We start from the raw sequence: 57,671 nt of genomic DNA, 5'->3' as shown, positions 1-57,671 counted from the left end.
CTGCATCCGGTACGACATGCCGCCGCTGTCGGTCGACTTGCTGCACGCCGTGGTGGAGGCCCATGTGGAGAGCAAGCTGCCGCCGGACGCGTCCGGGCTCGTCAAGCAGTTCGTCGACAGGGTCGCGCGGGGCGAGACCCTCGCGGTCGACCAGCTGCTGAACGCCGTCAAACTCCTCATCGACCACCAGGGGCCGACCGGGGAGCAGCGCGACCGGCTGATCAAATACCTGCTGAGGAACCTGACCGGTGCCTGATCCGCTCCGGAAGGTACTGGACGCTCTCGTCGTCGTCGGTGTCCTGCCACCGGACTGCAACGATCCGGTGCTCCTGGCGGACCTGCTGTGGCTGGCCACGTCCTGCGTCGACCTGCCGGAGGAGGCGGGGGTCCCCGGCCCCCAGGCGGCCGAGCCCGCGGGCGGGCCCGCGTCGGCCTCGACACCGGACGGGCCGGAGGCGGAGCCCGCCGACGCGCCGTCGGAGCGGGACCGGCCGCCGGACGGAGCGCACGAGCGGCACGAGGTCACGCACCACGGCCCGTACGGCCTGTACGAGAGCCTCTCCGACGAGCCCGAGGGCGCAGTCCACGACACCCCGGTCGTCGTCGCGGCCAGCCGCGCCCTGCCCCAGAGCGTCGAACTGGGGCGCGCCCTGCGCCCCTTCATGCGTCCCTTCCCTAACGGCCGCCGCACCGGGCTGGACCTGGCCGCCACCATCGATTCCTACACCCGCAACGACGAACTCCTGCCCGTGGTGCGCCCCTTGCCGGAGCGGTGGTTCGAGGTGCTCCTCGTCATCGACACGCACCTGTCCATGGAGGTGTGGCAGGACGCCGTGCAGGAGTTCGCCCTGCTCCTGGAGAACAGCGGCGCCTTCCGGCGGGTACAGAAGTGGCACCTGTCGACGGAGCCGCACCCCGACGTGACCGATGCCCGCGGCAGGGTGGTGAATTCCCGCAACGTCGCGGCTCCGGACGGGCGGCGGATGGTCCTGGTGGTCTCCGACTGCGCGGCGCCGGCCTGGTACGGCAAGGAGGTCTGGCAGCTGCTGCGCGACTGGGCCGGCCAGTGCCCGGTGTCGGTCGCCTCTCCGCTGCCGCCACGGCTGTGGCACCGCACCGGCCTCGACCTGCCCGCCGTGCGCGTGAGCGGCCGGGTCCCCGGGGCGCCCAACACCGCGCTGACCGTGACGATGCCCCCGCACCTGAGGTCCGTCCTGGGCGAGGGCGGGACGAACGTCCCCATCCCGACCCTCACCCTGACCCCCCATTCCCTCGACCGCTGGGCGAAGGGCGTCTTCCGTTGCTCTCCCGAGGGTTACGAGGCGGTCCTGGTCACGCCGTTCGGGCCGCCCGAGGATCCCTTCGCGACCGGCCCGGAGGTGGACGAGGACGCACTGGCCCCCTGGCAGCAGGGGTCGGCGCTCGCCGAGGCCTTCATCAGGACGGCCTCCCTGCCCGCCGTGCGGCTGGGCGGACTGTGCAGTGCCTTCCGCCGGCTGAGCCTGCCGCTGATCCAGCTCATCCGCCAGGAGGTGGTCCGTGACGCGACCAACTCCGACATCGCCGAGCTGCTGATGAGCGAGATGCTCGACATCGGCGCGTCCCGCGACGACCCGCGGACCATCACCTTTCGGGAGTCCGCCCGAACGCCGCTGGCCAGGACCGCGGGCCGGCACGACGCCTGGCGGGTCCTGGACGCCCTGAGCCACCACATCGCCGAGCGCGTACCGCTGCCCGGGCAGGGACTCAACGCGATCGCCGCCCTCGACACCGCCGCGGTGCCGGGGGCCCTGCGCCCCTTCGCCTACGCGTCGGCGGAGTTGGTGGCCGCGCTGCGGGCCGGTGCGCCGCCCGGGCGCGTCGACCCGGGCGGCGCCGGCGTTCAGGACGACGCGGCGGGCGAGGGCGTCCGGCTGTTCCTGCCGGACCCGCTGCGCAGCGCCGCCGTCCTCATCGGGGGCGGTCCGGCGGACGAGGAGGACCCTGCGGCACACGAGATCCCGTCGGTGCTGGCCGAGCTGTCCTCCCTGCTCACGTCGCCGGAGGGCTGGGACCTCCCCGCCGAACGGTGCGTGCGGCTGACCGGCACCGGAGCGGTGCACGTCCGGGAGGCCCTGCACGAGGTGGCCGCGATGGCCCCTGACGTCCTGCTGGTCTGGTACGTCGGCCACCAGGACGCCCGGGCCGGGGGTCCCGGCGGGTGGGTGCTGGGCCCGGACGGGGAGACGCTGCGCCGCCCCGACGAGGTGCTGGCCGCTCTGGGCGTGGCGCAGCTCGTGGTGGTGGAGGACGGCTGCTCGACCGGCCCGTCCTCCGGTCCGCGTCCGGGCACGACCTGGCTGGCCTGCGAGCCCGCCCGCGGCGACGGACCGCTCGCCCTGACCTCGCAGCTGTTGCGGACGATCGCCGAGGGGATCCCCGGGGCGCCGTCGCTCCTCACCGTCGCGCAGCTGGTACGAGCGGTGCAGTCGGCCCCCGGGGGGCGGTCACCGCGCCTGACGCTGGCGGCGCCGACCGAGGACGCGGTACTCGCGCTGGCGCGGAACCGGGCGGCGGCGCCCCCGGCCGCACCGGTGCCGTCCGGTGCGGCGGCACCGCCCCGCCGGGTCACGGAACCGTCGGTGACCCGGCTGCTGTCCCGGATGCGTGAGGAGCTGCGCCTGGCCGAGGCGGGTGTTCCGTCTACGGCGGCGGCCGAGCAGATGCTGGAGGCCCTGCTCGGTTTCCTGCACACCCGGATCAGGAACCCGCGGCCGGACCGTGCCTTCCCCCAGGGCGCCGAGGGCGGCAGCTTCCGGGCCGAACTCGTGGACTTCCTGGCCCCGTACGGGGTGACGGTGTCGGAGGGGCCCGGCTTCTCGGCCCTCCTGCGAGCCCCGCAGACCCATGACACCACCGTGATCCCCACCGAGGTCCTCAACCTCTCCGATCCCTCCCGCTGGTCCAGGCGCTACGTCACCCCCGACCCGTCCCAGTCCTTCGTGGCCACGCCGTTCGCACTGCTCCTCGTACTGGACAGCGATCCCGAGTCGCACGGCTCCCTCACCGAGCGGGTGGGCGTCAGGCGGGAAGCGGACACCTGCGTGGTGACCCTGCACTTCCCGGGAGCGTCCCCCTCCCCCGCCGGGCCGCCGGGCGCGCACGGCGAACCGGCCCCGGGGGTGGCGGAAGCCGTCGGCGCGTTCTGCGCCCAGGTCTGCGACGCGGGGGTGTGGTCCCGGCGGCAGGAAGAGTTCCTGTCCGCGGTGTCGCTGGGACGCATCGCCCCGAAGGAGCTTTCGGAGCACCACGTCCTGTCGGCACGGCCCGACCTCGCGAACCTGCGGCTGCCGCCGCACGGCACTCCGGGAAGCCGGGTGAGCGTACCCGCGACCCTGGAACTGGCGGGTCTGTGGCCGAGCGCGCGTCTGGAGGCGGCCACCGGCCTGACGGTGCGTTCCACGTCGGAGGAGGACGTCTACTCCTTCGTGTCCGTGGAGCTCCCCGTCGTCCTCGTCTTCGACGTGACCGCCTCTGAACCGCCGGGGGTGGTGCTCGACCGCATCGAGCCCGCCACGGCGGAAAAAACCTAGTTCGGGGCCACCCGGCAGGCAACGGTCGCCGTGCCGTTGGTGACGCCGCCCGCGGTCAGGCCGACCACGCACTGTTCGCTGTCGCCGGTGAGGCCGACGTAGCAGGCCATGCGGACGGAGTCCGGGGCCTCGCCGCCCTGGATCTCGCGTTCGACCTGGTCGATGCATGCCGTCACGTCGGCGTGGGCGGCGGGGGCGGTCAGGGCCGCGCCGCCGAGGGCGAGGGCCAGTCCGGTGAGGACACCGGCGATGCGGGTCGTCGTACGGGGTGTCGTGCGCAAGGGGATGCACCTGCTCTCGGAGTGCGGTCGCCCGACCGGACGGCGAAGAGCCCGACGTGGCGTCCTGGCCGTGCATGCCGTTTCCGGTCGCCTTGACCACCGTACGACCGCCGGCGCCCGCTCACGAGCCGGCGGCAGGTCGGTCGGGGCACGGGGACGGGGACGGGCATGTATTTTCGGCATGTACGAACGGGTGATGATCACCCCGGTGTCGTGTGTGCCAGCAGGGGGGCGTCATGAAGTACGACCTGTCCGACCGCCTGGTGATCGGGATCGCCTCCAGCGCCCTGTTCGACCTGGCCGACTGCGACGCGGTGTTCCGGGAACAGGGCGAGGACGCGTACCGCGCCCACCAGGAGGCCCATGCGGACGACGTCCTGGCCAAGGGCGTGGCCTTCCCCTTCGTCCGGCGGCTGCTGTCGCTGAACGACCTCGCGGACCCGTCCGATCCGCTGGTCGAGGTCATCATCCTCTCGCGCAACGACCCGGACAGCGGTCTGCGTGTCATGCGCTCGATCGCCGCGCACGGTCTGCCCATCAGCCGGGCCGTCTTCCGGCAGGGCCGGTCGGCCCACCGGTTCATGCGCGCCCTGAACATGTCGTTGTTCCTGTCGGCCGACGGGTCCGACGTCCGTCAGGCGGTGGCGGAGGGGCTGCCCGCCGGGCACGTGCTGCAGACGGCCCGGGTCGACGACGAGGGTGACCAGGAACTCCGCATCGCCTTCGACTTCGACGGCGTACTGGCGAGCGACTCCTCCGAGCGGATCTTCCAGGACGTCGGCATCGACGGCTTCCGCGCGCACGAGGTCCTCAACGCGACCACCCCGCACGACCCGGGCCCCTTGAGCGAGTTCCTCGCGGGCATCAACCGCATCCAGCGCCGCGAGGAGGAGAGGCGTCGCGAGGACCCCGGCTACCGGCTGCGGCTGCGGGTGTCCCTGGTGACCGCCCGGGACGCGCCCGCGCACGAACGTGCCGTGCGGAGCCTCAAGCGGTGGGGGCTGCGGGTGAACGACGCGTTCTTCCTCGGCGGCATCGACAAGGCAGCCGTGATGAGCGTCCTCGATCCGCACATCTTCTTCGACGACCAGGTGTCCCACCTGAACGGCACCGCCCCCGCCACCCCCAGCGTCCACGTACCGTTCGGAGTCGTCAACACGCCTGCTGAGCCCCGATGAGCCGCTGAGCCAGGGGTACGGCGGGGCCGGGCCCGGGACCGCCGACCGACCGTTGCGCGGCCGTCAGGAGATGAGCGAGCGGCCCGTGGGCGCCGGGCGCAGGGACTTGGGGGCCGCCGTCTGCGCCCGCTCGACGCCGGCGTGCCGGTCTGTGCGGAGTCCGGCCGTGGGGGGCGGCTACCGACTGCTCGACGGCTATCGCACCCGTCTGACCGGGATGAGCGAGGGCGAGGCACGGGCGCTGCTCTTCGCCGGGCTGCCGGGCGCGGCCGCCGACCTGGGGCTGGCGGCGGAGGTGACGGCGGCGCGGCTGAAGCTGCTGGCCGCGCTGCCGGCAGGGCTGCGGGACGAGGTGGCGCGGACCGCGGCGGTGTTCCACGTGGACGCCCCGGGCTGGTACCGGGACCCCGACCGGACGCCGCACCTTCCGGTGTTCGTCGACGCGACGCTCACGCAGCGGGTCGTGGAGGCGCGCTACCGCCGCTGGCGGGCGCCACAGGAGGTGTCGCGCCGGCTGCGCCCGTACGGTCTGGTCCTCAAGTCCGGTGTCTGGTACGTCGTGGCCGCCAGGGAGAGGGGGACGGCGGCGACCTACCGGGTCGCACAGGTTCTCGACGCGCCCGCTGCGTCCGCTCGCCCCGTTCCTCGGTGATCCGCGACTGGGCATGACGGGGATCTTCCTGCAGCTGTCGCGCGTGCTGCCCGACGAGTACCCGCTGCGCGGCACGGTCCGGTCGCACCTGGACCGGGAGATCGGGTTCGGCCGCCTCCTGGACTTCGGGGTCATCGTCCCCCGGCTGCAACAGCTCTACGAGTGGTCGGCTCGCGAGCTCTCGGAGCCCGGCCTGCTGGGCTGCGTCCGCGACGGCGCGCCGGTCTACGCCTGGTCGTACGACGACCGGAGCGTCTGGCGGCCGCCGTCCTCGTTCGCCCTGCGGATGGTCCACCGGACGCTCCCGCCCGGTCCGTAGCGGGCAGGAGACGGTCCTTCGTGCGCCGGGGTCCGTGATCCTTGAGGCATGCGCGCCGCCCGTCTGATCCGTATGGCCCTCCTCATCCAGTCGAGCCCCGGCCTGACCGCCGCCGCGCTCGCCCGCGAGCTCGACGTCTCCGAGCGGACGGTGATCCGCGACGCCCAGGCCCTGCAGGAGGCCGGCGTCCCGGTCCGGTCGGAGCGCGGCCGGACCGGCGGATACCACCTGGCCCCCGGCTACCGGACCCGGCTGACCACGCTGCGTCCGTCCGAAGCGGAAACCCTGTTCCTGTCCGGACTGCCGTCGGCCCTGCGGGACCTGGGGCTGTCGGACGCGGCGGACAACGCCCGGCTGAAGCTGACGGCCACTCTGCTGCCGTCCGTACGCGAGGCCGCCGAGGCCTCGGTGCGCCGCTTCCACCTCGACGCCCCGGCCTGGTTCCGCGAGCCCGCCGCACCCGAACTGCTGCCGGACCTGGCCCGCGCGGTGTGGTCGGACCGGGCCGTCGAGCTGTCCTACGCCCGGCCGGGCCGGGACGGCTCGCCGCCTTCCGCGGTGTCCCGGGTGGTGGAACCGTACGGGCTCGTCCTGAAGGCCGGAACCTGGTACGTCGTGGCCCGGCTCCGTGGCGGGGACGGGCCCGACGGCGGCTGGCGCACGTACCGCGTCGACCGTGTCACCGCCCTGGCGCCCGCCCCCGGCGGCCAGGAGACGTTCGTACGCGATGCGGACTTCGACCTGGCCGCGCACTGGCAGGAACGCTCGTACGCATTCGCCCGCTCGCTGCTGCGCACCACCGTCACGGTGCGGCTGACCGCATGGGGGCTGGGCCGGCTGGCGGCCGTCGTGGACGGAGCCGCCGTCGAGGACGCGCTGGCCTCGGCGAGCGCCCCGGACGCCGCCGGGCTGGTCACCCTCGACCTGCCCGCGGAGTCCGAGGACGTCGCGTACGACCAGCTGGCCCGGCTCGGCGCGGACGCCGAGGTGCTGGCCCCGGCCTCCCTGCGCGCCCGCTTCCGTGAGCGCGCGGCGGCCCTGACCGCGCTCTACGGGCCCGGGGCCGAAGGGTGCTGAGGGGCCGTCACGCGCTCACGGGTGAGCGGTGGTCAGCGGTAGTCCTCGGGCGAGGCCTCCTTCCCTCCGTGCAGGACGTCCTCGAAGTACGCCCAGGCGTCCGGGCGGCTGCCGTCCACGTCGCGCACGCCGTAGGCCTTCGCGAGTTCCCCGCTGGAGGTGGACTTCCCGTTCCAGCGGGCGCCCCGGCCGGGATCGGCGGCCAGCGCGGCGACCGCGCGGGCCAGGTACTGCGGCGACTCGGCGACGGCGAAGGCCGGCTCCCGGGCGATCGCGTCGCGCCAGTTCTCCTCACGCACCCCGAAGTGGGCGAGCATCTGCTCCGAGCGCAGGAAGCCCGGCGAGACCGCGACCGCCGTGCCACCGTATTCCGCGAGCTCCCGGCCGAGCCCGAACGCGAGCCGGATCGGGGCCGCCTTCGCCAGGTCGTAGTACATGTTCTCGCGGTAGCGGCGGTTGGAGCGCGCGGTGCCGTCGGTGACTTCGACGTGCAGCGGCGCGTCCGAGCGGATCAGCAGGGGCAGCAGCAGGGCCGCGGTGATCACGTGCGAGCGGACGCCGAGTTCCAGGATGCGCAGCCCGTCGGCGAGGGGGGTCTCCCAGCTCTTCTTGCCGAAGACGGAGCCGACGAGGAGGTGTTCGCCGCCCCACAGGTCGTTGACGAGTACGTCGAGTCGCCCCTGTTCCCGGTCGATCCGCCGGGCGAGGGCGCGTACCTGGTCCTCGTCGAGGTGGTCGGTGGGCACCGCGATGCCGGTGCCGCCGGCCGCGGTGACGAACTCGGCGGTCTCCTCGATGGTTTCGCTCGTCCGGCCGACCTCGCTGGCGCGGGTCCGGGTGGTGCGGCCGGTGACGTACACGGTCGCACCGGCCCGGCCGAGCTCGACGGCCTGCGCGCGGCCGGCCCCACGGGTGGCTCCGGCCACGAGCGCGATCCGGCCGGCGAGGGGCTGGTCGGGGCCTGCGTTCTGGATGGTCTTGTCCTCGTTGCTCATCCGTCCATCGTTCAGGCCAAGACCGACAGTTCCTGTCACCCTTTCTCCGACGTTCGCCGACGTAAGAACTTCGTCATCGGTCCGGGCATGGCACCAGGGGCGCCCGCCACGTTGAATGGCGGTGAACGGGCCGGTGAGCGGACCGGTGACGAAGTGGGGCAGGCAGTGGTGGACGTGAAGCGGCGCGGTCGGGTGTGGGCCGGAGCACTGGTCGCGGCGGTGGTGGTACTGGGCATCGGCACGTACTGGTTCCAGCCGTGGAAGCTGTGGCGGGACGAAACCGTCAGCGAGGCACTGCCGACCGCGGCGGCACCGCAGCGCCCCGCGGGCTCCTCGGGCGGCTCGGGCTCCCCGGACGCCTCCGGCCCGCGGACCCTCGCCCAGGGCACCCTGATCAGCCATGAGCACGCCACCACGGGCACGGCGAAACTGATCCGCCTGGCCGACGGGTCCCACACCCTCCGCCTGGAAGGCCTCGACACCAGCAACGGGCCGGACCTGCGCGTCTGGCTGACCGACGCCCCGGTGAAGGAGGGCGTGGCCGGCTGGCGGGTCTTCGACGACGGCAAATACGTGAGCCTGGGCAAGCTCAAGGGCAACAAGGGCGACCAGAACTACGAGGTCCCGGCCGACGTGAACCTGGCCGACTACAGCAGTGTCACCATCTGGTGCGACCGCTTCGACGTGTCCTTCGGCGCGGCAGCCCTGACCCCTGCGTGACCCCGGGCGGGCCCGCGCCCGTTCGGCCGTCACGAAACGGTCATCATCCGGTCCCATTCCGACACTAATGGTCGGGAAGCATTCCGCTGGAGAACGTCAGTCCAGCAAGGGACCCCCGATGCTCCGTTCCCGACGAGCCGTAGCCAGGGCGCCGCTCGCGTGACCCACCGCAAACCCAAGCCACGGCACATGTCCCGCCGCACCGTGATGCTCTGCACCAGCAGCGGACTCATCGCCACCGCTTTCGGCGTCGCCGTCGACCGCGGCGGGGACCCCGGGCCCGTCCGGACCGCGATGCCGGACGAGGTCGCGGCAGAGCCACCCGCCGCGGCGGCTCCCGAGCCCGGGAGGCAGGCATGGATGCCGGACGCCACCCGCAAGCCCCTGGCCGTGAACTTCACTCCCGGCGGGCTCAGGGAGATGCGGGGTCTGGTCCTGCACGTGCAGGAGGGCGAGAACTCGCTCCACGGCCACTTCAGCGACCCCGCGGTGCAGTCATCCGCCCACTTCTGGGTCTCGCAGTCCGGCGAGATCGAACAGTACGTCTCCGCGCACGACCGGGCCTGGGCGCAGGGCACGGGCAACCCGTCGTGGCTCTCGGTGGAGACCTCGGGGTTCGCGAGCCGGCCGCTCACCGCACAGCAGGTGGACTCCGTCGCCCGGATCTACGCCTGGGGCATGGCCCAGCACGGCTGGCCCCTCGAACCCGCCTCCACTCCCCTGGGCCGGGGGTTGGGCATCCACCGCATGGGCGGCCGCGACTGGGGCGGCCACTCCTGCCCGGGCCCCCTCCGCTCCGCCCAGGCGGGAGAGATCCTCAGCACGGTCCGCACCAAGTACCCCCGGTAGGAGGCCTCACCGGATCGGCCGGCGCGGCCCGGGGTCAGTCGGCGGCTCGGCGGCGGCCCCGGCGGCGGCGGGGGTAGGGGAAGAGGCGTGGCGGGCGTTTGGCGGCCACGTCCTCGATCCAGCCGAAGGTCAGTACCAGCAGCCCGAGCAGCGGGATCGCCACGAGCAGCGTGAACCACTGGCTGGCCAGCAGCCACTGGAAGTGCGCGTAGACGAAGGGGACGCTCCAGAGGGGGTCGATCAGCGGGACGGCGGCCACCAGGGCGACCTGGTGCCAGAGGTAGACGCTGACGGCGCGTGCGTTGAGCAGGCCGACCAGGCCGTTGAAGCGTTCCAGCGGCCTGGGCCACCGGTCCCAGGACGGGCTGACGTGGAGCAGGATGGCGACGAAGCCGAAGGACCACAGTGCCTGGGCGATCGGCCAGGCCTCGATGTCGGTCACCACGGTCGGATCGACCGGACGGGTCTGCAGGTACCAGAAGCCGGCCACCATGATCAGTGGCGCGACAGACGGCAGCACGTACTGCGGGATCTTCTTGAGCAGGCCTTCCTGGTGGGCCATGCCGAGGATCCAGCAGGCGCCGAAGGTGGCGAAGTCGTTGGCGGTCTCCCAGACCCGGCTGTAGACGAACTCCTGGTCCGCGAAGAACGCGTTCATGACGACGACCATCGCCAGTGGAGCCGACAGCGTCACCACCGGAAAGCGTCGCAGTGCCCGGAGCAGCAGCGGCGAGAGCAGGACGTACCAGAGGTAGGCCCGGAGGTACCAGAGCGGGACGGTGATCTGGGTGGCCCAGCTCGGCTCCACGTGCCCGAAGCCGGTCAGCTCCTCCCCGTACGGCGGGGTGCTCAGCGGCAGGATCCAGAAAGCCAGCTTGGACCACCACCAGGTGGGGTGGCCCTCGGACTGGGGGCCCCAGCCGTCGAGGATCTGGAGGGCGATCAGGATGGCGCCGAACAGCCACATCGGCGGCAGCAGCCGCCGCAGTCGGCCGCGGATCACGCCGGGGGCGGGACGGCTGAGCGAGCGGGCCATCAGCGAGCCGGCCAGGGCGAACATCACGCCCATCGACGGGAAGACGAGTGGCAGCCAGAACCAGCCGAAGTTGTGGTAGAGCACCACGCGGCCCAGCGCCAGCGCGCGCAGCAGGTCGAGATAGCGGTCCCGGCCCTTGCGCTCGGCCGGCGCCTGCGGCTCCGGCGCGGGAGCCGGCTCTGGGTCCGGCGCCGCCCCGGCTCGCAGGGCGGCCGGGACTCTCAACTGCATGGTGTCCCGGGTGCGACCGAGGTCGAAGGATGCGGTCACGGTCGGGCCTCCACCGGTACGCCGACCTCGCCGGTGCGCCGGAGCTTCTGCCAGCGCAGTCGGCCACCGGTCATCGCCGTGATCGCGGACTGCAGAAGGACGATGTACATCAGCTGCCGGTAGACCAGTTGCTGGATCGGCAGGCTGATCAGGTGCCAGGGCTTCTCCCGGTCGAGCCGGAAGGCGTACCAGGACAGTGCGGCCTGGAGCAGGATGAAGCCGCCCCAGCTGGTGAGGGTGATCGGGGCGTCGCCGAACAGCACGCCGTACAGCAGGAACAGGTCGACCAGCGGCGCCAGCAGCGGGGCGACCACGCCGAACAGCACGACGAGCGGCAGCCCGAGCCGGCCGAAGCGCCCGGCCGGGCCGCGGGAGGTCACGGCGCCGCGGTGCTTCCACATCGCCTGCATGCTGCCGTAGCTCCAGCGGTACCGCTGGGACCAGAGCTGCTGGAGGCTGGCGGGTGCCTCGGTCCAGGCGCGGGCGTGCTCGGCGTAGACGATCCGCCAGCCGTCGCAGAGCACCGCGATGGTGATGTCGGTGTCCTCGGCGAGGGTGTCGTCGCTCATCCCGCCGACCCGCCGCAGGGCCTCCTTGCGGAAGGCGCCGACGGCGCCGGGGATGGTGGGGATGACGCCCAGCATGTCGTACATCCGGCGGTCCAGGTTGTGGCCGAGGACGTACTCGATGTGCTGCCAGGCACCGATCAGGCTCTCGCGGTTGCCGACCTTGGCGTTGCCCGCGACCGCGCCGATCGCCGGATCGCCGAAGGGCTGGACCAGCTCGCGAACGGTGGACGGCTCGAAGACGGTGTCGCCGTCCATCATCACGACGATGTCGTACGAGGCGGCCGCGATGCCGGTGTTGAGCGCGCTGGACTTGCCGCCGTTGACCTGGCGGATCAGCCGGACGAACGGCAGGTCCATCTCCTCGACGATGTCCGCGGTGCCGTCCGTGGAGCCGTCGTCGATGACGATCACCTCGATCGGATGGTCACTGGCGGCCAGGGAGTGGAGGGTGTTGGCTATGCACTCGCGTTCGTTGTAGGCCGGGACGAGCACCGTGACCGGCCGGGTGACGGGCGGCCCCCAGGCGTCCCGGCGTTTGGAGCGGCGGGCGTGGATCGGCGCGAGGACGAGCATCAGCGCGAACCGTCCGAAGTTGAGGAAGCCGACGAGGGCCAGCAGCCCGACCAGCACCGGCAGGGTGAGCACGGCGAACTGGGTGGCCCAGATGAACCCCCTGCCCGCCCACAGCTGGAACCCGTTCACCGGCACGGTCGCGCTGGAGGCGCCGAGCGCGTCGGAGATGGTGGTGAAGCGGTAGCCCTGGGCCTGCAGCCGGTCGATGATCTGGACGAGCGCGGCGACGGTCTGGGTACGGTCGCCACCCGCGTCGTGCAGCAGGATGAGCGCGCCCGCACCGGGCTTGGCCGGCATCGCCGCCTTGACGATCTCGTTCACGCCGGGGCGCTTCCAGTCGTCGGTGTCGCGGTCGATGAACGCGGTGAGGTAGCCGCGTGCGCCCACGTACTTGATCACCGGATAGTTCCAGTCGTCCATCGCGGTGGCGTCGGAGGAGTACGGCGGCCGGAACAACGCGCTGTGGACGCCCGCTACGCCGGCCAGCGCCAGCTGCGTCTGCGCCAGCTCCCAGCTGGTGCGGGCGTGGGACTGGTACACCAGGTCGGGGTGGGTGAAGGTGTGCACGCCGAGTTCGTGACCGCCCGCGACGATCTGCCGGATCAGCTCCGGGTTGCGCGTGGTCATCGCGCCGGTCACGAAGAAGTCCGCCCGGATGTTGCGGGCCGCCAGCACCTCGAGGATCTTCGGAGTCCACTCCGGGGAGGGGCCGTCGTCGAAGCTCAGGACCGCGGTGCGGTCGGGGACGTGGTAGCTGACGGGGTGCTCGTTCCTGGCACCACGCGCGTCGATGATCGGACCGCCCTTGAGCAGGTTGGCCGGCACGGTCGTCTTGTCGACCGAGATCGCGATCCGGGAGTCGTGGAACGCCTCGTTGGTGGCGAGGCCGCGCAGGACGAGGAGGGCGAGCAGGCAGGCCAGCAGGGACAGCGGCATGAAGAAGCGCAGCGGTGGCGCGGCCAGCCGGCGCGGCCTCAGCGGGGACTGCCGGCGGCGCTGGTGGCGGGACAATGACGCTCCTGGAGAGGGTGGTGCGGGTGGTGCGGGTGATCAGGGTTGCTTGGCCGGCCGGCCCGAAGGCTTCGCCCCGCGCTGCGCGGTGGTCGCGGGTTTCGGCGCGGTGACGGCTGCCTTCGACGGGGCGGCTGCGGTCCTGGGCGGCGTGGCCGAGGCCTTGGCGCCCGGGGTTGCCCCCGCCCCCGGAGTGGCGGACCGTGCGACCCCCCGGGGTGAGGAGGACGAGGACACCGCTGTCGCCGGGGTGGACCGGGTCGGCGACGGCGACGGCGCGGGTGAGCGCGAGGGCTGCGCGGGTATGCCCATCGCCGGGGCGTCCGCCTGCACACCGATCAGGCTGCTGCCCATGGCGACCGCCAGGATCGCGCCGACCACGGAGACCGGCCAGCCGAAACCACGCAGCAGACGGCCCCGCAGACCCGACTGGTCGACGAACACCGGTGCCGGGGCGGATTCCCCGAAGCCCGACTCGGACGATCCGGGATCGGTCCGGCGTGGCGATCCGGGCTGGACGGAGGACATGGCTGGGCGCACCTTGCGAGGCCTTTCATTGCAGGGTACGTAGACCGTGGGATCGCAGGGCGAACGCTAGTGCACCGGCGCGCGGCGACTTGGGGTTGATGTCGGCATATGACCTGATCTACTCACGGGTCGTGATCAGATCGAAACGGAATCAGCGATACCGGTTAGTAGGCGGGCCCGTCCGCCGCCGGGCACGATCGGTGCACGTACAGACCGCTCCAGGTGGCCACCCGGGCGGTCGCGAGGGCGGTCGACGCGCGTCTTAGGATGACGCCCTCATCGGTTCGGCCGGTGACGTTCCCCCATGCAGAGGGCGTGTCCAGGCACCGCCTCTACGCCCCCCAAGGAGTCCGTGTGAGCCAGCCCCGCCGCACCCCTCGCCACCGCGTGCGGACCGCGCTCGCGCTGCCCGCCCTGTTGTGCGTACTGGCCGCGTGTTCCGGTGGCGCCGGCGACGACGCCGCCGCGCCCGCGCCCAGCGTCTCGCCGACCCCGTCCGGTCCGCCGGGAACCCTGTTCGACAACTTCCACTACAGCGGCCCCGAGGACCCCTCGCTCGCCGCTCACGGCTGGGAGGTGCGCACCGGCGGGGGCGGCCCGGGGATCAAGGACTCCTGGACCGCCGCCGGCGCCGGTTTCCCCGCCGACGCGAGCGCCCAGGGCGGCCGGGTCCTGCAACTGCGGTCCTCCACCGACGGCACCAAGCAGGGCACCCAGCAGGTCGAGGTACAGGGCACCGGCAAGAACCTCTTCACGGGGACCTTCGCCGCTCGGGTCCACTTCAGCGACAAGCCCACGAGCGGCCGCAACGGCGACCACGTCGTCCAGACCTTCTTCCCGATCTCCCCCTCGGACGAATCGGCGAACTACAGCGAGCTCGACTTCGAGTACCTGCCGAACGGCGGCTGGGGCACGGCGGGTCCGCGACTCGACACCGTCAGCTGGTACAAGGCCGATCCGCCGGACCGGGTCAGCCACACCCTCAAGCAGCGCACCGAGGGCTGGCACGTCCTGATGGTCACCGCCATGAACGGAACGGTCACCTACTCCCTCGACGGCAAGGAGCTGTTCACCAGCTCCGGCAAGTACGTTCCGCGCGAGAAGATGGACATCCACTTCAGCAACTGGTTCATCGACACCCCCGCCCCCGGCGGTCCGCGCACCTGGGACATGAAGGTCAACTGGGTCTACTACAAGGCCGACGAGGCCGTCTCCCCGGCGGATGTCCAGAAGACGGTGGACGGCTTCTACGGCGCGGGCACCGACTACGTCAACACCGTGCCGAAGGCCTGAACGGCGTCGCCCCGGCCCCACGCCCCCCTCAGGGGCCGCCGGTGAGCTGGAGGACCGCGATGCCCGCCAGCACGGTGATGCTGGCGGTGATGCGCCGGTGGCCGAGGCGTTCGCGGAACACGACCGCCCCGATCAGGGCTCCGAAGACGATGCTGGTCTCCCGCAGGGCGGCGATGGTGGACAGGTCGCCGCGGGACTGCGCCCACACGACGAGCCCGTACGCCAGCAGTGAGAGCAGTCCGCCGGCCAGGCCGCGGCCGCACAGGGGGCGCAGGGCGGTGAGCAGGGCCGGGCCCCGGCGGACCCAGGCGATGAGCGGGAGGACGAGGCCCTGGCAGAGGAAGAGCCAGGCGATGTAGCCGAAAACGCTGCCGGAGACGCGGACGCCGCTCCCGTCGACGAGGGTGTAGGAGGCGATCATCACGCCGGTGCCGAGCGCGGCGGCCAGCGCGGGCAGTTGGGCACGGCCGGGGATGCCGTCGGCGAGGGCGAGACCGGCCAGGCCGCAGGCGACGACCGCGATGCCGAGGGCCTGGCCGGCGGGCAGCGAGTGGCCGAGGAGGGTGGTGGAGACCAGGGCCACCACGACGGGTGAGGTGCCCCGCGCGGTGGGGTACATCTGGCCGAAGTCGCCGAGCTGGTAGGCGCGCAGGAGCAGCAGCTGGTACGCGACCTGCAGCGCGGCGGAGGCGGCGATGTACGGCCAGGCCGCCGGGGCGGGCAGCGGGGCGAGGCAGACGAGGACGGCCCCGCAGCCGGCGGAGGCCAGGCTGATGAGGGTGAAGCCGGCCAGTTTGTCGCGCAGGCCGTGGGTGAGTCCGTTCCAGACGGCGTGCAGCACCGCCGAGGCGAGGACGACGGCGGGCACGGCGGCCGCGCCCGTCATGGGCGGCAGGTCTACGGGCACGTTCGCTCCCCACGAAAGGCTGTGGAATGGATTTCCTTGTTAGGATAACCCCATGGAAACTCATTCCACAGCGAGCGGTGGGCTCGCCGCCCACGTCCGGGCCCACCTGTCCGAGCTGCGTGACACCGAGGCCCGGGTGGCACAGGTCGTCCTGGACAAGGGCGCCGAATTGGTGCACCTCAGCGTCAGCGACGTCGCGGCACTGGCCGGCACCGCGCCGTCCACCGTCGTACGGGCCTGCCAGCGCCTCGGGTTCCGCGGGTACCAGGAGCTGAAGATCGCCGCCGCCCGGCAGGCACCCGCCCAGGAGCCCTCCCAGGACCGGGACCCGGCCGCCCGCGCCCTGTCCGACACCGTCCGCGCCGCCCGGGAGGCGCTGGACGGGGTGGCGGCGACGGTGACCCCGGAGCGGCTGCGTACGGCGGCCGGACTGATCGACGCGGCCGGCCGGGTGCTGGTGGTCGGTGCCGGGCTGTCCGGCGCGGTCGCGCTGGACACCGCCTACCGGCTGCGCGCACTGGGCTGCGCGGTCGACGCACCTGCCGACCCGCTGACCGCGCAGCTGGCCGCCTCGCAACTGACATCCGCCGATGCCTGCCTGGCCATCAGCCACACGGGCGCCACCCGCAGCACCGTGGACGCAGCCCGGGGCGCGCGGCGGGCCGGGGCCCCGGTCGTCGCCCTCACGAGCTACGCCCGCTCACCGCTGAGCGAGTCCAGCGACTGCACACTGGTCGCGGGCGGCCAGGACCTGGTGTTCGGACTCGAAACCGTCGCCAGCCGGCTGGCCCACCTCACCGTGATCGACGCCCTCACCCTCACCCTGCTGGGGCTGCGCGGCGCCCCGGCCGAAGCGGCGCTGCGACTGTCGGCCGACGTCACGGTCGACCACTCGTACTGAGTCCCGGGCGGAAAAACTGCTCCTCCCTTGACAGTTGGGGAGCGCGGGGAGCGGGGCCGGGCGATGATGAGCCGCGCAGTTCGCCGTGGGCGGCCGCAGCCGCGGCGGCGGCATCCGTGGCCGTGCGTACGCACGCACGCACCGGACCCGGACCGCTCCACTACCGAGGGGGTTCCTCAGCCATGCACACCTCGCACGATCACCTCCCGCTCCGCCGCCTCGGCCTCGCCGCCGCCGGCTCGGTGGTGCTCCTGGGCATCGCGGCCGGACCGGCGGCCGCCCACGCCGAGGTCTCCGCCTCCGACCCGCGCGCCCTGGCCGAGAACGTCACCCTGTCCTTCACCTCCGAGGCGGAGTCGGATTCCGCGGGCATCACCGAGCTGCGCGTCGTCCTCCCCCAGGGCATCGCCCCGGACGCCGTAACCCTCAAGGAGGCCCCCGAGAACTGGAAGCTGACCGCCACCCCCGACGGGTACAGCGTCGGCGGTGCGGCGCTGGAGACCGGCACCGACGCCGAGTACAGCATCACGGTGCGCCAACTGCCCGACGCGAAGTCCCTGGCGTTCAAGACCCTGGGGACGTACGGCGACGGCAAGGTCTCCCGGTGGATCGAGGTGCCGGCGGACGGCCAGAAGGTCGACAACCCGGCCCCGCTCCTGAAGCTGCAACCCGCTGCGCCCGGCGCGAAGCCCATCGCCCCGGGCCCGTCTCCGACACCGACACCCGCGCCGGCTCCGAGCGCTCCGACCGCCCAACCGTCGTCCACGGCGCCCTCAGCGCCGGCCGCTTCCCCGGACGCGCGGCAGGCGAACGCCGCGGGTTCGGGGAGCGGCAACGGCGTCGTCGTCGCCGTGGTCGCAGCCGTCCTCGTGCTCGGCGGCGCGGGCGCCTTCCGGTGGACGCGCCGCCGTCGGCAGTCCTGAACCGGGCGGCCGGGGCGGGTCGGTGGGCTACACCGCCGGCCGCCTCGGCAGCGGTGCGATGTGGACGCTCCCGCGTACGGTCACCTGGTCGATCTCGCTCGTACGCACCGTGATGTTCAAGGTCCACTCGCCCGGCATGGGCAGCTGCAGGTCGTACACGGCCCAGAACCCCTTCTGATTCTTGAGCTTGGCGTCGATCGGGCCGATTCCCAGAGCCTCTTGAGTGAGGGTCAGGCGCAGTTCGGGAACGGTCGCGAGACCACCGTCAGCGCTGAACACCACGGCTTCGACCGTGTTCTCCCCGACGCGTCCCGGTGCCAGGGTGATCTGCACGGCGCCCTGGTGGCCGGCCGTCCCCATGTCGAAGGGCACGGTTGCCACCTTGGCCTGCGGCTCCTGCGCCGCCGCTGCCGCCGCCGCCGCGCTCTCGCCCGCGGCGCGGCTGGGCTGGGTACCGGTGAGCAGGGTGGACATCGCCAGGACCACGACACCGAGTGCCGCTTCGACGGCGACCGTGCGGCGCAGTCCGCGCTGGTGTGCGCGCCGGTGCACGTCGGCGTCGGGCGACGGCGGCCCGGCCGCGCCGCGGGCCTCTCCCCCACCGGGCGCATCGGGCGCGCCGCCCCCGTCCGTGGCCGCGGGGACGTCCGGCGCACCGACCGTCACCTTCACCCTCTCGGGCTCGGGCACCGTCCGCGTCTCGGCGGCCGGTGCGGCCCCGTGCAGGAGGCGGGCGGTCCAGCGGCGCGAGAACGACGCCACCCACAGGACGACGACCACGACGGCGACCTTCACGAGGAGGGTCCTTCCGTACGACGTGGTGGTCAGCGCTTCCCACGAGCCGACCTGCCGCCAGGACTGGTACACCCCGGTGCCGACCAGCACGGCAACGGCGGCGAAGGCCATCGTGGAGAAGCGGCTGACCGCGTCCGCCGGGAGGGTGCGTCCTGCCGTCCCGTGGCTCCGAAGGACGATCACCAGGGTGATCAGGCCACCCAGCCAGACCCCCATGGCCAACAGGTGCAGCACGGCGACGGGAACGGCGAGCGGCACCTGGATGCCGGCGGAGGCGTGCTCGGCCGCGGCCCAGGTGAACGCCAGCCCCAGGGCGAGCGCCGCCCCGGTCCAGTGCAGACGCCTGCCGAGGTCCGGTGACCCGGCTCCCACGTCATGGCCCTCGCCCTGGCCCTCGTCCCGGCCGCGAAGCCGTACGGCACACCGCTTGAGCAACACCGCGGCCGCGGCGAGCAGCACGAGCCGGACGACAAGCGCCGTGCCGGGCCGTCCGACGACGGTCCGGCCGAGCTGGGACAGGTCGAACACCGAGGTCAGGCGGCCGGCCGTCTCGTAGGGGCCGCGCAGCAACAGGAGCGCCACGGTGGAGACCGCCAGCACCGCCCATCCTGCCGCCAGCAGCCTGCGCACCGGACGGACCCCGCCGGCGGCGGGCAGGCACACGACGACGAACGCGGCGGCGCCGACGAGGAGCGCCAGCCCGCTGTAGGCGAGGTAGCGGATGAACGCGTACAGGCGGCCGACCGCCGAGTCGTCCGACGAACCGTCCGGCACGACGGCCGCGGTCTCGGACGGCTTGCCGACGGAAAAGACGAAGGCGCCGGAGATGGGGTGGCCATCGGCGGAGACCACCCGCCAGGCCACCGTGTACGTGCCCTGGGGCAGCTCGTCCGACAACTGCACCCGCGCGGTGTTGCTCTTGCCGTCCGCGTGCTGCGCCGGGGCGGGATTCACCCGCTGGTTCTCCGGCGACAGCACTCTCACCGAGTCCTCGGAGAACGTCACCGACTCGGTGAAGGTGAGCGTGACCTGCCGCGGCGCCTCCTTCAAAACGGTGCTGTCGGCGGGGTCCGAGCCGCTGAGGCTCGCGTGCGCGAAGGCCGATCCCGCCCCTCCGACGAGCAGGGCGCACACGGCGGCGAGCAGCGCCAGTACGGTCAGCGAGGTCCGGGCGGGACGCGGTACCGGTCGCATGAGCAGGCAGCCTCCGAGTTGCTTCAGCGGCGCCGCCGCCCGGCGCTCGGCGCTGCGGGAACAGCGGCGGGGTACACGCGTTCGGGCGGTGCGCGCACGGAGATGTGGACGATAGTGGCGCCGCTCCGCCCCGGGCGTTTGTTGAGCAACTTCGCTAAAGAGCCGTTCCGCCGGCCGGATCACCGGCGCCCCTGATCGGTCCGAGGCCGGTCACCCAGCGGCCCTGCGGGCCGGGCCGGAAAATGCGCCCGGCTTTCCTGCCCGCGGCCTATTCTGATCACCACCTCCGGACGCGGCGCCCGTGCTGCGCGTCCGGCGTGAGCACGCCCTCCCGCCAGCCCACCGGCGCCCTGCCGGCCTTCAGCACGCGTGGCCCGGTCGTCCACGCGCGACGGAGGCCCAGGTGGTGAGGGAGAGCCGCGAACGATCCATCACACCTAAGGCACCCCGTGGACAGTGAGCACATACAGATCTGCCTGGACCTGATCCGCCAGGCACGGCAGCTACCCGTGGACGACGCCCAGCGCCGCCTGGTGGAACGGGCCGCAGGCGAACTCGTGCGCGACGGGCGCCTCCGCCGCCGTGCCGACGCACGCGCGGCACGGGCCGCAGCCGACGCGAAGCTGCTCGCCGCCACCGCGATGGGCGCCGCCGACCGCGTCATGGACGCCGCCCTGCCCGCACCGGCCGCACCGGCCGCACCGGAACCGGGCCTGACGGTCGGCGAGTACGTCCGGCTTCGCCCCGGGCCGTCGGCGGAGCGCCGGACGCCGGACCCGACGCCGGACAATGACGGGACGTCACGACTGCTGCACCGCCCCCAGCGCTGCTACGTCTGCAAGAACCACTACCGGCACGTCCACGACTTCTACCACCTGCTGTGTCCCGAATGCGCCGGCGAGAACCTCGCCCACCGCACGACCCGCACCGACCTCACCGGCCGGCGCGCGCTGCTGACCGGCGGGCGCGTCAAGATCGGCTTCCAGCTCGCGCTGATGCTCCTTCGGGACGGAGCCGAGCTCACCGTGACCAGCCGCTTCCCCCAGGACACGGTGCGCCGGTTCGCGGCGGTCCCCGGCGCCGCGGACTGGTGGCACCGGCTGCGGATCGCCGCCCTGGACCTGCGCGATCCCCGGCAGGTCCTCGCCTTCACGGACCACATGCTCGCCCAGGGGCTCCCCCTGGACATTCTGATCAACAACGCGGCCCAGACCCTGCGCCGTTCACCCCAGGCCTACGCCGCGCTGTCCGCCGCCGAATCCCTGCCCGCCCCCGCGTCCCTGACGGCGCCACGGATCTGGACGGCTCCGGGATTCTCCGTACCCGGCCCGCGCACCGCGCCCCTGCCGTGGACTGCGCAGCTCGCCCCACGGTTCCGGTCCCCCTACGCCCTGACCGGTACGGCCCGCGCGGCGGACGCCCCGGTGGCCGCCCCGCTGCCGCAGGAGGCCGTCGACGAGGCGGGCCTGCTGCCCGAAACCGCTGCCACCAACTCCTGGACGCTGCGTCTGGGGCAGATCGACCCGACCGAGCTGCTGGAGGTCCAGCTGGTCAACGCCGTCGCGCCGTTCCTGCTCGCCGACCACTTGCTGCCCCTTCTCGACGCTTCCCCGCGTCCCCACCGCTACGTCGTCAACGTCTCGGCGGTCGAGGGGCAGTTCACCGTGCGCAACAAGACCGGCGACCATCCGCACACCAACATGGCCAAGGCCGCCCTGAACATGCTCACCCGCACCAGCGCCGCCGACCTGGCCGCCCGGGGCATCCACACCTGCAGCGTCGACACGGGCTGGGTCACCGATGAGAAGCCGCTGCCCGCCCGGGAGCGGCACGCCGCGACCGGCTGGCGCCCGCCGCTGGACGTCGTCGACGGCGCCGCCCGCGTCTACCACCCCATCGTGCAGGGGGAGGCCGGCGCACCCGTGCACGGCGTCCTCCTGAAGGACTACCGTCAGGTCCCGTGGTGAAGGGGGGACTCCGTCCAGACGGTCTTGCCGTCCCGGGTGTAGCGGGTGCCCCATCGTTCGGTGAGCTGGGCCACCAGGAACAGACCGCGCCCGCCCTCGTCGGTGGTGCGCGCCCGTCGTAGGTGCGGGGCGGTGCTGCTGCCGTCGGAGACCTCGCAGATCAGGCTGCGGTCGCGGATGAGCCGCAGGGTCACCGGCGTCCCGCCCCCGTACCGGTAGGCGTTGGTGACCAGTTCGCTGACGACCAGTTCGGTGGTGAAGGCCAGGTCCTCCAGGCCCCAGCCGGTCAGTGTGGCCTCCGTCAGGTGCCGTGCCCGGGCGGCGGCGGTCGGCTCCGCGGGCAGTTCCCAGGAGGCGATCCGCTCCGGCGCCAGTACGCGGGTGCGGGCGAGGAGCAGGGCGACGTCATCCGGTGGGTGATCCGGCAGCAGGGCGTCCTGCACCGCCGTGCAGGTCTCCGCCAGCGGGCTGCCGGGCCGGGACAGGGCTTCTCTCAGCCGCTCCAGCCCCTCGTCGAGGTCGAGGCCGCGGGCCTCGACCAGGCCGTCCGTGTACAGCGCCAGCAGACTTCCCTCGGCGAGTTCCAATTCGGCCGACTCGAAGGGGACCCCTCCCAGACCCAGTGGCGGCCCTTCGGGAAGGTCGGGCATGGTCACCGTGCCGTCGGCGGTCACCACGGCGGGGGGCAGGTGGCCCGCGCGGGCCAGGGTGCAGCGCCGGGACGTGGGGTCGTAGACCGCGTAGAGGCAGGTCGCGCCGACGATCTGCTGGCCCCGTGTGCGTCCGCCGGCAGGCTCCTGTTCGGCTGCGAGGCGGTTGACCAGGTCGTCCAGGTGGGAGAGGACCTCGTCCGGGGCGTAGTCGAGGCCGGCCAGGGTGTGCACGGCCGTGCGCAGGCGGCCCATGGTGGCCGCGGCGTGCAGCCCGTGGCCGACGACATCGCCGACGACGAGGGCGACGCGTGCTCCGGAGAGCGGGATGACGTCGAACCAGTCGCCGCCGACGCCGGTGGCGGGGTCGGCCGGCAGGTAGAGGTGCGCGACGTCGACCGCGCTGTATTCGGGCAGCTCCTGCGGCAGCAGGCTGCGCTGCAGGGTCAGGGCGGCCTGGTGCTGCTGGGTGTACTGGCGGGCGTTGTCGATGCACACGGCGGCCCGTGCGGCGAATTCCTCCGCGAGGGTGAGGTCGTCCTCCTCGAACGGCTCGGGCCGCCCCGCCCGCCACAGGCTGAGCAGGCCGAGGAGCAGACCGCGGGCCGTCAGCGGTACGACGATCAGTGAGTGGGCGTCCAGGTCGAGGGCGCGCTGGGTGCGCTCCGGGTCGTGGAAGTACCAGCCGGGGTTGCTCCGGAGCACCGGTTCGAGGATGGGCCGCTGCTCGGCGAGGCACCTGGCCTGCGGGGTACGGGGGTCGAACTGGAAGACGTCTCCGGCGGCGTACATCACCCGCAGCGCCTCTGCCACGACCGAGTGGACGGCCATTCTGCGGACGGGTCCGCTCGCCTCCTCGGCGGTCTCCTCGCCCCGGGCGACCGACTCCAGCAGATCCACCGAGACGGCGTCCGCGAGGTCGGGGACGGCGACGTCGGCCAGCTCCCGGGTGGTCTGGCCGAGATCCAGTGTGGTCCCGATGCGGGCGCTCGCCCGGTTGAGCAGGGCGAGCCGCCGCCGGGCCCGGTAGCGGTCGGTGACGTCCTCCACCAGCTGGGTCACTCCGAGGATCCCGCCGGAAGGGTGCTCCATCCGGAACGCCGACACCGACACCACGCGCTCGTGGCCGGGATCGCTCCGCAGCCGGCAGGGCTGTTCGGTGAAGATCAGCGGGGCGCCCGTCTCCAGCACCCTTCGCAGCCGGGATTCGATGGTCTTCACGTCCGGGCCGATGAGGAAGTCGCCGATGCGCCGGCTGCGGATCTCGGACGTGGAGAGCTGCGTGAACCGGGCCAGTGCCCGGTTGATCCGCAGGATGCTCAGATCGGGGGCGTGGACGGACAGACCGATCGGGGAGCGCCGGAACAGGCCGTCCAGGACCGACCGGTCCGTCTCCCACTGGAGCATCTCCGCCGCCGGGGCGGCGACGAGGAACCATTCGCGGGCCGAACCGGCGCGGATGACGGGGCGGGCGCGGAAGCCCATCTCCACCCGTCTCCCGCTGCGGTGCAGGACGGGCAGGACGCCGGACCAGCCCCGGTCGCGCTCGCACGCGGCCGCTGCGGCCCGGACCGTCCCATGGTCACGAGGGTCGATCAGGAACTCCAGGCCCGTGCGGCCCAGCACCTCGTCGGGCGGGTAGCCGAGGTGCTCCTGGGCGCGCTCGCTCCAGCCGACGACCCTGCCGTGGCCGTCCAGAACCGCCGAGGCGGAGTTGTGCAGCGCGAACGGGTCCTCGGGCGCCTCACCCGAACCCGGCGCCAGTGCGTCCATCGCTGTCACCCTTCGACCTGGCGAACGGACCGCGCAGCGGGCATTGCGGCGGCGACTACCCAGTGTGATCGGAGACCAGGGGTCGAGCAGTCGGCTTCACCTTCAGTATCGCCGCGCCGCCGGACGTCGGCAGAAGGTCGTCCTGACGTCGGCAGAAGGCAGTCCCGACGGGGGCAGAGGGCCGTCCCGACGAGGGCAGAGGGTCCTGCCCGGGCCGCAGTGGCATGCCGCCTTCGGAGTAATGGCCGTTTTGCCCGTACCTCCGTGCCACGCTGTGGTCCCGATTGACCAGGGTCGCGTCAGGAGACCGGAATGCACCGCTCGGGTGAGGGGTTGTGCGAGCGGATCCGTCCTGCCCTGCGTGCAGATCCCACCGGGCGCCCTTGATGGCAGGCAACGGGGAAGGCGAGCACGCGGAGCAGCCGCACCTTCCCGACCTGCACCTTCGTCTGCGTACCGAGTTGGCCAGGATCGACGAGCAACTGCGCTCCCTGCTGGCCGCCATGGACCGATTGCAGGGCCTGCTGGACGCGGTGGTGTCCATCAGCCGGGAGGTGGAACTGCCCGACGTGCTGCAACGGATCGTCACCACCGCCATGGACCTGGTCGGCGCGCGCTACGGGGCGCTGGGCGTACTCGGCGAGTCCGGCGAGCACTTGGAACAGTTCATCACCGCCGGCCTGTCCGAACAGGAACGCGCCGATCTGGCCGGGACCGGCCTGCCCCGCGGCCTGGGTGTCCTCGGGCACCTGATCCACCACCCCGAACCCCTGCGGGTCGACAGCATCTCGGCCCATCCGTCGTCCGCCGGCTTCCCGTCCGGCCACCCGCACATGGACACCCTGCTGGGCGTCGCCATCAGCGTCCGCGGCGACATCTACGGTGACCTCTACCTCTCCGAGCGGCGCGACGGACAGCCCTTCGACGTCCACGACGAGAACATCGTCATCGCCCTGGCCAGTGCCGCGGGAATCGCGATCGAGAAGGTCCGCCTGTTCGAACGGGTCCGCCTCGGAGCCGAGCAGTTCCAGCGGCTGCTGCTGCCCACTCTGCCGGACCTGCGGCCGTTCGCCGCCGCCGCCATCTACCGGCCCGCCGCGGAGCCCAGTCAGCTCGGCGGGGACTGGTACGACGCCATCCCGCTGGCCGGCGACACCGTGGCGGTCGTCATCGGTGACGTGGTCGGTCACGATCTGAAGGCCGCGGCCTCCATGGCCTCCACCCGCAACATGCTGCGGGCCCTGCTGTTCGACCAGGGCAATCCGCCCAGCGCCATCCTCACCCAGCTCGACCGCACCCTGCACGCCATCACGAGCAATCCCGTCACCACCACGACCCTGGCACGCATCGAACCCGAGGGACCGGGCTGGCGGCTCCACTGGAGCAGCGCGGGCCACGTCCCACCGCTGCTGATCGCCCCCGGTCGCCCGGCGGAGTACCTCGTCGCCGAGCCCGGGGTACCGCTCGGGGTCGACCCGGAGCAGCCGCGCCCCGACCATGCCCGCTTCCTGCTACCGGACTCCATCGTGGTCTTCTTCACGGACGGGCTGGTCGAGCATCCCCAGCACCCCATCGACGTGGGTCTCGGCCGGCTCGCCAATCTCGCCACCGAGTACGCCGCCCTGCCCCTGCAGGAGTTCGTTCAGGCTCTGGCCGATCACCACCCCAGCGACGGCCATGACGACCTGGCCATCCTCGCCCTGCGGACCCCCCACCGCTGATCCCCGCGTCCCACGCGCGACTCGACCGTGCCGTGGAGGATCCGGGAGATCCGACGGATGATGGATCTCGGGGCGATATCGATGGGGAGGTGTCGCCTGATGGCTGCGGCGCGGCCTGAACGGCTCCGGCAGGGCGGCCTGGCCGCCCTGGAGATCTGCGCCGTTGCCGCGCTGTACTACGTCTCAGCCACGCTGGGACTCGTCCAGCAACTGGTGGGGGGCCAGGTCACGCCGCTGTGGCCACCGACCGGTATCGCCGTGGCGAGCCTGCTCCTGCGCGGTCTGCGGGTCTGGCCCGGGATCGCGCTGGGCGCGTTCCTGGTCAACGTCCCGCTCGGCCCGTCGATCCCGGCCGTGCTCGCGATCGTGCTGGGAAACACCCTCGCGCCCGTCTGCTCGTACCTGCTGCTCCGTCGTACGGGGTTCCGTACGGAACTGGACCGACTGCAGGACGCGATGGGGCTGATCTTCCTCGGCGCGCTCACCGGGATGCTGATCAGCGCGACGGTGGGCAGCGGGACCCTGGCCCTGGCAGGTGCGCTGAGCGCCGAGGAGTTCTGGCCGACGTGGTCGGTCTGGTGGACGGGCGACGCGATGGGCGTACTGGTGGTGACGCCCGTCCTGCTCGTTCTCCGCTTCGCGCGCTGGCCGAAAGGTGCCCGGCCGTACCGTTGGGCGGAGGGGGTGCTGCTTCTGGCGGCCACGCTCTGCGTCGGTTTCCTGGAGACCAGCAACACGCCGCTCATGTTCCTCGGCTTCCCGCTGCTGATCTGGGCGGCCTTCCGCTTCCAGCTGGCGGGGGCCGCGCTCTGTGCCCTGTCCGTGTCGACCTTCGCCATCATCGCCGCCGCCCGTGGCTCGGGTCCGTTCGCCGGTCATGACCTGCTCACCAACATGATCACCCTGCAGGCGTTCAACGGTTCCTCCTCGCTGACCGCGCTGCTGGTCGCGGCCACCGTCAGCCAGCGCAACCAGACCCAGAAAGAGATCGCGCGAGCCTGCAGGCTGCTGGCCGAGATGGTGGCCAAAGCCACCGCCGGTGGCCACCACCCGAGGCTCCCCGATCGTGGGGGCGGGAGGGCGGCGGACGCCGGACGCACCGAGGGACCGCCGTGATCGCCCGATGTGCGTCGTGTGCGTCCGAGCCCCGAGCCGCGGCGGGGGACCAGAGCGGAGGCTGCCGGATCGCTCGGTTCATCAGCTGTGGATGATGCCCTGGGTGGTGCGGCCGTCGCCGTTCCAGTCGCCGGTGATCGGGGTGTCGCCGGTGTCGCCGTAGGTGACGGAGGTGACGGTGCCGTCGTCGTGGCGGAAGTAGAAGGTGCGGTTGGCCGGCATGTAGACGCCGATGTTCGTGCGCCGGGTGTGGTCCCAGTCGCCCGCCACCGGAATGCCGTCGGCGTTGCCGAAGGTGAAGGTCTGGTCGGCAGGACCCTCGGTGTTGCTGTTGCGCAGGTAGAACGTGCTGGTGGCCGGGTCGTAAAGACCGACCGCCACCGTCCCGTTGCCGTCCCAGTCACCGGCGATCGGCCGCCAGTCACCACCGTTGCCGAAGGCGAACGAACTGACCGTCCCGTTGTCGTGACGGAGATGGAACTTGCCGCTGTCGGGCATGTAGACACCGATCTGCGACGTCGTACCGTCCCAACGACCCAGCACAGGACGGTTACCGGCATTACCGAACGCCAGCGTGGCCTGCGCCGTACTCCCCGAGTTCGCCAGGTAGAACGTCGACGTCGTCGGATCGTACGCCGCCTGCGTGTCCTTGCCGTCCCCGTCGAAGTCACCCGCCAGCGGAACCATCGGCGTGTTCCCGAACCCGCATCGTCCGACAAGTACCAGCTCAGTGGCTTGACCTGCGGTTGCGGCGGGGTCACGGACCCCGGGTAGGGGTTCTCCCGGTCCGCGCCGAGGCCTGCCTCGGGGCCACAGCTCGGCCAGGCCCGCTGGCCCTGGGAGGCGAGGACCTTCTCGGCGATCAGGATCTGTTGCTGCCTGGTGACCTGGTTGGCGTAGGGCGCGTACTGACTGCCACCGAAAGCGACCCAGGTGGACGGGGAGAACTGCGGGCCACCGTAATAGCCGTTGGCCGCGGAGGCCTGTCCGGGGCCGAGGCGATCGGGGCGGCGAGGGCGAGTTGCCCTGCAGGAGCAGCTGTCAGGCGGTGGGCACGGGACCGATGGGGCCGGTGCGGCTGGTGCGTGCCGGGGCGGCCGGTGCGGCCGGTTCGGTGCGATCCAGGGCGGACGGCTGCTGTCTGGCCGTGTGCCTTTCCGTGCCCGTTGGGCGCCGCGGTGGCCTGGACGATGGGCGTGCGAACCATGGGGGTTCCCGTTCCTGGGTGGTGACGACGTGTCGGACTGCTTTCCTGAACCGGTCGCGTCCCGCGGTGACGCTGTCCGGCAAGAACCGCTTTCGCCGCAGGTCAGGGGCGGTGGAAGGGATTGTGGGTGGAGGAACCGGCAGCGGCCGTTTGCGTCCACCGGCAGCCAGGGGCAGCATCGCCACCACCTCGGTCGACGACCCCGCCGCCGGCATCGGCCGGACCACCGCGATCCAGCACTGCCGGCTCGAACGCCGGGCGCCGCGCCGCGTACGTCGGCCAGGCGCAGCCAGAGCGCCGGGAACCGACCGGTGACCCGCACCCGGTCCCGGTCCGCGGCGGGTGGGGGCGACGCCGACGAAGGTGAGCCCGGGGCGGCCGTACGATCCGTGTCGGCGCCCGGCACCGCGCGCCGCCCGGCTCAACGCCGCCCAGTCCCGTATCGAGAAACGGAGCAGCCGCCATGGCCCGACTGCACTCCTACGCCACCCGCGTCACCTGGACCGGAAACCTCGGCACCGGTACCAGCCACTACCGCGCCTTCTCACGGGCACACGAGGTGGCCGCCGGAGAGCTGCCGGCCATCCTCGGCAGCTCCGACCCGACCTTCCACGGCGATGCCTCCCGCTGGAACCCCGAGCAACTGCTGCTCGCCGCGCTGTCCCAGTGCCACATGCTCTCCTACCTGCACTTCTGTACGGTCAACGGCGTGGTGGTCACTTCGTACGTCGACGAGGCGACCGCAACGATGGCCACCGCCGGGGACAGCGGGCAGTTCACGGAGGCCGTGGTGCGCCCTCGGATCACCGTGAGCGACGAGTCGATGGTGGCCGCGGCGGTCGCACTGCACGAGGAGGCCCACCGGGCCTGCTTCATCGCCAACTCGGTGAACTTCCCCGTCCGGCACGAGCCGACGGTGACGGTGGGCTGAGCGCCTTCGGGCAGACCCGGCCACGCCGTTGTCCCGTGACGGATGTGCTACTCCCGTGCGACGCGGTGGGCGCTGCCGATCCCCGTCTGATCGCGGGTCCGCGTGCGGCCGGCACTCGGGAGCCGCACGTCGCGCTGCCCGCGCCGCCGACTACGACCTCAACGCGGCACCGCGACCTCGCTGTTCGACAATCGACACCATGGCGGACCGCGCCTGCCTCCTCACCTCCCGTTGAGGACACGGGGCATTCGGGCCAGGGTGATGCCTCCGGCCGACTGCCCCAGGTCTTGGATCGGCCGCGAGTCGCTGACGAACCAGCCCTCCCACACGTGACGGCCGGCCCTGCCACTGCCGCTGCCGCGATGGGCCACGTAGACGGGCACGCTTGCCGGGTCTTCGAGTGGCGGGCGGCCGCACCCTGGCACGCCGCGTGCGGGCGGAGCGAACGGTTCCAGAACCCCCGTCACTCCTGTCGGACGACCGGGGAGGCCGCGTATATGAAACGTAGATGGGCGGCTGCGAGTCTCCTCGGCAGAACCGCCCGCAAGCCAGCCAGGGGCCGCACACGGCACCTGGACCAACAGACAGGATCCACCGTGCCGCACATCCGCACGTCCGTCACGCGCCGTCTGGCCCTCCTCGTTCCCGCCGCGCTCGTCGCGCTGCTCGCCGTCGGTGCCACCGCCGGCGCCGCCGTGCTCACCGCGGACCGCAGCACGAGCGTCTCGGCCGACGAGGCCACCGGGCACCGCCCGCGCCATGACCACAACGAGTTCAACAGCCGGGCCTGACCGCCACGCCGGTTTCCAGCAGGGCGCGGGCCTCCTCGGCTTCCGGGAGGCCCGCCCGCTCGAACACCTCCAGCGCCTCGCCCGCGTGCCTCAGCCCCTCCTCGCGCCGGCCCGCCGCCAGGCAGACCCCGGCGTGGATCAGCAGGGCGTAGCCGCGGTCCCGGCCCCGGCCCGGCACCGTGCGCAGATGGGCCACGGCCCGGGCGGAGGCCTCCAGCGCCTCCCGGGTCCGGCGGAGGTCGCTCAGCGTCCGGGCACAGCGGTAGTCGGCCTGGGCGCGCTGGCCCGGGATCCGGACCGCGTCGCACAGGGCGAGGCACTCCTCGTACGCGGCCAGTGCCTCCTCCAGCCGGCCCAGCTCGTGCAGGGCCTGCCCGCGCACGCAGAGCGCGTGGGCGACCCCGTGGTGGTCGGCCATCTCCCGCAGCGCCTCCAGGGCCTCCTCGCACGCGGGCAGCGCCTCGGCCGCCCGGCCTCCGCGAACGCGGGCCAGGGCGGCGTTGAGGGTGATCGTCAGGGCGCCCGAGCGGTGGCCCTGCTCCCGCGCCAGGACGAGCGCCTCGTCGAAGCACTCGGCCGCCTCGCCGAAGCGGTGCTCGAACTGGGCGATCACCCCGAGGTCGTTGTACGCCTGCTGCAGGATCGCCCGGTCGCCCGCCCGGCGGCAGGCCCGCACGGCCAGCTCGGAGGCGGCGCGGGCCCGGCCCAGATCGGTGGCCTGGAGCGCCGCGTTGCCGGTGAGGAAGTGGGCGCGCCCGGCCGCGCGGTCGTTGCCGCGCAGCGTCGCGGCCCGGGCGAGTTCGGCGGCGGTCACGGTGATCCGCGCGTACGGGATGTCCTGCCCGAACGAGCTGAGCGCGACCAGCAGGTCGGCGGCCATCGTCAGCTGCTCCGTGTCCGCGGCGTCCGGCCGCCGCACCACGAGCTGGACGGCGTGCAGCGCGCAGTCGAACTCCGCGACGACCCAGTCGCGGGCCTCGGCCAGGTCCGCTAGCCGTCCCTTCCCCGGTTCGGCGGCCGCCGCGACGATCGAGCGGTGCACCGGGTCCCCGGGGATCATCCACTGGAAGGCCTCGGCCGCCATGCCCAGCAGGTGGTGCAGGAGGCGGTGCTGCACCGGCGGGCCGGACTCACCGGCCGGGGCGGGCAGGTTGAGCGCGAAGTCCCGGCCCAGCTCGTGGTGGCGGTAGCGGCCCGGCTCCGGTGATTCGAGCAGGGCGGCGTCCACCAGGGCTTCGAGCAGCTCCTCGGCCTCCGGCTCGGCCAGGTCCAGGGCGGCAGCCGCCGCGGCGAGCCCGATGCCGGGCCGGGAAACGGGGGCGAGCCGGCGGAACACGCTCGCCTGGGGCCCGGTCAGCTGGCGGTGGCCCAGCTCGAAGACGGAGGCGACGGCCAGGTCGTCGGCCCGCAGTTCGGTCAGCCGGCGCCGCTCGTCGGCGAGGCGGGCCACCAGGTGCGCGACGGTCCATCCGGGCCGGGCGGCGAGGCGGGCGGCGACGATGCGGACCGCCAGCGGCAGTCGGGCGCAGGCCTCGACCAGCGCGGCCGCGGCCTCCTCCTCCCGGTCGACCCTGTCGGCGCCGACGATCTGGCGCAGCAGCCCGAGCGCCTCCGCGGGGGTGAACTCCTCAAGCTGGACGTGGCGTCCCGACAGCAGCCCGCCCAGGCGGGCCCGGCTGGTGACGACCACGGCGCAGCCCGCGGCGCCCGGGAGCAGCGGCTTGACCTGGGCGATGTCCCGGGCGTCGTCGAGCAGCAGGAGCAGCCGGCGGCCGTCCAGGACAGTACGGAAGAGGCGGGCGCGGTCCTCCGTCGAGGGCGGCACCTCACGGCGGGGCACGCCGAGGGCGCCGAGCAGACTGGCCAGGACGGTGCCGGGGTCGGCGGGGTCGCTGCCGGTGCCACGGAGGTCGGCGTAGAGCTGGCCGTCGGGGTAGGCGTCCTTGACGTGGTGCGCGACCCGCAGGGCCAGGGCGCTCTTGCCGATGCCGCCCATCCCGCTCACGGCGGCGACGGCCAGGGCGGTGCGGGCCGGGTCGCTCAGGACGCCGGCGAGGGCGGCGAGTTCGGCCGCACGGCCGCTGAAGTCGGCGATGTCGGCCGGGAGCTGGGCGGGCCGGACGTACCCGACCCCGGCCGGCCCCTGCCCCTGCCCCTGCCCCTGCCCCTGCGGGAGGTCGGGCGCCGGGGCAGCGCCGGACACCGCGGCCCGGGCCCCGTCCTGCATCCCGGCACGGTCGGCTCCCGGCTCCCCGACCCGCGCAGCCCCGAAGGCCTCGGGTACGCCGGGGACTGCGGTCGCTGCCGCGGCCCCGGTCCCGTGCGCCCCCGCCACAGTGGTCCCCGGTACCCCGGCCGGACCGATGACGTACGCCCCCGCCGGCCCTGCGACGGGCGCCCCCGCGAACCGGGCCGTTGACCCGGCGGCCCCGGCGGACGCCGCTGGGAACCCCTCGGGTCCCGCGGGCGCGCCGCCGGGAGCCGGTGCACCCCCCGGGGCGACACCGTGCGCCGTCGCGGGTGCCGTCGGCGCGGCGCCGGAGGGCGCGGCCGGGAGCCGCGCGGGCGGTCTGACCCCGCGGCCGGGGTCCGGGAACGCGGCGGCGGGGAGGAGGCGCGGGTCGCCCGACAGGATGCGGGCGTGCAGGGTGCGCAGGTCCGGGCCCGGGTCCAGGCCGAGTTCGTCGGCGAGCACCTCGCGGGCCCGGCCGAAGACGGCGAGGGCGTCGCCCTGCCGCCCCGCGGCGTACAGCGCGCGCATCAGGAGCCCGTACGGGCGCTCCCGCAGCGGCTCCTCGCGGATGAGGGCGGTGAGTTCGGGGACGGCCCGCTCGTGCCGCCCGAGCAGCAGGTCCACCCCGAGGCGCTCCTCCAGCAGGTGCAGCCGCAGCTCCGCCAGGCGCGAGCGCTGGCTCTCGGCGAACGGCCCCGGCACCCCGGCCAGTGGCTCGCCCCGCCACAGGGACCCGGCCTCGGCCAGGGCTTCGGCGCAGACCTCCAGCTCCCCGGCCGCGTGGGCGCGGGTCGCCTTCGCGGCCAGCTCCTCGGCCCGTACGGCGTCGACCGAGCCCGGCGGCACCGCGAGCCGGTAGCCGTCGTTCGCGGACTCCAGGATCTGGGCCCCGGTCTTCCCGGACCCCCCGCCCTCCAGCAGCTTCCGCAGCCGCCAGACGTAGGTCCGCAGGATCATCACCGCGGAGCCCGGGGCAGAATCCCCCCAGACCGCGGCGGTCAGTTCGTGCAGCGGCACGACATGGCCCGCGCGGAGCACCAGGACGGCGAGGGTGGCCTGCTGCTGCGGCGGTCCACCGGTCAGCACCGGTCCCCCGTGGGACACGCCCATGGATCCGAGCACGAAGAATTTCACGAGTTCCCCCTGTGCGCGCGCACAGCTCCACACGGCGGTTGGTCCCCAGTTGTCCTGGCCCGCCGATGTACGGAGCGTCATCCTAAGCGGTTCACATGGCCATGCCATCGAAATGGGTCGCGGTGGGGGCCCGGCCGGGTCCGCGCGGCAGAGCGGAGGGACTGCGTCCGGATCACACCCGGCGGAGGGATCGCGTCCGGGTCACACCCAGCCGAGGCGGGCCGCGCGCAGCCCCGCCTCGAACCGGCTGCGGGCGCCCAGCCGTTCGATCAGCGAGGCCATGATCCGCCGGGCGGTGCGGGCCGAGATGTGCAGCTGTCCGGCGGCGGACTCGTCGGTGTGGCCCTCGGCCAGCAGGCCCAGCAGGGAGCGCTCCTGCTCGGTGGGTACGTAGACGGGCTGCGACGGATCCGCGCCCAGCGGTACGGCCGCGCCCCACTCCCGCTCGAAGAGCGCGACCAGCGGGGCGATCATGCCGGGCGCGGAGAGGGACAGCGCGCCCTGCCGGCTGTCCGCCGGGTCGATGGGAACGAGGGCGTGGGTCCGGTCGACCAGCACCATCCGGGTCGGAAGCGCGACGACCGTACGGAAGGCCCCGCCGCCCGCGAGCAACGTCCGGCTGTAACGCAGGGTGCCGGGATCCTCCCGTACGAGGTCCAGCCCGATGGTGCGGATGGCGACGCCGCGGCCGAGCACGAGGGCGTCGTTGCGTTCGGCGGCCTCCAGCGCGGCCGCGGACTGGGGACCGCCCGGCATGAAGGTCAGCACCTCGGTCCTGGCCTCCAGCGCCAGGCGCTCCAACCGCCGCTGCACGGCGTCGAGTCCGGCCAGCCGCTCGACGCCCTCGGCCGGGCGGCCCGCGGAGCCGGCGCCCGCGAGGATCCGGACCAGGGCCTGCTGGTGGCCCACCGCCTGGCGGTGCCGGCGCACCAGTTCCTCGTGCTGCTGGTCCAGGAGCCGCTGCATCCCGAGAACCGGGTCGACGACCGTGAAGCGGCCGGGCGCCTCGAAGGACGCCTGGACCAGGCGCAGCGCGAAGAGCCGGTCGAGGCAGTCGCGGACCCGGTCGGGCTCCACCCCGAGCCGGGCGGCGAGTTCGACCAGGCCCAGTTCGGGCCGGGCCAGCACCTCCTCGTACACCGTCTGGTCGAGCTCCTCCAGGTCGAGCGTCACGGACATCGGTTCCCCTCTTGGCATGCGGTCGTCCCCGTCGATCTGCGAGCAGCCTGCCTGCCGGAGATCTACAGGACATAGACGCGCCCTCTACGCGCGCCAACGCGGCTCCGGCCGGGGGCGGCTGTCCCAAAGCGTCCTGGCCGCTTCCGCCACCCCTGAACCCGTTCCCCCAGGTCAACACCATGGCCAGGATGGAGGCGTGCCGCTCGGCACCCCTTCCCCACTCCCGATGAGGGCACCTCCATGACTTCTCGCGTCCGCACCACCGTCCGTCCGGTCCGCACCGTCGCCGTGGCCGTCGCCGCGGCTTTCGCCTGCGCCGCGGTCGCGCTCACCGCCGGCGGGCCGTCAGGTGCGGACACGGCCGGGGCCACCACCGTCCGGGCGGCCGCGGCGCCCCTCCCGGCCTCCCCGGGCGCGGTCGCACACGGCCTCATCTGGGACTGACCCGGGCTCGTGGAGCTGACCCTCGTCTCTCTCGTCCCGCCCGGGCCCGGCCCCGGCCCCGCGGACGACGGCCGCCTGCTCCGCCTGCTCTGGGGCGCGGCCCGTCCGGGGGAGCGACTGGAGCACATCAGCGTGCGGAGCGGTCCGCACGGCGTGGACCTCGGACTCTTCACCGTGGCCACGCCCGGGACGACCGCCGCGGAGGCCGCCCTGGCCATCTGCCGCCGCGTGCTCGCGCCCCCCTCCCCCTTCCACGGCTGGCACCTCGCCACCGGATCCACCAGCCTCGCGCGACCCGGCGCGATCCCCACCACCACGACGTGACAGGAGCACCCGTGACCAACCCCTTCGAGGACGACGAAGCCACCTACTTCGTCCTCGTCAACCAGGAGAACCAGCACTCCCTGTGGCCCGCCTCGATCGAGGCGCCCACCGGCTGGACGGCCACCCACGGCCCGGCCTCTCGCCAGGACTGCCTGGAGCACATCGAGAAGACCTGGACCGATCTGCGTCCGGCCAGTCTGGTCGCCGCCCTCGGGGAGGGCTGAGCCGATGAGCGTCCAGCGCACCGCCCGTCCCCGGCACTACCTGATGTGCCGCCCGTCCCACTTCACCGTCGACTACCGCATCAACCCCTGGATGGACCCGGCCAAGCCGACCGACACCGACCTGGCCGTCCTGCAGTGGGAGCGGCTGTACGCCCTCTACCAGGAGCTCGGGCACACGGTCGACCTGATCGACCCGGTTCCGGGGCTGCCCGACATGGTCTACTCGGCCAACGGTGCCACCGTGCTCGGTGACCGCGTCCTGATGGCCCGTTTCCGCCACCCCGAGCGCGCCGCCGAAGCCCCCGCCTACCAGGCCTGGTTCCAGGCCAACGGCTACGCCGGGGTGGTCGCCCCGGAGCACGTCAACGAGGGCGAGGGCGACTACCTGGTCGCCGGGTCCCGGATCCTGGCGGGCACCGGCTTCCGCACCGACCCGGCCTCGCACGCCGAGGCCGAACGGGTGCTCGGCGCCCCGGTGGTGGGCCTGACCCTGGTCGACCCGCGCTTCTACCACCTGGACACCGCCCTCGCCGTGCTCGACGACGACGAGATCATGTACTTCCCCGGTGCCTTCTCGGCCGAGTCGCAGGCGGTGCTGCGCGAGCTGTACCCGGACGCGCTGCTGGCCACGGAGGAGGACGCCGAGGTCTTCGGGCTGAACGCGCTCTCCGACGGGCGGAACGTCCTGCTCGCCGAGGCCGCCCGCGGGCTCGCGGACCGGCTGGCCGAGCGCGGTTTCACGCCGATCGGCGTCGACCTGTCCGAACTGTTCAAGGGTGGCGGCAGCGTCAAGTGCTGCACCCTGGAGCTGCGTCACGCCGTGCAGGCTCCGACCGCGGGCGGTGCCGCATGAGCACCCGCCCGACCGACCCCGCAGCGGCCACCTCCGCAACGGCCCCCGCCGCTACGGCCACCGCCGCCGGGGCCGTCCCCTTCGCGGGCTTCCTCGACTGGCTCGTCGAGCCCGGCGCGCCGGCCACCGTCCGCGCCCCCGAGCTGGCCGACGCGGCCGCCGCGCGGGACTGGGTCGCCGAGCACGGCGCCGAACTGCGCGCCGCACTCGACCGGTTCGGCGCCGTGTACGTGAGCGGGCTGCCGGTCCGCAGCGTCGACGACTTCGCCGTCGTCCGCGACGAGCTGGTCCGCCGGGCCACCCCGTACCGCGAGAAGGCCACCCCCCGCAGCGACTTCGGGTCCGGCGTCTTCTCCTCCACCGACCTGCCCGCCGCGCAGGCGATCCGCCCGCACAACGAGAACAGCTACACGCTGACCTTCCCCGGCCTGCTGCTCTTCGGCTGCCTGACCGCCCCCGAGGAGGGCGGCGCGACACCCGTCACCGACTGCCGCGAGGTGCTGCGGTCTCTCCCCGCCGCTCTGGTCGAGCGGATGCGCGCCTCCGGCTGGGTCCTGACCCGCACCTACTCGGAGACCCTCTCGGTCGCCTGGCAGTCCGCCTTCGGGGCCACCACCCGCGAGGAGGTCGAGGCGTACTGCGCCGAGAACGCCATCGCCTGCGCCTGGGACGAAGAGGGCACGCTGCGCACCAGCCAGGTGCGGCCGGGCATCGTCCGCCACCCGCAGACCGGCGACGAAGTCTGGTTCAACCACATGGCGTTCTGGAACCGCTTCTCGCTGGACGAGGAGCTGCGCGAGGTCCTGCTGGACGAACTCGGCCCCGAGGGGCTGCCCTTCGACACGGGTCTCGGTGACGGCGTCCCGCTGACGGAGGCGGACCTGGAGGCCGTCAACGCCGCCTACGAGCGGGCCACCGTGCGCCGCGCCTGGCAGCCGGGGGACCTGCTGATCGTCGACAACGTCCTGACCGCGCACGGCCGCGACCCCTTCCGCGGCGACCGGCGGATCGTCGTCGCCATGGGCGACCCGGTCGCGGTGGCGGACTGCGCCCCGACGGTCGCCCCGCGCGCCGGATCAGTGGCGGCGGTGTCCCGTGGCTGAGCCGACGAACGTGGTGGAGCGGTTCCTGGAGACCGCCCGGACCTTCCCCGGCCGGCCCGCGGTGCACGCCTCGGACGGTGCCCTGACCTTCGAGGAGCTGGCCGGCCGCACGGCCCGGCTGGCGGCGGCGCTGCGCGCGCTCGGCGTCCGCCGGGGCGACCGGGTCGGCGTGAGCCTGCCCCGCGGCACGGGCTGGGCCGTGGCCCCGCTGGCGGTGTGGCGGGCCGGTGCGGCCTACGTCCCGCTGGACCCGGCCTACCCCGGGGAGCGGCTCGCGCACATCGCGGCCGACGCCGGGCTGCGTGCGGTGGTCGCGCGGGCGGGGGCCGCGGCCGAGTGGGCCGAGGGCCTGCCGGTCCTGGACCCGGACACGGCGCACCCGGACACCGCCGCCCCGGACACGGCGCACCCGGGCACGGCGGCGCCCGCCACGCAGGCCGACGCGGAGCCGTCCGGCCCGGCCGGGCACCCGGCCACCGCGGCCTACGTCATCCACACCTCGGGCTCCAGCGGACCGCCCAAGGGCGTGGAGGTCACTCACGCCGGTGTCGCCGCCCTCGTCTCGGGCCTGGAGGAGCGGGGCGTCTACCCGGCCGGCCACCGCGTGGTCGCCTGGAACGCCAGCCTGTCCTTCGACGCGTCCGTGCAGCAGTGGGTCCGCGTGTGCCGCGGCGACACCCTGGTCGTCCTGGACGACGAGGACCGCACCGACCCGGCCCAACTGGACGCGCTGTTCGACGCGTACGGCGTGACCGACCTCGACTGCACCCCCTCGCACTGGCAGCTGACCGGGCCGCGGCTGCGGCCCGGGCGTCCACTGCGGCTGCTGCTGGGCGGCGAGCCGGTGCCGGCAGCGATGTGGCGGGCGCTGGCCGAGGACCCGGCCGTGGAGGCCTGGAACCTGTACGGCCCGACCGAGTGCACCGTCGACGCCACCGCGACCCGGATCACCGGGGCCGCCCCGCGCCTGGGCGAGCCGCTGGCCGGGGTCCGCGCCCAGGTCCTCGACGAGCGGCTGCGGCCGGCCACCACGGGCGAGCTGTACCTGGCCGGTCCGGGCGTGGCCGTCGGCTACGTCGGCCGGCCGGGGCTGACCGCCTCGCGGTTCGTCGCGGACCCCTTCGCCACCGACGGCAGCCGGATGTACCGCACGGGCGACCTGGTGCGCTGGCGGGCCGACTCCGGTCTGGAGTTCCTGCGCCGCACCGACCGGCAGCTGAAGGTCCGCGGCTTCCGGGTGGAACCGGGCGAGCTGGAGGACCGGCTGCGCGGTCACGCGGCGGTGGAGGCGGCCGTCGCCGTGGCCCGGACCGGGCCGGACGGCGACACCCTCCTCGCGGCGTACTGCGTCCTGGCTCCCGGGGCCCGGGTGACCGAGGCGGAGCTGAGCCGGCACTGCGGGGCCGCGCTGCCCGCGTACTTCGTGCCGTCCGTCTTCGTCACGGTCGACGCGCTCCCGCTGACACCGAACGGCAAGGTGGACACCGAGGCGCTGCCGCCGCTGCCGACGGCCCCCGCCGCCCGGCCGGAGTCCTCCGGGCGCGCCCCCGAGGGCCCGCTGGAGGAGCTGATCGCGACCGTGTGGGCCGAAGTCCTCGGCCGGGACGGCGTCGACGCGGAGGCGAACTTCTTCGCGCTCGGCGGCCATTCGCTGCTGGCGCTGCGCGTGGTGTCCCGGCTGAAGAAGAACGCCGGGATCGCGCTGCGGACCAAGGACGTCTACCGCTTCCCCGTCCTCGCGGACCTGGCCCGGCACGCGCAGTCGGTCCACGCCCTGGCCGCCGGGGAGGTCCGTTGAGCGTCCTCGACACCACCGCGGTGCGCCTGAAGGAGACCCGCGAGGGTGCGCCCACTCTGGTCTGCCTCGCCTTCTGCGGCGGGGGCACCGCCACCTTCCACGACTGGATCCCGGCCCTGCCGGACGGCGCCGGCCTGGTGGCCGTGTGCTATCCGGGGCGCGAGGGGCGGTTCGCCGAGGAGTTCGCCCGGACCTGGGAGGAGCTCGCGGCGGACGCCGCCGCCGGGGTCGCGGCGGTGGCCGGGCAGGGCCCGTACGTCCTGTTCGGGCACAGCATGGGCGGCTGGATGGCCTTCGACGTCACCGTACGGCTCGCCGCGGCGGGCGCGCCCCCGCCGCGCGCCCTGGTCGTCTCCGCCTGCAACGCCCCCGACCGCGGGGTCACCGACCGGGACCGGTTCCTGGACCGGGGACAGCGCGACGACGAGCTGCTCGGCTGGATGAGCACCCACGGCCTGCTGCCCGAGCACGTCCTCGAAGAGCCCGAGCTGACCGAGATGGCCGTGGAGCTGATGCGGGCCGACCTGGCCGCCCGGGACACCTTCACCCACACCCCCGGTGCCCGGACCGGCGTCCCGCTCCAGGTCTTCTCCGGGGACGCGGACCCGGTCATCGGCGAGGACGTCGGCCCGCGCTGGGCGGCGCTGACCGACGGCCCGTTCCGCCACGACGTCCTGCCCGGCGGCCACTTCTACACCCCGCAGGTGTGGCGGGGGCTGCCCTCCCGGATCACCTCCCTGACGACCGGGGGCGCCACGGCCCCCGCCCCCGTCCTCTCCGTGTCCGCCGCCCTTCGAGGGACGGCGGCCCCATGACGAACGGCAGCTCCATGACCTTCTCCCCCGCCTTCGGCATCAGCCACGTCGAGTCCTACGTCGCCGACCTCGCTTCGGCGACGGCCGAGATGACCGGCCGCTTCGGTTTCCGTGCGGTCGCCCGCGCCGCGTCCGCCGACGCGGAGTCCCTGCTCCTGCGCCAGGGCCGGATCTCCCTCGTCCTCACCCAGGCCCGCTCGCCGCACCACCCGGGCGCCGCCTACGTGCTGGCCCACGGCGACGGCGTGGCCGACATCGCGCTGAGCGTGCCCGACGTGGCCGCCGTCTTCGACGAGGCAGTCTCCCGCGGCGCGGTCCCCCTGGCCGTGCCGCGCCGGCAGCCCGACGGCCGCACCCGGGCCGTGGTCGCCGGGTTCGGCGACGTCGTGCACACCCTCGTCGAGCCGGACCCGGCCGGGCTTCCCCCGGGCTTCACCGCGCTTCCGGACGCCGCCGCACCGGACGCGGACGGCGAACTCCTGGAGGAGCTGGACCACTTCGCGGTCTGCCTGCCCGCCGGACAACTCGCCCGGACCGTTGAGTTCTACACCCGCGTCCTCGGCTTCCGCATGATCTTCCAGGAGCTCATCCGGGTCGGCGAGCAGGCCATGGACTCCAAGGTGGTGCAGAGCTCCTCCGGCGAGGTCACCCTGACCCTGATCGAGCCCGACACCTCCCGCGAGCCGGGGCAGATCGACCGGTTCCTCACCGAGCACGGCGGCGCGGGCGTCCAGCACATCGCCTTCGCCTCCCGGAACGTCGTCCGGGCGGTCGGGGCGCTGCGCGAGCGGGGCGTTGCGTTCCTGAGCGTCCCCGACACCTACTACACGATGCTCGCTGACCGGCTCGACCTGGCCCGGCACTCCACGCAGGAGCTGCAGCGCATCAGCGTCCTGGTCGACGAGGACCACGACGGGCAGCTCTTCCAGATATTCACCCGCTCCACCCACCCGCGCCGCACCCTCTTCCACGAGGTGATCGAGCGGTTCGGCGCCCGCACCTTCGGAAACGGCAACATCAAGGCCCTGTACGAGGCCGTCGAGGCCGAGCGGCTGGGCGCCGGAGAGGTCCTGCGGTGAGCGCCGGTCACGACACCGCGCAGGTCCCCGTCCGTCTGGAGGACTTCGCCGGTCCCGCCCGCCGGGCCCTGCCCCCGGAGGTCTGGGACTTCGTCGCGGGCGGCAGCGGCGAGGAACTGACCCTGGCCGCCAACCGGGCCGCCCTGGACCGGATCCGCCTCGTCCCCCGCGTCCTGTCGGGCCCCGGGGCCCTCGACACCTCGGCCGAACTCCCGGGCGGCCGAGCGGCCCTGCCCGTGGCGGTCGCGCCGATGGCCTACCAGCGGCTGCTCCACCCCGAGGGCGAACTGGCCACGGCCCGCGCGGCGGCGGCCGCCGGGGTGCCGTTCACCCTGAGCACGCTGAGCAGCGTGCCGGTGGAGGAGGTCACGGCGCTGGGCGGGGTCACCTGGTTCCAGCTGTACTGCCAGCGGGACCCGGGGCTCACCGCCGAGCTGGTACGGCGCGCCGAGGACGCGGGCTGCGCCGCGGTGATGGTCACGGTCGACGTCCCCTCGATGGGCCGGCGCCTGCGCGACCTGCGCAACGGCTTCGCCCTGCCGGCGGGCGTGGCGGCCGCGCACCTCGACCCGACCACGACGCTCCGGGCCGCCGAGCGCCGGGCCGGGACGTGCGCGGTGGCGGAGCACACCGCCGAGTCCTTCGCCCGCACCCTGGGCTGGGACGACCTCGCCCGGCTGCGGGAGCGGACGGGACTGCCCCTGATCGTCAAGGGGATCCTCGACCCGGGTGACGCCGCGACCGCGGCCGCGGTCGGTGCGGACGCCGTCGTCGTCTCCAACCACGGCGGCCGCCAGCTCGACGGCGCGGTCGCCAGCGCGGACATGCTGCCCGCGGTCCGGGAGGCGGTCCCGCCGTCCTGCCGGCTGCTGCTGGACAGCGGGATCCGCGGCGGGACCGACGTCCTGAAGGCCCTGGCGCTGGGCGCGGACGGGGTGCTGCTGGGCCGCCCCGTCCTGTGGGGCCTGGCCGCGGACGGCGCGGAGGGCGTGTCGCGGGTGCTGGGGCTGCTGGCGGCCGAACTGCGCTCCGCCCTGGAGCTGTCGGGCTGCGGCACCCCCGCCGACGCCCCCTGGCTGACGACGCTGGGGGCGGGCCGGTGACCCGCACGGCCGTGGCCCTGGACCGGGCCGATCTGCACGCGTCCCTCGCGGACCCCGCGCTGCTGTCCATGACCTTCCTCAACGAGATCGCGGGACGCTTCCCCGAGGCGGTCTCCTTCGCCCCCGGGCGGCCGACGGAGGACTTCTTCGACCCGTCCGACCTGCACCGCCACCTCGACACGTACATCCACCACCTCACCGCGGACAAGGGCTACGACGCGGCCGGGGTGCGGCGGGAGCTGTTCCAGTACGGCCGCACCAAGGGCGTCGTGCACGAGCTGATCGCCCGTCACCTCGAACGCGACGAGGGCATCGTCTGCGACCCGGAGGCCGTCCTGGTCACGGTGGGCGCGCAGGAGGCGCTGTGGCTCGTGCTGCGCGCCCTGAAGGCCGGCCCGCGGGACGTGGTGCTGGCCCTGGACCCGACGTACGTCGGGCTGACGGGCGCCGCCCGGCTGCTGGACCTCCCGGTGCGGTCGGTGCCCGAGGGTCCCCGCGGGGTGCGTCCGGAGCAGGTGCGCGAGCGGATACGCGAGGTCCGCGCGGCCGGGGAGCGGCCCCGGGCGCTGTACCTGGTGCCGGACTTCTCCAACCCGAGCGGCCACTCCCTGGACACGGGGACGCGCCGGGAGCTGCTGGAGGTCGCGGAGCAGGAGGACGTGCTGCTGCTGGAGGACAACCCGTACGGGTACTTCCGGGTGGCGGACGACGACTCCCGGCCGCCGACGCTGAAGGCCCTGGACACCGGGCAGCGGGTCGTCTACCTGGGCTCGCTGTCCAAGACCTGCTTCCCCGGCGCCCGGGTGGGCTTCGCCGTCGCGGACCAGCGGGTCACGGGGGCGGGCGGCCCGGCGCTGCTGGCCGACGAGCTGGCCCGGGCCAAGAGCATGCTGACCGTCAACACCCCGCCGGTGGCCCAGGCGCTGGTCGGCGGCATGCTGCTGGAGCACGGCGGCAGCCTGCTGGAGGCCAACCGCCGCCAGATCGGCGTCTACCGGCGCAACCTGCGCTGTCTGCTCCAGGGGCTGCACCGGCGGTTCGACGGGATGCCCGGGATCCGGTGGATCACCCCCGCGGGCGGCTTCTTCGTCGTGCTCGACGTGCCGTTCCCGGTGACCGACGCCCTGGTCGAGGAGGCCGCCGTCCGGCACGGGGTGCTCTTCACGCCGATGCGCCACTTCAGTGACCAGGTCCGGGCCGGGCGCCAACTGCGGCTTTCGTGCAGCTCGTTGGACCCCGACCGGATCGAGGACGGGCTCGACCGGCTGGCGGCCCTGATCGACGAGCACGGCGCGGCACCGCATGACTGAGCCCCTCGCCCCGCCCGCACCCCTCCCCGCTCTCCTCGCACCACCCCCAGAAGGGACGTCCATGCACACCGACGACGACCGCGCACCGCGGCATTCGCTCGTCCGGCCCCTGATCCGAGCCGTCCGGCGCGACCCCGCGGCGGTGGCCGTCGTCGACGGCGGCGTCGCCCGCACGTACGGCGAACTCGACCTGCTGTCCGCCGAGATCGCGGGCGGGCTCGCCGCCCGCGGCCTGGGACCGGACGACGTGGTCGCCGTCCACGGCGAACGGTCCTGGGAGCGCTGCGCCGCGGTGCTCGGCGCCTGGCGGGCCGGCCTGGGCGTGGTCTGCGTCGACCCGGGCATGCCCGCGCCGCGGGCCGCGCGGATCGCCCGGCTCTGCGCCCTGCTGGTCCGTCCCGACCACACCGCGCCGACCGGGCTCGGCCCCGCCGAGGTCGCCTTCGGCGAGCTGCGCGGCGCCCCGCTGGAGGAGCTGCGCGAGGGGACCGTCGGGTACGTCATCCCCACGTCCGGATCGACCGGTGAGCCCAAGTCGGTGGCCGTTGCACCGTCGGTGCTGGCCGCGCTCGGCGACTGGCACGTGCGGCACTGGGCCCACGACCGCCCGCCGCACACCCTCCAGGCGGCCTCGATCGGCTTCGACGTGGGCTACGAGGAGATCGTCACCACCTGGCTGGCCGGGGCCGCGCTGGTCGTGGTCTCCGACGAGGAACGCCAGGACCCCTTCGCGCTGATGGACCTGATCCGCGAGCAGCGCGTCGCCCGGCTCTTCCTGCCGGTGGTGGGGCTGCACGCGCTGGCCACGGCAGCGGTGTTCGACCCGGACGCGATGCCCGACCTGCGGGAGATCGCGGTCGCGGGCGAGCGCCTCGTCGTCAACTCCGAGGTGCGGGAGTTCTGCGCGGCCGCCGGGGTCGCCCTGGTCAACGAGTACGGGCCCAGCGAGACCCACGTGGTCACGCAGTACCGGCTGGACCCGCGGGAGGCCGCGTCCTGGCCCGAACACCCGCCGATCGGCGGTGCCGTCGCCGGGGCGGAGCTGCTGCGCGAGGCGGACGGGGTGCTGCGGCCGTTCGCGGCGGGCGAGGAGGCGGAGCTGGTGGTCGGCGGGGGCAGTGTCGGCCTCGGCTACCTGGGCGACCCGGAGCTGACCGCGGCCCGCTTCCGGACCCTGCCCCACGGCGACGGGACCCCGCGCCGTACGTACGCCACGGGGGACGTCGTCCGGTTCGACGGGGCGGACTTCCACTTCGTGGCCCGGGCCGACGACCAGCTCAAGGTGAGCGGGTACCGGGTCGAGCCCGGCGAGGTCGAGGCGGTCCTGGGCGCGGTCCCGGGGGTCCGCAGGGCCGTGGTGGTGACGGTGGAGGTCGCGGGCTCGCGCCGGCTCGCGGCCGTGTGGACCCGGACGGGGGCGGACGGCCCCGGGCCCGTGGAGCTGGCCGCCGCGTGCGCGGCGCACCTGCCCGCCTACATGGTGCCCCGGCACTTCCGGCCCGTGGAGGACCTGCCGGTGACCGCCAACGGAAAGGTCGACAGGGCCGCCCTGCGGGCGCTGTTCGCCCCGGCACGCACCGCCGTCTGACCAGCACGCGCAGGCCCGTGGGGGCCCGCGGCGAACGAGAACGAGGAAGACCATGAGTGGAATCGACGTGACCGAGGCGGAGCGGATCCTGTGCGGTGTCCTGGCGGACCTGCTCGGGATCCCGGAGGTCGGCCCGCAGGACGGCTTCGTCCGGCTCGGCGGTGACAGCATCATCGCCGTGCAGGTGGTCGGCGCGGCCCGCCGCGCCGGGCTGCGCATCACCGTCCGGGACGTGCTGACCCTGCCGGACGTGGCGGCCCTGGCCGCCGCCGCCCGGCCGATGGCCGGGTCCGCCCGGTCGGGCGCCGACGACGGGGTCGGGCCGGTCCGGCCGACGCCGGTGATGCAGTGGCTCGACGAGCGCGGCGGGCCCGCCGACCGCTACTACCAGTACCTGGTGGTGCGGACCCCGGCCGGGCTGACCGGGCAGAGCGCGTCCGAGGTGCTCCAGGCGGTCCTGGACCGGCACGACATGCTGCGCGTGGTCCGGGACGGCTCCGGTCGGCGGACCCGCCCGGCCGGGTCGGTGCGCGCCGCGGAGTGCCTGCGCCGGGTGGCGACCGAGGGCCGCGAGGCCACCGCCGAGGAGGTCGCACGGGAGGTGCACGCGGCCCGCGACCGGCTCTCGGTGGGCGGCGGGGTGATCGTGCAGGCCGTCTGGTTCGACGCCGGGGCCGGCCTGCACGGGGCACTGGCCCTGGTCGTCAACCACGTGGTCGTGGACGGGATCTCCTGGCGGGTGCTGACCGGCGACCTCGCCCGGGCCTGGGAGGCGGTCGCCGCCGGACGGGCCCCCGCCGGCGCCCTCGACCCGGTGGCCACCTCGTTCCGCCGCTGGTCCGAACTGCTCACCGCGGAGGCGGCCGGGGAGCGGACCGCAGCCGAAGCGCCGTACTGGAGCGGTGTGGTCCGGCCGGGGGCGGGCATCGCGGGCCGCCGCCCGCTGGACCCGGCCCGTGACCACGAGGACCGCGCCGGGCACCTCGCCCTGAGCCTGCCCGCGGCGACGGCCGGGCCGCTGCTGACGTCGGTGGCCGACCGGCTGGGCGCCGACGCCAACGAGGTGCTGCTGACCGGGCTCTGCCTGGCCCTGGCCCGGTGGCGGCCCTGCGGCCCGGAGGTCCTGGTGGAGCTGGAGGGCCACGGCCGGGAGGACATCGGCACCGAGGTAGACCTCTCCCGCACCGTCGGCTGGTTCACCACCCTCTTCCCCACCCGCTTCGCCCTGGACGGCCTGGGCGCGGCGGACGCCGAGGACGGCGGCCCCACCGCCGCCGAGGCACTGCGGCGGGTCCGGGAGCAGCTGCGGGCGATCCCGCGCAAGGGCATCGGGTACGGCCTGCTGCGCCACCTCGACCCGGTCGTCGGCAAGGAGCTCGCCGCGGCGGAGCCCGCGGGCCTCGGTTTCAACTACCTGGGCCGGCTGGGCGGTCCGGGCGGCGGCGACTGGCAGCTGCTGCCGGCCCACGGGGCCCGGCTCGACGCCCCCGGCCCGGGCATGCCGATGGCGCACCCCGTCGAGGTGAGCGCCTTCGTCCTGGAGTCGGTGGACGGACCCGTCCTGCACGCCGACTGGGCCTGGGCCGACGGCGTCCACGACGAGGCGGAGGTCCGGGCCCTGGCCGAGGGCTGGTTCCGGATGCTCGGCGCCCTCGTCGTCCACGCCGACCGCACCGGCCCCGCGGCCTCCTCCACCGTCCCGCCCGCCCCCGGCCTGACGCTCGACGCGATCGGCCAGGACGAACTGGACGACCTCGCGGCCTCCCTCGGCCTCCTCTGACCCCGACCGGACCGCACCCCCGCCCCGCCGCCGCTCTCCGACGGCCCCCAGAAAGCGACATCTCCAATGAACACCAGCCGGCCGGCCATCGAGGACGTCCTGCCCCTCTCCCCGCTGCAGGAGGGCATGCTCTTCCACTCCGGGTACGACGAGGACTCCAAGCACCTCTACATCGCCCAGTTCACCGTCGACCTGGACGGGACGCTCGACGCGGATCGGCTGCGCCGGGCCGCCGGGGAGCTGCTGCGCCGCCACGCCAACCTGCGGGTGGTCCTCACCCACCGCAAGAACGGTGATCCCGTCCAGGTGGTCCGCCGGGACATGGAGCCGGCCTGGCAGGAGCACGACCTCGGCGCTCTGCCCGCCGGGGCGGCCGCGGAACGGGCCGCGGAGCTGACGGAGGAGGACTGGGCGCAGGGCGTCGACAGCCGCCGCCCGCCGCTGCTGCGGTTCACGCTGCTGCGGCTGGCGGACGACCGGCACCGACTTCTGGTGACGGCCCATCACATCCTGTTGGACGGCTGGTCGTTCGGGCTGCTCTTCCGCGAGCTGTTCACCCTGTACGCGGGTGGCGAGCCGGAGCCGGTGCGGCCCTACCGGGAGTACCTGGCGCACCTCGCGCGGTGCGACCGGCCCGCCGCCGAGGAGGCCTGGCGCACCGCCCTGGCCGGTCTCGACGCGCCCGGCCGGATCGCGGACGGCGCCGGCCGGGTCTCCCCCGGCGCCACCCCCGAGGACGTGGTGGTGCGGCTGGACGAGGAGCGGACGGCGGCGCTGACCGCGCGGGCCCGGGAGTGCGGGCTGCTGCTGACCAGCGTGGTCCAGGGCGCCTGGGCGGTGCTCATGGCCCGCGCCACCGGGCAGGACGACGTGGTCTTCGGTCTCACGGTCAGCGGCCGCCCCGCCGAACTGCCGGGTTCGGAGCGGATGATCGGCATGCTGATCAACACCGTGCCCGTGCGGGCCCGGATCGACGCGGCCGCCCCGCTGCGCCGGGTCTGCGCGGAACTCCAGGGCGAGCGGGCGGAGCTGGTGGACCACGACCACCTGGGGCTGACGGAGATCCAGAAGCTGGCCGGTTCCCCGGCCGCCCTCTTCGACACGAACCTGGTCTTCGAGAACTTCCCGATGAGCGACTACGCGCTCGACCTGCCCGGCTTCGGCCTGGAGGCGCGGATCCGGTTCCGGGACACCACGCACTTCCCGCTGACCCTGGTGGTCGAGCCGGGCGCGGCGCTCGGGCTGCGGCTGAGCCACCACCCCGGGCTCGTCGCCGCCGAGCGGGTGCGGGAGCTGGGCGAGCGGCTGGTGCGGCTGCTGGAGCGGTGGACGGCCGACCCGGACGCGCCGGTGGAGGCCCTGGACGCGCTGACCGCGGCCGAGCGCCACCGGGTCCTGGCCGAGTGGAACGACACCGCCGCCGCCCTCCCGGAGTCGACGCTGAGCGCGCTGCTCGCGGAGCAGGCGGCCCGGACGCCGGACGCCACCGCCGTCGTCTTCGAGGGCGAGTCCCTGACCTACCGGGCGCTGGAGGAGCGGGCGGGCCGCCTCGCGGACGTGCTCGCGGACCGCGGCATCGGACCGGAGAGCCTGGTCGCGGTCGCCGTACCGCGCTCGCTCGACCTGATGGTCGCCCTGTGCGGGGTGCTGAAGGCGGGGGCGGCCTACCTGCCCGTGGACCCCGGCCAGCCCCAGGAGCGCAGCCTCGGGATCATGGCCGACGCCGCCCCGGCGCTGGTGCTGAGCACCGGCTGGGAGGCGCCGGGGACGCCGACGCTGCGGCTGGACGCCCCGCTCCCCGCGGCGGATCCCGCACCGCGGCCGGTGGTCCTTCCCGACCACCCGGCGTACGCGATCTTCACCTCCGGTTCCACCGGCCGCCCCAAGGGCGCGCTGGTCCCGCACCGGGCCATCGTCAACCGGCTGGAGTGGATGCAGCGGGAGTACGGTCTGGGGGCCGGGGACCGGGTGCTGCAGAAGACGCCGAGCGGTTTCGACGTCTCGGTGTGGGAGTTCTTCTGGCCGCTGCTGACCGGGGCGACCCTCGTGGTCGCGAAGCCCGGCGGCCACCAGGACCCCGCCTACCTGGCCGGCCTGATCGCCCGGGAGTCCGTCACCACCGCGCACTTCGTGCCGTCCATGCTCGACGTGTTCCTGCGCGAGCCCGCAGCGGCGGACGCCCGCTCACTGCGCCGGGTGATCGCCAGTGGCGAAGCGCTGCCCCCGCACACCCAGGACGCCTTCTTCCGGGTCCTGCCCGGCGCGGAGCTGCACAACCTGTACGGCCCGACCGAGGCCGCGGTCGACGTCACGCTCTGGCCCTGCCGGCCCGGGGACGCCACGGTCCCGATCGGCCGGCCCGCCGCCAACACCCGTACGTACGTGCTGGACGGCCGGCTCGCCCCGGTGGCGCCCGGTACCGCGGGCGAGCTGTACCTGGCCGGCGTGCAGCTGGCCCGCGGCTACCTCGGCCGGCCCGCTCTGACCGCCGACCGGTTCGTGGCCTGCCCCTTCGAGCCGGGGGCCCGCATGTACCGCACGGGCGACCTGGTCCGCTGGCGGGCCGACGGCGTCCTGGAGTACCTGGGCCGCACCGACGACCAGGTCAAGATCCGCGGCTTCCGCATCGAGCCGGGCGAGGTCCAGAGCGCCGCCGCGGGCTGCGCGGGCGTCTCCCACGCGGCGGTCGTCGTCCGCGAGGACCACCCCGGCGATCCACGGCTCGTGGCGTACGTGGTGCCCCGCCAGGGCGCCGCGCCGACCCCCGCCGGGGTGCGCGGCGAGCTGGCCGCCAAGCTGCCCGAGCACATGGTCCCGGCCGTGGTCGTGCTGGACGAGCTGCCGGTGACGCCGAACGGCAAGCTGGACCGGCGGGCCCTGCCCGCCCCCTCCGTGCGCGCCGGCGGCCGTGGCGGCCGCACCGAGCGGGAGCGGATCCTGACGGGCCTGTTCGCGTCGGTGCTGGGCCTGCCCGGGGTGGGCGCCGACGACGACTTCTTCGAGCTGGGCGGCCATTCCCTGCTGGCGATGCGGCTGGTGGCGCAGGTCCGCGGGGCGTTCGGCGCGGAGCTGGGCATCCGTGAGGTGTTCGCCGCCCGCACTCCGGCCGCGCTCGCGGCGCTGGTCGACGGCGCGGACCGGGCCCGTCCCGCGCTGCGGCCGCAGCCGCGCCCGGCGCAGCTGCCGCTCTCCGCGGCGCAACGCCGGCTGTGGTTCCTGGACCGGCTTGAGGGGTCCGACCCGGCCTACCACAGCGTGGTCGCGGTCCGGCTGGACGGTCCGCTCGACGTGGAGGCGCTGCGCGGGGCGCTGGCCGACCTGGCCGAGCGGCACGAGATCCTGCGTACGATCCACCCGGCGGCCGACGGCGAGCCCCTGCAGGTCGTACTGCCCCCGGCCGCGCCCGTCCTGGAACTCCTCGACGCGGCCGGCGCGGACATCGACGAGATCGCCGCACGCCCCTTCGACCTGGCCACCGACACGCCCCTGCGGGCCGCGCTGCTGACCGCCGGGCCCGAGAGGCACACGCTGGTGCTGGCCCTGCACCACATCGCCACCGACGGCGAGTCCTGGGGGCCGCTGCTGGGCGACCTCTCCTACGCCTACGCGGCCCGCACGGGCGGCGGCGCCGAGCCGCGCCCTCCGCTGGCCGTGCAGTACGCCGACTACACGCTCTGGCAGCGCGCCCTGCTGGACGGCGCGGCCGAGGAGCAGCTGTCGTACTGGCGCACCGCGCTGGCCGGGCTGCCGGAGGAGCCGGTGCTGCCCACCGACCGGCCCCGGCCGGAGGTGGCCGATCCGGCGGGCGCGGCCGTCGCCTTCGGCCTGGACGCGGCCCTGACCGCGCAGGTGGAGGCGCTGGCCCGGGCGCACGGCTGCACCGTCTTCATGGTGCTCCAGGCCGCGCTGGCGGTGGTGCTGTCCCGGCTCGGCGCGGGGACCGACGTGCCGATCGGCACGGTCGTCGCGGGCCGCTCCGACGAAGCCCTTGACGATCTGGTGGGCTTCTTCGTCAACACCCTGGTCCTGCGCACCGACCTGTCCGGGGACCCGGCCTTCGCGGAACTGCTGGAGCGGGTGCGGGAGAGCGACCTGGCGGCCTTCGCCCATCAGGACGTGCCCTTCGAGCAGGTCGTCGAGGCGGTCAACCCGCGGCGCTCGCTCTCCCACCACCCGCTGTTCCAGGTGGCGCTGACGATGCGCCGGGCGGCCGCCGCCGGCCTTGAGCTGCCCGGGCTGACGGCGGTGGCCGAGGAGGTGGACGTACCGCGGGCCGAGTTCGAGCTGGCGCTGCAGTTCACGGAGGCGGCCGGGGCGGGCGAGGGGCTGAGCGCGGTGGCCAAGTACCGTACGGAGCTCTTCGACGAGGCCACCGTGCGCGCCCTCGTGGAGCGGCTGCGCGGGATCCTGGCGGCTGCGGTACGGGCGCCGCGCGGCCGGATCTCGGCCCTGGAGGTGCTGCTGCCGCGGGAGCGGCAGCAGCTGCTGGCCGACTGGCAGCCGCCGGCCCCGCCCCGGGCGGGTACGGCGGTGCACCTGGAATTCGCCCGGCGGGCCGCGCTGCACCCGGCCACCGTGGCCCTGGTGTCCGGCCCCGACGCCATCACCTACGGGGAGCTGGACCGGCGCGCCGACCGGTTGGCGCGGCGGCTGGCCGGCCTCGGCTTCACCGCCGAATCCCCGGTGGGCGTACTGATGGGGCGCTCCCCCGAGGTGGTCGTGGCGATGCTGGCCGTCCTCAAGGCGGGCGGCGCGTACCTGCCGCTGCACGCCGGCCAGCCCGCCGCGCGCACCCGGCGGATCCTGGACGCCGCGGGCTGCTCCGTGCTGCTGGTCGACGAGGCGCACGCCGGGCTCGCCCCGGAGGGAGTGCGGACGGTCCTGGCCGGCGCGGCGCAGGCCCCCGGCGCTCTCGCGGACGGCGGGGAGTTCGCGGCCGCGCCGTGCCCGCCCGGGCAACTGGCCTACCTGATGCACACCTCGGGCTCGACCGGCGAGCCCAAGGGCGTCGCCGTCACCCACCGGGACGTCCTGGACCTCGTGGCCGACCGGGGCTGGCACACCCGGGGCACCGAGCGCGTCCTGTTCCACGCGCCGCACGCCTTCGACATCGCCGACTACGAGCTGTGGGTGGCCCTGCTGTCCGGCTGGCAGGTCGTCGTCGCCCCCGAGGGCGAGCCGACGGTCGCCGGGCTGCGCGCCCTGATCCGCGGGGCGGGCATCACCGCCGTGCACCTGACGGCCGGCCTGTTCCGCGTGGTCGCCGAGGAGGACCCCGGCCTGCTGGCCGGCGTCCGCGAGGTGCTGACCGGCGGCGACGTCGTCAGCCCCGCCGCGGTCCGCGCCGTGCTGGCGGCGTGCCCGGACACCGTGGTCCGCCACCTGTACGGGCCCACCGAGGCGACCCTGTGCGCGACCGCCCACCTGATCACCGGCGCCGCGGACGCCGACGGCCCGGTGCCGATCGGCCGCCCCCTGGACGGCACCCGCGCGTACGTGCTGGACGAGCGGATGCGGCTGGTGCCGCCGGGCACCCCGGGCGAGCTGTACCTCGCCGGTGCCGGAGTGGCGCGCGGCTACCACCGGCGTCCCGCGGCCACCGCGGAGCGGTTCGTCGCCGACCCGTTCGGCGCGCCCGGGACGCGCATGTACCGCACCGGCGACCTCGCCCGGTGGCGGGCCGACGGGCTGCTGGAATTCCTCGGCCGGGCCGACGAGCAGGTGAAGGTCCGCGGCTTCCGCGTGGAGCCCGGCGAGGTCGAGGCCGCGCTGGCCGCCTGCCCGGGCGTCCGCCAGGCCGTGGTCGCCGTACGGGCGGCCGCGGACGGCGAGAAGCGGCTGGCCGGGTACGTGGTCGGGGAGGTCTCCGGGCCCTCGGTGCGGCGCCGGCTGGAGCGGCTGCTGCCGGATTACATGCTGCCTTCGTACGTCATGGTCCTGGACGCGCTGCCGCTGACCCGCAACGGCAAGGTGGACTACCGGGCCCTGCCCGAGCCCGCGCTGCCCGCTTCCGGCGGGCGTGCCCCCCGTACCCCCCGGGAGGAGATCCTGGCGGGCCTCTTCGCCGAGGTGCTCGGCCTCGACGCGGTCGCCGCCGACGCCGGTTTCTTCGACCTGGGCGGCCACTCTCTGCTGGCGACCCGGCTGGTCAGCCGGATCCGTACGGCCCTCGGGGTCGAGCTGCCGCTGCGCGAGGTCTTCCGCGCGCAGACCGTGGCCGCGCTCGCGGAGCTGGCCGGGAACGCCGACCGGGCGCGGCCGCCGTTGCGCCGTGCGGAGCCCGGGCAGGGCGCGCCGCTGTCCTCGGCGCAGCACCGGCTGTGGTTCGCGCACCAGGCGGAGGGCCCGTCCGGCCACCACAACGTGCCCTTCGCCTACCGGCTGAGGGGTCCGCTGGACGCGTCGGCGCTGCGTGCGGCGCTCGGTGACGTGGTGGCCCGGCACGAGGTGCTGCGGACCGTCTTCGACGAGTGCGGGGGCGAGCCGGTGATCCGGCTGCTGGAGGGTGCGTCGGCCGACGTGCCGCTGGAGGTCCTCGCCGTCGCGGAGGCCGGCGCAGTAGCGGACGCGGTACGGGAGGTGACGGGCCACCGCTTCGACATCTCGGCCGAACTGCCGCTGCGGGCCCGGCTGCTGGAGCTGGGCCGGGAGGAGTGGGTGCTGGTGCTGGTGATCCACCACATCGCCACCGACGGCTGGTCCTGGGGGCCGCTCCTGACCGACCTGGCCACCGCCTACGCCGCCCGCCTGGCGGGCGCGGAGCCGGCCTTCGAGCCGCTGCCCGTGCAGTACCGGGACCACACCGTCTGGCAGCGGTCCGTGCTCGGCGCGGAGGGCGACCCGGACGCGCCGATCACCCGTCAGCTCGCCTTCTGGACCGAGGAGCTGGCCGGCGCCCCTGCCGAGCTGGCCCTGCCCTACGACCGGCCGCGCCCCGCGGTGGCGAGCTTCGCGGGCGGCTCCGTCCCCCTGGAGCTGGACGCGGAGCTGCACGGACGGCTGCTGGAACTGGCCCGACAGCACGGCTGCACCCTCTTCATGGTCCTCCAGGCCGGGCTGTCGGTACTCCTGTCCCGCCTCGGGGCAGGCACCGACATCCCGATCGGGACCGTCGTCGCGGGCCGCACGGACGAGGCGCTCGACGACCTCGTCGGCTTCTTCGTCAACACCCTGGTCCTGCGCACCGACGTCTCCGGCGACCCGGCCTTCACGGACCTCCTCGCCCGGGTCCGGGAGAGCGACCTCGCCGCCTACGCCCACCAGGACGTGCCCTTCGAGCGGGTCGTGCTGGGGGTGAACCCGCAGCGGTCCCTCGCCCGGCACCCGCTCTTCCAGGTGCTGCTCCAGGTCCAGAACGAGCCGCCCGCCCTGCCCCGCCTGACGGGCGTCACGGCACAGCCGCACCCCGTCGAATGGGCGGTGTCCAAGTTCGACCTCGGGGTGGACCTCGGGGAGCGGCGCGCCGCCGACGGCACCCCGCTGGGCCTCACCGGGGAACTCACCTACGCCACCGAGCTGTTCGACCGTACGAGCGCCGAGCGGCTGGCGGCGGACCTGGCCCTGGTGCTGCGCGGTCTCGCGGCCGCCCCGGAGCGGGCGGTCGGCTCGGTCGACGGCCCGGCCCCGCGCACGGCCGCGGCCGCCCCCGCCGCGCCGGAGCCGGCCGCGGACCCGGGCGGCAGCACCGAGGACCGCGTCCGCGCCCTGTACGCCGAGGTCCTCGACCGGGAGGAGGTCGGCCCGGACGACAACTTCTTCGCCCTGGGCGGCCACTCCCTGCTCGTCACCCGGCTGATCAGCCGGATCCGGGCCGAACTCGGCCGGGAGCTGAAGATCCGCCAGCTCTTCCAGCACCCGACCCCGGCCCGCACCGCCGCCCTGCTCACCGACGCGCCGAAGGCCCGTCCCACGCTCCGCCGCTCCGCCGATGCCTGAGCCGTCCCCCGCCCCGCGCCCCACCCCGCACGCCCCCGGAGGTCCTGTGTTTCCCGTTTCGTTCGCCCGGCGGCGGCTGTGGTTCCTGAGCCGGCTCGGCGAGACCGGCGCCGCGTACAACTGCCCGCTCACCACCCGGCTGCGCGGTCCGCTGGACCCGCAGGCGCTGGCCGCTGCCCTCGGCGATCTGACCGGGCGGCACGAGGTGCTGCGGACGGTCTTCCCCGAGGTGGACGGGGAGCCCGTGCAACAGATCACCGACGGGGCGCCGGAGCTGCCCGTCGTCCGCCTCGGCGAGGCGGAACTCGCCGACGCGCTGGCCGCCGAGGCCGGGCACGTCTTCGACCTCACCGCGGAACTTCCGCTGCGGGCCCGTCTCTTCGCCCTGGGCGACGAGGAGTGGGTGCTGGCACTGGTGATCCACCACATCGCCACCGACGGCTGGTCCTGGGGGCCGCTCCTGACCGACCTGGCCGCCGCCTACGCCGCCCGCTGCGCGGGCGGGGCACCCGCCTTCGAGCCGCTGCCGGTGCAGTACCGGGACTACACGCTGTGGCAGCGCGAGCTGCTGGGCGCGGAGGACGACCCGGAGAGCCTGCTCGCCGAGCAACTGGCCTTCTGGACGCGGGAACTGGCCGGATCCCCGGCCGAACTGGCCCTGCCCGCCGACCGGCCGCGCCCCGCGGTGGCGAGCTTCGCGGGCGGCTCCGTCCCCGTCGAGCTGGACGCGGAGCTGCACGGACGGCTGCTGGAACTGGCCCGGCAGCACGGCTGCACCCTCTTCATGGTCCTCCAGGCCGGCCTGTCGGTGCTCCTGTCCCGCCTCGGGGCCGGCACCGACATCCCGATCGGGACCGTCGTCGCGGGCCGCGGCGACGAAGCGCTCGACGACCTGGTCGGCTTCTTCGTCAACACGCTCGTCCTGCGCACCGACCTCTCCGGAGACCCGGCCTTCACCGAGCTCCTGGAGCGGGTGCGGGAGAGCGACCTCGCCGCCTTCGAGCACCAGGACGCGCCCTTCGAGCAGGTCGTCGAGGCGGTCAACCCCGAGCGGTCCCTCGCCCGCCACCCCCTCTTCCAGGTGATGATGACCCTGGACAGCGGCGGGGGTCCCGCCTTCGCCCTGCCAGGCCTGGAGTGCGCGGAGGAGTCGGCCGCCTGGGACGTCGCCAAGTTCGACCTCACCGTCGACTTCCAGGAGCGGTGGGACTCGGGCGGCGGCCCGGCCGGGATCGGCGGAGCCCTGGAGTACGCGACGGACCTGTTCGACCGGGCCACCGCCGAGGACCTCGCGGCCGCCCTCCCCCGGGTGCTGGAGCGCCTCGCCGCCGACCCCTCCGCCCCGGTCGGGCGGGCCGACCCGCTCTCCGCCGAGCAGCGCGCCCTGGTCCTGTCCGGCTGGAACGACACGGCCGCGCCGGTGCCCGCCGGGACCCTGCCCGAGCTGTTCGAGGAGCGGGCCGCCCGCACCCCCGGCGCGACCGCCCTGGTCTTCCGGGACACCGCGCTGACCTTCGCCGAACTCGACGCCCGCGCCGACGCGCTGGCGCACCGGCTCGCCGGGCACGGGGTCGGCCCGGAGCACCTGGTGGCCCTGGCCCTGCCCCGGTCCGCCGACTCCGTCGTGGCGCTGCTCGCGGTGCTCAAGGCGGGCGCCGCCTTCGTCCCCGTCGACACCGACTACCCGGCCGAGCGGCTCGCCCGGCTGCTGGGCACCACGAGCACCGTCGTCACCGACGCCGCGACCGCCCCGGGGCTCCCGGACACCGGCGCCGTCCGCGTCCTCGTCGACGCGCCGGGCCCGGTCCCGGCGGGTGCCGCCGGTCCCGTCCCGGGCCGCCGGATCCTGCCCGGCAGCGCCGCGTACGTGATCCACACCTCGGGGTCGACCGGCGAGCCCAAGGGCGTCGTCATCGACCACGCGGGGCTGCGCAACCTCTACGCCTTCCACCGGGCCGGGGTCATCGCCCGCGCGGAGGAGCTGCACGGCGGGCGCCGGATGCGCATGGCGCTGACGGCCGCGCTGTCCTTCGACACGTCGTGGGAGGGGCTGCTGTGGATGGTGGCCGGCCACGAACTCCACCTCGTCGACGACGACACCCGCCGCGACGCGGCCGCGCTGGTCCGGCACATCGCCCGCGCCGGCATCGACGCCCTGGACGTCACCCCGACCTACGCCGAACAGCTCGTCGAGGAGGGCCTGCTGGACGATCCCGCCCACCGGCCCAAGGTGCTGCTGCTCGGCGGCGAGGCGGCGGGCGCGGCCCTGTGGACGCGGGTCCGGGCCGCCGACGGGATGCTCTGCCACAACCTGTACGGGCCCACCGAGTGCAGCGTCGACACCCTGTGGTGGGACGCCGCCCTCAGCGAGGAGCCGCTCGTGGGCCGCCCGCTCGCCAACACCCGGGCGTACGTCCTGGACGCCGGGCTGCGGCCCGTCGCCCCGGGCGTCCCGGGCGAGCTGTACCTGGCCGGACCGAGCCTGGCACGCGGCTACCTGAACCGGCCCTCGCTCACCGCGGGCCGCTTCGTGGCCTGCCCGTTCGAGGACGGGGCCCGTATGTACCGCACGGGCGACCTCGTCCGGTGGGACCGCGAGGGCCGCATCGAGTACCTCGGCCGCGCCGACGACCAGGTCAAGATCCGCGGCTTCCGCATCGAACCCGGCGAGATCGAGGCCTGCCTGCGCGCCTGCCCGGAGGTGGCGCAGGCCGCGGTGCTCGCCCGGGACGGCGGGCCCGCGGGGAAGCGGCTCGTGGCGTACGTGGTGGCGGCCGCGGGCCGCAGGCCCGAACCGGGCGCGCTGCGCGGGTGGCTCGCCGCACGGCTGCCGGACCACATGGTGCCCTCGGCCTTCGTGGTCCTGGACGCCTTCCCGATGAACCGGAACGGCAAGCTGGACCGGGCGGCGCTGCCCGCGCCGGACTTCGGCGCGCTGCTGAACTCCCGCGCCCCGCGCGGGCCCCGCGA

41 protein-coding genes and 1 pseudogene (2 of these 42 cut by a window edge) are annotated in these 57,671 nt (G+C 74.3%); 30 read left to right on the top strand and 12 right to left on the bottom strand.

Annotated features, from left to right (window positions below; translation table 11 throughout):
- Positions 1–256 carry the final stretch of a MoxR family ATPase gene (locus IG86_RS0123105; RefSeq protein ID WP_030899223.1) on the top strand. It extends 710 nt beyond the left edge of the window, so 256 of the gene's 966 nt are visible here — the last part of the coding sequence; the start codon falls outside the window, past its left edge; its stop codon occupies positions 254–256.
- Complete coding sequence (locus IG86_RS43050; protein ID WP_030899222.1) at positions 249–3,572, top strand: SAV_2336 N-terminal domain-related protein; 3,324 nt, start codon at positions 249–251, stop codon at positions 3,570–3,572. The genes IG86_RS0123105 and IG86_RS43050 overlap by 8 nt, the downstream gene beginning before the upstream one ends.
- Here the strand turns inward: IG86_RS43050 and IG86_RS0123095 are convergent.
- Positions 3,569–3,853, bottom strand: a complete 285-nt coding sequence (locus IG86_RS0123095) for a hypothetical protein (RefSeq protein ID WP_030821752.1) — start codon at positions 3,851–3,853, stop codon at positions 3,569–3,571. The genes IG86_RS43050 and IG86_RS0123095 overlap by 4 nt on opposite strands.
- Before the next feature lie 236 nt (positions 3,854–4,089).
- Here IG86_RS0123095 and IG86_RS0123090 point away from each other — a divergent pair, with 236 nt between their 5' ends.
- The 4 genes from IG86_RS0123090 to IG86_RS0123075 all read left to right on the top strand — a co-directional run bounded on the left by IG86_RS0123090 (position 4,090) and on the right by IG86_RS0123075 (position 7,079).
- Positions 4,090–5,031 carry a 5'-nucleotidase gene (locus tag IG86_RS0123090; protein WP_030899220.1) on the top strand — a complete coding sequence of 314 codons (942 nt, stop codon included), beginning with the start codon at positions 4,090–4,092 and terminating at the stop codon, positions 5,029–5,031.
- 166 nt (positions 5,032–5,197) lie between these two features.
- A complete protein-coding gene (locus tag IG86_RS38980) occupies positions 5,198–5,683 on the top strand; it encodes a helix-turn-helix transcriptional regulator (RefSeq protein WP_385871397.1) in 486 nt (161 codons plus the stop codon).
- A gap of 13 nt (positions 5,684–5,696) precedes the next feature.
- Positions 5,697–6,002: a hypothetical protein gene (locus IG86_RS0123080; RefSeq protein ID WP_051785340.1), complete on the top strand. Its 306-nt coding sequence runs from the start codon at positions 5,697–5,699 to the stop codon at positions 6,000–6,002.
- Positions 6,003–6,050: 48 nt separating this feature from the next.
- Positions 6,051–7,079 carry a helix-turn-helix transcriptional regulator gene (locus IG86_RS0123075; protein WP_030899217.1) on the top strand — a complete coding sequence of 343 codons (1,029 nt, stop codon included), beginning with the start codon at positions 6,051–6,053 and terminating at the stop codon, positions 7,077–7,079.
- Positions 7,080–7,111: 32 nt separating this feature from the next.
- Here IG86_RS0123075 and IG86_RS0123070 read toward each other — a convergent pair whose 3' ends face one another.
- Entirely contained in the window at positions 7,112–8,074 is a 963-nt protein-coding gene (locus IG86_RS0123070; RefSeq protein WP_030899216.1) for an SDR family oxidoreductase, read from the bottom strand.
- 153 nt (positions 8,075–8,227) lie between these two features.
- On the opposite strand from IG86_RS0123070, the gene IG86_RS0123065 reads away from it, so the two are divergent.
- Complete coding sequence (locus IG86_RS0123065; RefSeq protein WP_244306021.1) at positions 8,228–8,794, top strand: DM13 domain-containing protein; 567 nt, start codon at positions 8,228–8,230, stop codon at positions 8,792–8,794.
- A 189-nt stretch (positions 8,795–8,983) separates the two neighbouring features.
- On the top strand, positions 8,984–9,643 hold the full coding sequence (locus IG86_RS38975) for a peptidoglycan recognition protein family protein (protein WP_234316079.1): 660 nt from the start codon (positions 8,984–8,986) through the stop codon (positions 9,641–9,643).
- A gap of 34 nt (positions 9,644–9,677) precedes the next feature.
- Here the strand turns inward: IG86_RS38975 and IG86_RS0123055 are convergent, their stop codons facing one another.
- Genes IG86_RS0123055 through IG86_RS43045 form a run of 3 tightly spaced genes read right to left on the bottom strand, consistent with a single transcriptional unit; the run spans position 9,678 to position 13,630 of the window.
- On the bottom strand, positions 9,678–10,949 hold the full coding sequence (locus IG86_RS0123055; RefSeq protein ID WP_244306018.1) for an acyltransferase family protein: 1,272 nt from the start codon (positions 10,947–10,949) through the stop codon (positions 9,678–9,680).
- Positions 10,946–13,102 carry a bifunctional polysaccharide deacetylase/glycosyltransferase family 2 protein gene (locus IG86_RS0123050; RefSeq protein WP_030821735.1) on the bottom strand — a complete coding sequence of 719 codons (2,157 nt, stop codon included), beginning with the start codon at positions 13,100–13,102 and terminating at the stop codon, positions 10,946–10,948. Before IG86_RS0123050 ends, IG86_RS0123055 begins: the two co-directional genes overlap by 4 nt.
- A 39-nt stretch (positions 13,103–13,141) precedes the next feature.
- Positions 13,142–13,630, bottom strand: a complete 489-nt coding sequence (locus IG86_RS43045; RefSeq protein WP_157854865.1) for a hypothetical protein — start codon at positions 13,628–13,630, stop codon at positions 13,142–13,144.
- A 354-nt stretch (positions 13,631–13,984) separates the two neighbouring features.
- On the opposite strand from IG86_RS43045, the gene IG86_RS0123040 reads away from it, so the two are divergent.
- Positions 13,985–14,923, top strand: a complete 939-nt coding sequence (locus IG86_RS0123040) for a glycoside hydrolase family 16 protein (protein ID WP_051785338.1) — start codon at positions 13,985–13,987, stop codon at positions 14,921–14,923.
- A gap of 28 nt (positions 14,924–14,951) precedes the next feature.
- Here IG86_RS0123040 and IG86_RS0123035 read toward each other — a convergent pair whose 3' ends face one another.
- Entirely contained in the window at positions 14,952–15,809 is an 858-nt protein-coding gene (locus IG86_RS0123035; protein ID WP_030821729.1) for a DMT family transporter, read from the bottom strand.
- Positions 15,810–15,882: 73 nt separating this feature from the next.
- Here IG86_RS0123035 and IG86_RS0123030 point away from each other — a divergent pair, with 73 nt between their 5' ends.
- On the top strand, positions 15,883–16,731 hold the full coding sequence (locus tag IG86_RS0123030) for a MurR/RpiR family transcriptional regulator (RefSeq protein WP_030899208.1): 849 nt from the start codon (positions 15,883–15,885) through the stop codon (positions 16,729–16,731).
- Between the two features lie 182 nt (positions 16,732–16,913).
- Positions 16,914–17,654 (top strand): DUF1775 domain-containing protein, encoded by a 741-nt coding sequence (locus tag IG86_RS0123025; protein ID WP_030899205.1) that lies wholly within the window; start codon positions 16,914–16,916, stop codon positions 17,652–17,654.
- A gap of 27 nt (positions 17,655–17,681) precedes the next feature.
- On the opposite strand, the gene IG86_RS0123020 is transcribed toward IG86_RS0123025, so the two are convergent.
- Positions 17,682–19,643, bottom strand: a complete 1,962-nt coding sequence (locus IG86_RS0123020) for a copper resistance CopC/CopD family protein (RefSeq protein ID WP_030899202.1) — start codon at positions 19,641–19,643, stop codon at positions 17,682–17,684.
- A 449-nt stretch (positions 19,644–20,092) separates the two neighbouring features.
- Between IG86_RS0123020 and IG86_RS0123015 the strand changes: the two genes are divergently transcribed.
- On the top strand, positions 20,093–21,610 hold the full coding sequence (locus IG86_RS0123015) for an SDR family NAD(P)-dependent oxidoreductase (RefSeq protein ID WP_030899199.1): 1,518 nt from the start codon (positions 20,093–20,095) through the stop codon (positions 21,608–21,610).
- On the opposite strand, the gene IG86_RS0123010 is transcribed toward IG86_RS0123015, so the two are convergent.
- Positions 21,595–24,033: a SpoIIE family protein phosphatase gene (locus tag IG86_RS0123010; RefSeq protein ID WP_030899197.1), complete on the bottom strand. Its 2,439-nt coding sequence runs from the start codon at positions 24,031–24,033 to the stop codon at positions 21,595–21,597. The genes IG86_RS0123015 and IG86_RS0123010 overlap by 16 nt on opposite strands.
- A gap of 386 nt (positions 24,034–24,419) precedes the next feature.
- Here IG86_RS0123010 and IG86_RS0123005 point away from each other — a divergent pair, with 386 nt between their 5' ends.
- Complete coding sequence (locus IG86_RS0123005; RefSeq protein ID WP_030899195.1) at positions 24,420–25,754, top strand: PP2C family protein-serine/threonine phosphatase; 1,335 nt, start codon at positions 24,420–24,422, stop codon at positions 25,752–25,754.
- Positions 25,755–25,853: 99 nt separating this feature from the next.
- The gene (locus IG86_RS0123000) at positions 25,854–26,870 is read left to right on the top strand and encodes an MASE1 domain-containing protein (RefSeq protein WP_030821716.1); all 1,017 of its coding nucleotides are present in this window, start codon (positions 25,854–25,856) and stop codon (positions 26,868–26,870) included.
- Between the two features lie 81 nt (positions 26,871–26,951).
- Here IG86_RS0123000 and IG86_RS0122995 read toward each other — a convergent pair whose 3' ends face one another.
- Together IG86_RS0122995 and IG86_RS45095 are read right to left on the bottom strand one after the other, a co-directional pair.
- Complete coding sequence (locus IG86_RS0122995) at positions 26,952–27,557, bottom strand: hypothetical protein (protein WP_030899193.1); 606 nt, start codon at positions 27,555–27,557, stop codon at positions 26,952–26,954.
- A gap of 137 nt (positions 27,558–27,694) precedes the next feature.
- Positions 27,695–28,237: pseudogene (locus IG86_RS45095) on the bottom strand (transglycosylase family protein); the annotation flags it as partial.
- Between the two features lie 303 nt (positions 28,238–28,540).
- Here IG86_RS45095 and IG86_RS0122990 point away from each other — a divergent pair.
- Together IG86_RS0122990 and IG86_RS0122985 are read left to right on the top strand one after the other, a co-directional pair.
- Complete coding sequence (locus IG86_RS0122990; RefSeq protein WP_030821712.1) at positions 28,541–29,008, top strand: OsmC family protein; 468 nt, start codon at positions 28,541–28,543, stop codon at positions 29,006–29,008.
- 596 nt (positions 29,009–29,604) lie between these two features.
- Positions 29,605–29,799 carry a hypothetical protein gene (locus IG86_RS0122985; protein ID WP_030821708.1) on the top strand — a complete coding sequence of 65 codons (195 nt, stop codon included), beginning with the start codon at positions 29,605–29,607 and terminating at the stop codon, positions 29,797–29,799.
- On the opposite strand, the gene IG86_RS0122980 is transcribed toward IG86_RS0122985, so the two are convergent.
- Together IG86_RS0122980 and IG86_RS0122975 are read right to left on the bottom strand one after the other, a co-directional pair.
- A complete protein-coding gene (locus tag IG86_RS0122980; RefSeq protein ID WP_051785337.1) occupies positions 29,783–33,166 on the bottom strand; it encodes an AfsR/SARP family transcriptional regulator in 3,384 nt (1,127 codons plus the stop codon). The genes IG86_RS0122985 and IG86_RS0122980 overlap by 17 nt on opposite strands.
- 201 nt (positions 33,167–33,367) lie before the next feature.
- Positions 33,368–34,345 (bottom strand): helix-turn-helix domain-containing protein, encoded by a 978-nt coding sequence (locus IG86_RS0122975; RefSeq protein ID WP_030899186.1) that lies wholly within the window; start codon positions 34,343–34,345, stop codon positions 33,368–33,370.
- 240 nt (positions 34,346–34,585) lie between these two features.
- Between IG86_RS0122975 and IG86_RS0122970 the strand changes: the two genes are divergently transcribed.
- The 14 genes from IG86_RS0122970 to IG86_RS0122905 form a co-directional block, all read left to right on the top strand.
- Entirely contained in the window at positions 34,586–34,789 is a 204-nt protein-coding gene (locus IG86_RS0122970) for a hypothetical protein (RefSeq protein ID WP_030899183.1), read from the top strand.
- 9 nt (positions 34,790–34,798) lie between these two features.
- Positions 34,799–35,113: a hypothetical protein gene (locus IG86_RS0122965; RefSeq protein WP_030821700.1), complete on the top strand. Its 315-nt coding sequence runs from the start codon at positions 34,799–34,801 to the stop codon at positions 35,111–35,113.
- Positions 35,114–35,124: 11 nt separating this feature from the next.
- A complete protein-coding gene (locus tag IG86_RS0122960; protein ID WP_030821698.1) occupies positions 35,125–35,337 on the top strand; it encodes an MbtH family protein in 213 nt (70 codons plus the stop codon).
- A 4-nt stretch (positions 35,338–35,341) separates the two neighbouring features.
- Complete coding sequence (gene ddaH, locus IG86_RS0122955) at positions 35,342–36,190, top strand: dimethylargininase (RefSeq protein WP_030899179.1); 849 nt, start codon at positions 35,342–35,344, stop codon at positions 36,188–36,190.
- Positions 36,187–37,293, top strand: a complete 1,107-nt coding sequence (locus tag IG86_RS0122950; protein ID WP_078906000.1) for a TauD/TfdA family dioxygenase — start codon at positions 36,187–36,189, stop codon at positions 37,291–37,293. Before ddaH ends, IG86_RS0122950 begins: the two co-directional genes overlap by 4 nt.
- The gene (locus tag IG86_RS0122945; protein WP_051785336.1) at positions 37,286–39,091 is read left to right on the top strand and encodes a non-ribosomal peptide synthetase; all 1,806 of its coding nucleotides are present in this window, start codon (positions 37,286–37,288) and stop codon (positions 39,089–39,091) included. The genes IG86_RS0122950 and IG86_RS0122945 overlap by 8 nt, the downstream gene beginning before the upstream one ends.
- Positions 39,088–39,906, top strand: a complete 819-nt coding sequence (locus tag IG86_RS0122940; RefSeq protein ID WP_063761557.1) for a thioesterase II family protein — start codon at positions 39,088–39,090, stop codon at positions 39,904–39,906. The genes IG86_RS0122945 and IG86_RS0122940 overlap by 4 nt, the downstream gene beginning before the upstream one ends.
- On the top strand, positions 39,903–40,985 hold the full coding sequence (gene hppD / locus IG86_RS0122935; protein ID WP_078905999.1) for a 4-hydroxyphenylpyruvate dioxygenase: 1,083 nt from the start codon (positions 39,903–39,905) through the stop codon (positions 40,983–40,985). Before IG86_RS0122940 ends, hppD begins: the two co-directional genes overlap by 4 nt.
- Complete coding sequence (locus tag IG86_RS0122930) at positions 40,982–42,088, top strand: alpha-hydroxy acid oxidase (protein WP_030899167.1); 1,107 nt, start codon at positions 40,982–40,984, stop codon at positions 42,086–42,088. The genes hppD and IG86_RS0122930 overlap by 4 nt, the downstream gene beginning before the upstream one ends.
- On the top strand, positions 42,085–43,398 hold the full coding sequence (locus IG86_RS0122925; RefSeq protein ID WP_030899164.1) for an aminotransferase-like domain-containing protein: 1,314 nt from the start codon (positions 42,085–42,087) through the stop codon (positions 43,396–43,398). The genes IG86_RS0122930 and IG86_RS0122925 overlap by 4 nt, the downstream gene beginning before the upstream one ends.
- Positions 43,399–43,459: 61 nt before the next feature.
- Entirely contained in the window at positions 43,460–44,986 is a 1,527-nt protein-coding gene (locus IG86_RS0122920; RefSeq protein WP_030899162.1) for an AMP-binding protein, read from the top strand.
- Between the two features lie 52 nt (positions 44,987–45,038).
- Positions 45,039–46,766: a condensation domain-containing protein gene (locus IG86_RS0122915; protein ID WP_030899159.1), complete on the top strand. Its 1,728-nt coding sequence runs from the start codon at positions 45,039–45,041 to the stop codon at positions 46,764–46,766.
- A 66-nt stretch (positions 46,767–46,832) separates the two neighbouring features.
- Positions 46,833–54,701, top strand: coding sequence for an amino acid adenylation domain-containing protein (locus tag IG86_RS0122910; protein ID WP_030899157.1), 7,869 nt, complete (start codon positions 46,833–46,835; stop codon positions 54,699–54,701).
- Between the two features lie 46 nt (positions 54,702–54,747).
- Positions 54,748–57,671, top strand: the 5' portion of a protein-coding gene (locus tag IG86_RS0122905; protein ID WP_051785335.1) for an amino acid adenylation domain-containing protein. The gene runs 4,249 nt beyond the window's last position; 2,924 of the gene's 7,173 nt are visible here — the first part of the coding sequence; the start codon lies at positions 54,748–54,750; the stop codon falls past the right edge of the window.

It is taken from the genome of Streptomyces virginiae, from assembly GCF_000720455.1.
Taxonomy (GTDB): domain Bacteria; phylum Actinomycetota; class Actinomycetes; order Streptomycetales; family Streptomycetaceae; genus Streptomyces; species Streptomyces virginiae.
The sequence above is the reverse complement of the archived record's forward strand: the minus strand, read 5'-3'. Positions and strand labels throughout refer to the sequence as shown.

Bases quoted from the DNA above. Each gene is read 5' to 3' on its own strand.
- IG86_RS0123090 (WP_030899220.1), top strand. From the start codon at position 4,090: ATGAAGTACGACCTGTCCGACCGCCTGGTGATCGGGATCGCCTCCAGC.
- IG86_RS0123080 (WP_051785340.1), top strand. From the start codon at position 5,697: ATGACGGGGATCTTCCTGCAGCTGTCGCGCGTGCTGCCCGACGAGTAC.
- IG86_RS0123075 (WP_030899217.1), top strand. From the start codon at position 6,051: ATGCGCGCCGCCCGTCTGATCCGTATGGCCCTCCTCATCCAGTCGAGC.
- IG86_RS0123070 (WP_030899216.1), bottom strand. From the start codon at position 8,074: ATGAGCAACGAGGACAAGACCATCCAGAACGCAGGCCCCGACCAGCCC.
- IG86_RS38975 (WP_234316079.1), top strand. From the start codon at position 8,984: ATGTCCCGCCGCACCGTGATGCTCTGCACCAGCAGCGGACTCATCGCC.
- IG86_RS43045 (WP_157854865.1), bottom strand. From the start codon at position 13,630: ATGTCCTCCGTCCAGCCCGGATCGCCACGCCGGACCGATCCCGGATCG.
- IG86_RS0123035 (WP_030821729.1), bottom strand. From the start codon at position 15,809: ATGACGGGCGCGGCCGCCGTGCCCGCCGTCGTCCTCGCCTCGGCGGTG.
- IG86_RS0123030 (WP_030899208.1), top strand. From the start codon at position 15,883: ATGGAAACTCATTCCACAGCGAGCGGTGGGCTCGCCGCCCACGTCCGG.
- IG86_RS0123025 (WP_030899205.1), top strand. From the start codon at position 16,914: ATGCACACCTCGCACGATCACCTCCCGCTCCGCCGCCTCGGCCTCGCC.
- IG86_RS0123020 (WP_030899202.1), bottom strand. From the start codon at position 19,643: ATGCGACCGGTACCGCGTCCCGCCCGGACCTCGCTGACCGTACTGGCG.
- IG86_RS0123010 (WP_030899197.1), bottom strand. From the start codon at position 24,033: ATGGACGCACTGGCGCCGGGTTCGGGTGAGGCGCCCGAGGACCCGTTC.
- IG86_RS0123005 (WP_030899195.1), top strand. From the start codon at position 24,420: ATGGCAGGCAACGGGGAAGGCGAGCACGCGGAGCAGCCGCACCTTCCC.
- IG86_RS0123000 (WP_030821716.1), top strand. From the start codon at position 25,854: ATGGCTGCGGCGCGGCCTGAACGGCTCCGGCAGGGCGGCCTGGCCGCC.
- IG86_RS0122995 (WP_030899193.1), bottom strand. From the start codon at position 27,557: ATGGTTCCGCTGGCGGGTGACTTCGACGGGGACGGCAAGGACACGCAG.
- IG86_RS0122990 (WP_030821712.1), top strand. From the start codon at position 28,541: ATGGCCCGACTGCACTCCTACGCCACCCGCGTCACCTGGACCGGAAAC.
- IG86_RS0122975 (WP_030899186.1), bottom strand. From the start codon at position 34,345: ATGTCCGTGACGCTCGACCTGGAGGAGCTCGACCAGACGGTGTACGAG.
- IG86_RS0122970 (WP_030899183.1), top strand. From the start codon at position 34,586: ATGACTTCTCGCGTCCGCACCACCGTCCGTCCGGTCCGCACCGTCGCC.
- ddaH (WP_030899179.1), top strand. From the start codon at position 35,342: ATGAGCGTCCAGCGCACCGCCCGTCCCCGGCACTACCTGATGTGCCGC.
- IG86_RS0122950 (WP_078906000.1), top strand. From the start codon at position 36,187: ATGAGCACCCGCCCGACCGACCCCGCAGCGGCCACCTCCGCAACGGCC.
- hppD (WP_078905999.1), top strand. From the start codon at position 39,903: ATGACGAACGGCAGCTCCATGACCTTCTCCCCCGCCTTCGGCATCAGC.
- IG86_RS0122920 (WP_030899162.1), top strand. From the start codon at position 43,460: ATGCACACCGACGACGACCGCGCACCGCGGCATTCGCTCGTCCGGCCC.
- IG86_RS0122915 (WP_030899159.1), top strand. From the start codon at position 45,039: ATGAGTGGAATCGACGTGACCGAGGCGGAGCGGATCCTGTGCGGTGTC.
- IG86_RS0122910 (WP_030899157.1), top strand. From the start codon at position 46,833: ATGAACACCAGCCGGCCGGCCATCGAGGACGTCCTGCCCCTCTCCCCG.